The 57,019-nt window shown below is 71.8% G+C and carries 49 protein-coding genes and 1 riboswitch (2 of these 50 only partly in view); of the genes, 14 read left to right on the plus strand and 35 right to left on the minus strand.

Going from position 1 to position 57,019, the window contains the following annotated elements:
- The 11 genes from gatB to ACGFZK_RS10925 all read right to left on the minus strand — a co-directional run.
- Nucleotides 1–712: the 5' portion of an Asp-tRNA(Asn)/Glu-tRNA(Gln) amidotransferase subunit GatB gene (gene gatB / locus ACGFZK_RS10875; protein ID WP_393848550.1), read on the minus strand. The gene continues 800 nt to the left of window position 1, outside the view; 712 of the gene's 1,512 nt are visible here — the first part of the coding sequence; it begins with the start codon at nucleotides 710–712; its stop codon lies beyond the left edge, outside the window.
- A 16-nt stretch (nucleotides 713–728) separates the two neighbouring features.
- Nucleotides 729–974, minus strand: a complete 246-nt coding sequence (locus ACGFZK_RS10880; RefSeq protein ID WP_030769206.1) for a hypothetical protein — start codon at nucleotides 972–974, stop codon at nucleotides 729–731.
- Nucleotides 971–2,464 (minus strand): Asp-tRNA(Asn)/Glu-tRNA(Gln) amidotransferase subunit GatA, encoded by a 1,494-nt coding sequence (gene gatA, locus ACGFZK_RS10885; protein WP_388268343.1) that lies wholly within the window; start codon nucleotides 2,462–2,464, stop codon nucleotides 971–973. Before gatA ends, ACGFZK_RS10880 begins: the two co-directional genes overlap by 4 nt.
- A 5-nt stretch (nucleotides 2,465–2,469) precedes the next feature.
- Entirely contained in the window at nucleotides 2,470–2,766 is a 297-nt protein-coding gene (gene gatC, locus ACGFZK_RS10890; RefSeq protein ID WP_030010586.1) for an Asp-tRNA(Asn)/Glu-tRNA(Gln) amidotransferase subunit GatC, read from the minus strand.
- Between the two features lie 182 nt (nucleotides 2,767–2,948).
- Nucleotides 2,949–5,138 (minus strand): putative bifunctional diguanylate cyclase/phosphodiesterase, encoded by a 2,190-nt coding sequence (locus ACGFZK_RS10895; RefSeq protein ID WP_393848551.1) that lies wholly within the window; start codon nucleotides 5,136–5,138, stop codon nucleotides 2,949–2,951.
- A 387-nt stretch (nucleotides 5,139–5,525) separates the two neighbouring features.
- Nucleotides 5,526–7,727, minus strand: a complete 2,202-nt coding sequence (ligA, locus tag ACGFZK_RS10900; RefSeq protein WP_393848552.1) for an NAD-dependent DNA ligase LigA — start codon at nucleotides 7,725–7,727, stop codon at nucleotides 5,526–5,528.
- Nucleotides 7,728–7,758: 31 nt separating this feature from the next.
- Nucleotides 7,759–8,742 carry a methionine synthase gene (locus tag ACGFZK_RS10905; protein ID WP_393848553.1) on the minus strand — a complete coding sequence of 328 codons (984 nt, stop codon included), beginning with the start codon at nucleotides 8,740–8,742 and terminating at the stop codon, nucleotides 7,759–7,761.
- A complete protein-coding gene (locus ACGFZK_RS10910; RefSeq protein ID WP_393848554.1) occupies nucleotides 8,739–9,428 on the minus strand; it encodes an SDR family oxidoreductase in 690 nt (229 codons plus the stop codon). The genes ACGFZK_RS10905 and ACGFZK_RS10910 overlap by 4 nt, the downstream gene beginning before the upstream one ends.
- Before the next feature lie 21 nt (nucleotides 9,429–9,449).
- Nucleotides 9,450–10,400 carry a hypothetical protein gene (locus tag ACGFZK_RS10915; protein WP_393848555.1) on the minus strand — a complete coding sequence of 317 codons (951 nt, stop codon included), beginning with the start codon at nucleotides 10,398–10,400 and terminating at the stop codon, nucleotides 9,450–9,452.
- Entirely contained in the window at nucleotides 10,397–10,744 is a 348-nt protein-coding gene (locus ACGFZK_RS10920; protein WP_393848556.1) for a DUF1330 domain-containing protein, read from the minus strand. The genes ACGFZK_RS10915 and ACGFZK_RS10920 overlap by 4 nt, the downstream gene beginning before the upstream one ends.
- A gap of 88 nt (nucleotides 10,745–10,832) precedes the next feature.
- Nucleotides 10,833–11,855, minus strand: coding sequence for a GlxA family transcriptional regulator (locus ACGFZK_RS10925; protein ID WP_393848557.1), 1,023 nt, complete (start codon nucleotides 11,853–11,855; stop codon nucleotides 10,833–10,835).
- Nucleotides 11,856–11,981: 126 nt separating this feature from the next.
- On the opposite strand from ACGFZK_RS10925, the gene ACGFZK_RS10930 reads away from it, so the two are divergent.
- Nucleotides 11,982–12,905, plus strand: a complete 924-nt coding sequence (locus ACGFZK_RS10930) for an NADP-dependent oxidoreductase (protein ID WP_393848558.1) — start codon at nucleotides 11,982–11,984, stop codon at nucleotides 12,903–12,905.
- A gap of 59 nt (nucleotides 12,906–12,964) precedes the next feature.
- Here the strand turns inward: ACGFZK_RS10930 and ACGFZK_RS10935 are convergent, their stop codons facing one another.
- Nucleotides 12,965–15,439 carry a helix-turn-helix domain-containing protein gene (locus tag ACGFZK_RS10935; protein WP_393848559.1) on the minus strand — a complete coding sequence of 825 codons (2,475 nt, stop codon included), beginning with the start codon at nucleotides 15,437–15,439 and terminating at the stop codon, nucleotides 12,965–12,967.
- Between the two features lie 199 nt (nucleotides 15,440–15,638).
- Here ACGFZK_RS10935 and ACGFZK_RS10940 point away from each other — a divergent pair, with 199 nt between their 5' ends.
- Nucleotides 15,639–16,412, plus strand: a complete 774-nt coding sequence (locus tag ACGFZK_RS10940) for a PE-PPE domain-containing protein (protein WP_393848560.1) — start codon at nucleotides 15,639–15,641, stop codon at nucleotides 16,410–16,412.
- 68 nt (nucleotides 16,413–16,480) lie between these two features.
- Here the strand turns inward: ACGFZK_RS10940 and mnmA are convergent, their stop codons facing one another.
- Nucleotides 16,481–17,614, minus strand: coding sequence for a tRNA 2-thiouridine(34) synthase MnmA (mnmA, locus tag ACGFZK_RS10945; protein WP_393848561.1), 1,134 nt, complete (start codon nucleotides 17,612–17,614; stop codon nucleotides 16,481–16,483).
- 61 nt (nucleotides 17,615–17,675) lie between these two features.
- Between mnmA and ACGFZK_RS10950 the strand changes: the two genes are divergently transcribed.
- Nucleotides 17,676–18,353, plus strand: a complete 678-nt coding sequence (locus ACGFZK_RS10950) for an N-acetylmuramoyl-L-alanine amidase (RefSeq protein ID WP_393848562.1) — start codon at nucleotides 17,676–17,678, stop codon at nucleotides 18,351–18,353.
- Here the strand turns inward: ACGFZK_RS10950 and ACGFZK_RS10955 are convergent.
- From ACGFZK_RS10955 to ACGFZK_RS11005, 11 genes are all read right to left on the minus strand, one after another.
- On the minus strand, nucleotides 18,346–19,509 hold the full coding sequence (locus ACGFZK_RS10955; RefSeq protein WP_393848563.1) for a cysteine desulfurase family protein: 1,164 nt from the start codon (nucleotides 19,507–19,509) through the stop codon (nucleotides 18,346–18,348). The two genes, ACGFZK_RS10950 and ACGFZK_RS10955, sit on opposite strands and share 8 nt — an antisense overlap.
- Before the next feature lie 101 nt (nucleotides 19,510–19,610).
- Nucleotides 19,611–20,468 (minus strand): thioesterase family protein, encoded by an 858-nt coding sequence (locus ACGFZK_RS10960; RefSeq protein ID WP_150259545.1) that lies wholly within the window; start codon nucleotides 20,466–20,468, stop codon nucleotides 19,611–19,613.
- A gap of 47 nt (nucleotides 20,469–20,515) precedes the next feature.
- Complete coding sequence (locus ACGFZK_RS10965; RefSeq protein ID WP_393848564.1) at nucleotides 20,516–21,172, minus strand: trimeric intracellular cation channel family protein; 657 nt, start codon at nucleotides 21,170–21,172, stop codon at nucleotides 20,516–20,518.
- Between the two features lie 300 nt (nucleotides 21,173–21,472).
- Nucleotides 21,473–22,567: an ABC transporter ATP-binding protein gene (locus ACGFZK_RS10970; RefSeq protein ID WP_393848565.1), complete on the minus strand. Its 1,095-nt coding sequence runs from the start codon at nucleotides 22,565–22,567 to the stop codon at nucleotides 21,473–21,475.
- 14 nt (nucleotides 22,568–22,581) lie between these two features.
- On the minus strand, nucleotides 22,582–23,697 hold the full coding sequence (locus tag ACGFZK_RS10975; protein ID WP_393848566.1) for an ABC transporter ATP-binding protein: 1,116 nt from the start codon (nucleotides 23,695–23,697) through the stop codon (nucleotides 22,582–22,584).
- Nucleotides 23,694–24,701, minus strand: a complete 1,008-nt coding sequence (locus ACGFZK_RS10980; protein WP_393848567.1) for an ABC transporter permease — start codon at nucleotides 24,699–24,701, stop codon at nucleotides 23,694–23,696. The genes ACGFZK_RS10975 and ACGFZK_RS10980 overlap by 4 nt, the downstream gene beginning before the upstream one ends.
- A 149-nt stretch (nucleotides 24,702–24,850) precedes the next feature.
- Complete coding sequence (locus ACGFZK_RS10985) at nucleotides 24,851–26,599, minus strand: ABC transporter substrate-binding protein (protein WP_393848568.1); 1,749 nt, start codon at nucleotides 26,597–26,599, stop codon at nucleotides 24,851–24,853.
- A gap of 77 nt (nucleotides 26,600–26,676) precedes the next feature.
- A complete protein-coding gene (locus ACGFZK_RS10990; protein ID WP_393848569.1) occupies nucleotides 26,677–27,678 on the minus strand; it encodes an ABC transporter permease in 1,002 nt (333 codons plus the stop codon).
- A gap of 495 nt (nucleotides 27,679–28,173) precedes the next feature.
- Nucleotides 28,174–28,914 carry an enhanced serine sensitivity protein SseB C-terminal domain-containing protein gene (locus tag ACGFZK_RS10995; protein WP_393848570.1) on the minus strand — a complete coding sequence of 247 codons (741 nt, stop codon included), beginning with the start codon at nucleotides 28,912–28,914 and terminating at the stop codon, nucleotides 28,174–28,176.
- 93 nt (nucleotides 28,915–29,007) lie between these two features.
- On the minus strand, nucleotides 29,008–29,745 hold the full coding sequence (locus ACGFZK_RS11000) for an enhanced serine sensitivity protein SseB (protein WP_393848571.1): 738 nt from the start codon (nucleotides 29,743–29,745) through the stop codon (nucleotides 29,008–29,010).
- 96 nt (nucleotides 29,746–29,841) lie between these two features.
- Nucleotides 29,842–30,498: an AAA family ATPase gene (locus ACGFZK_RS11005; RefSeq protein ID WP_393848572.1), complete on the minus strand. Its 657-nt coding sequence runs from the start codon at nucleotides 30,496–30,498 to the stop codon at nucleotides 29,842–29,844.
- Nucleotides 30,499–30,704: 206 nt separating this feature from the next.
- Nucleotides 30,705–30,808: riboswitch (glycine riboswitch) on the plus strand.
- 172 nt (nucleotides 30,809–30,980) lie between these two features.
- Between ACGFZK_RS11005 and gcvT the strand changes: the two genes are divergently transcribed.
- From gcvT to ACGFZK_RS11035, 6 genes are all read left to right on the plus strand, one after another.
- On the plus strand, nucleotides 30,981–32,096 hold the full coding sequence (gene gcvT / locus ACGFZK_RS11010) for a glycine cleavage system aminomethyltransferase GcvT (RefSeq protein ID WP_393848573.1): 1,116 nt from the start codon (nucleotides 30,981–30,983) through the stop codon (nucleotides 32,094–32,096).
- Nucleotides 32,097–32,197: 101 nt separating this feature from the next.
- Entirely contained in the window at nucleotides 32,198–32,578 is a 381-nt protein-coding gene (gene gcvH / locus ACGFZK_RS11015) for a glycine cleavage system protein GcvH (protein WP_079406181.1), read from the plus strand.
- Nucleotides 32,579–32,593: 15 nt separating this feature from the next.
- Complete coding sequence (gene glyA, locus ACGFZK_RS11020) at nucleotides 32,594–33,850, plus strand: serine hydroxymethyltransferase (RefSeq protein ID WP_189972981.1); 1,257 nt, start codon at nucleotides 32,594–32,596, stop codon at nucleotides 33,848–33,850.
- Between the two features lie 355 nt (nucleotides 33,851–34,205).
- A complete protein-coding gene (locus ACGFZK_RS11025) occupies nucleotides 34,206–35,588 on the plus strand; it encodes an L-serine ammonia-lyase (RefSeq protein ID WP_393848574.1) in 1,383 nt (460 codons plus the stop codon).
- A 146-nt stretch (nucleotides 35,589–35,734) separates the two neighbouring features.
- Nucleotides 35,735–36,241 carry a hypothetical protein gene (locus ACGFZK_RS11030; RefSeq protein ID WP_393848575.1) on the plus strand — a complete coding sequence of 169 codons (507 nt, stop codon included), beginning with the start codon at nucleotides 35,735–35,737 and terminating at the stop codon, nucleotides 36,239–36,241.
- Between the two features lie 249 nt (nucleotides 36,242–36,490).
- Complete coding sequence (locus ACGFZK_RS11035) at nucleotides 36,491–39,388, plus strand: BTAD domain-containing putative transcriptional regulator (protein ID WP_393848576.1); 2,898 nt, start codon at nucleotides 36,491–36,493, stop codon at nucleotides 39,386–39,388.
- A gap of 205 nt (nucleotides 39,389–39,593) precedes the next feature.
- Here ACGFZK_RS11035 and ACGFZK_RS11040 read toward each other — a convergent pair whose 3' ends face one another.
- Entirely contained in the window at nucleotides 39,594–40,238 is a 645-nt protein-coding gene (locus ACGFZK_RS11040; protein ID WP_393848577.1) for a dihydrofolate reductase family protein, read from the minus strand.
- A 26-nt stretch (nucleotides 40,239–40,264) separates the two neighbouring features.
- Nucleotides 40,265–40,978 (minus strand): flavodoxin family protein, encoded by a 714-nt coding sequence (locus tag ACGFZK_RS11045; RefSeq protein ID WP_393848578.1) that lies wholly within the window; start codon nucleotides 40,976–40,978, stop codon nucleotides 40,265–40,267.
- Between the two features lie 98 nt (nucleotides 40,979–41,076).
- On the opposite strand from ACGFZK_RS11045, the gene ACGFZK_RS11050 reads away from it, so the two are divergent.
- Nucleotides 41,077–41,652, plus strand: coding sequence for a PadR family transcriptional regulator (locus tag ACGFZK_RS11050; RefSeq protein WP_393848579.1), 576 nt, complete (start codon nucleotides 41,077–41,079; stop codon nucleotides 41,650–41,652).
- Between the two features lie 69 nt (nucleotides 41,653–41,721).
- Here ACGFZK_RS11050 and ACGFZK_RS11055 read toward each other — a convergent pair whose 3' ends face one another.
- From ACGFZK_RS11055 to ACGFZK_RS11090, 8 genes are all read right to left on the minus strand, one after another.
- Complete coding sequence (locus ACGFZK_RS11055; protein WP_393848580.1) at nucleotides 41,722–41,934, minus strand: EF-hand domain-containing protein; 213 nt, start codon at nucleotides 41,932–41,934, stop codon at nucleotides 41,722–41,724.
- Nucleotides 41,935–42,056: 122 nt separating this feature from the next.
- Entirely contained in the window at nucleotides 42,057–43,244 is a 1,188-nt protein-coding gene (locus ACGFZK_RS11060) for a YncE family protein (RefSeq protein ID WP_393848581.1), read from the minus strand.
- Nucleotides 43,241–44,041: a polysaccharide deacetylase family protein gene (locus tag ACGFZK_RS11065; RefSeq protein ID WP_393848582.1), complete on the minus strand. Its 801-nt coding sequence runs from the start codon at nucleotides 44,039–44,041 to the stop codon at nucleotides 43,241–43,243. Before ACGFZK_RS11065 ends, ACGFZK_RS11060 begins: the two co-directional genes overlap by 4 nt.
- Nucleotides 44,042–44,404: 363 nt before the next feature.
- Complete coding sequence (locus tag ACGFZK_RS11070) at nucleotides 44,405–44,917, minus strand: ATP-binding protein (protein ID WP_393848583.1); 513 nt, start codon at nucleotides 44,915–44,917, stop codon at nucleotides 44,405–44,407.
- 255 nt (nucleotides 44,918–45,172) lie between these two features.
- Entirely contained in the window at nucleotides 45,173–45,940 is a 768-nt protein-coding gene (locus tag ACGFZK_RS11075) for an enoyl-CoA hydratase/isomerase family protein (protein ID WP_393848584.1), read from the minus strand.
- An 83-nt stretch (nucleotides 45,941–46,023) separates the two neighbouring features.
- The gene (locus ACGFZK_RS11080; RefSeq protein ID WP_393848585.1) at nucleotides 46,024–47,262 is read right to left on the minus strand and encodes an Ig-like domain-containing protein; all 1,239 of its coding nucleotides are present in this window, start codon (nucleotides 47,260–47,262) and stop codon (nucleotides 46,024–46,026) included.
- A gap of 180 nt (nucleotides 47,263–47,442) precedes the next feature.
- Nucleotides 47,443–49,740 carry a choice-of-anchor A family protein gene (locus ACGFZK_RS11085; RefSeq protein WP_393848586.1) on the minus strand — a complete coding sequence of 766 codons (2,298 nt, stop codon included), beginning with the start codon at nucleotides 49,738–49,740 and terminating at the stop codon, nucleotides 47,443–47,445.
- 145 nt (nucleotides 49,741–49,885) lie between these two features.
- The gene (locus ACGFZK_RS11090; RefSeq protein WP_393848928.1) at nucleotides 49,886–51,106 is read right to left on the minus strand and encodes an Ig-like domain-containing protein; all 1,221 of its coding nucleotides are present in this window, start codon (nucleotides 51,104–51,106) and stop codon (nucleotides 49,886–49,888) included.
- Nucleotides 51,107–51,288: 182 nt separating this feature from the next.
- Here ACGFZK_RS11090 and glgX point away from each other — a divergent pair, with 182 nt between their 5' ends.
- Together glgX and ACGFZK_RS11100 are read left to right on the plus strand one after the other, a co-directional pair.
- A complete protein-coding gene (gene glgX / locus ACGFZK_RS11095; protein ID WP_393848587.1) occupies nucleotides 51,289–53,622 on the plus strand; it encodes a glycogen debranching protein GlgX in 2,334 nt (777 codons plus the stop codon).
- 124 nt (nucleotides 53,623–53,746) lie between these two features.
- A complete protein-coding gene (locus ACGFZK_RS11100; protein ID WP_393848588.1) occupies nucleotides 53,747–54,469 on the plus strand; it encodes a CDP-alcohol phosphatidyltransferase family protein in 723 nt (240 codons plus the stop codon).
- Here ACGFZK_RS11100 and ACGFZK_RS11105 read toward each other — a convergent pair.
- The gene (locus ACGFZK_RS11105; protein ID WP_393848589.1) at nucleotides 54,450–54,953 is read right to left on the minus strand and encodes an adenylyltransferase/cytidyltransferase family protein; all 504 of its coding nucleotides are present in this window, start codon (nucleotides 54,951–54,953) and stop codon (nucleotides 54,450–54,452) included. The genes ACGFZK_RS11100 and ACGFZK_RS11105 overlap by 20 nt on opposite strands.
- Nucleotides 54,954–55,103: 150 nt before the next feature.
- Between ACGFZK_RS11105 and ACGFZK_RS11110 the strand changes: the two genes are divergently transcribed.
- Nucleotides 55,104–56,315, plus strand: a complete 1,212-nt coding sequence (locus tag ACGFZK_RS11110; protein ID WP_393848929.1) for a glycosyltransferase — start codon at nucleotides 55,104–55,106, stop codon at nucleotides 56,313–56,315.
- Nucleotides 56,312–57,019: the 5' end (the start) of a lipopolysaccharide biosynthesis protein gene (locus ACGFZK_RS11115; protein ID WP_393848590.1), read on the plus strand. It continues 1,059 nt past the right edge of the window; the window shows 708 of its 1,767 coding nt (coding positions 1–708); its start codon is at nucleotides 56,312–56,314; the stop codon falls past the right edge of the window. Before ACGFZK_RS11110 ends, ACGFZK_RS11115 begins: the two co-directional genes overlap by 4 nt.

A 57,019-nucleotide genomic window follows, 5' to 3' on the forward strand; every position in this document is an offset into this window, starting at 1 on the left:
CCGAGCGGGTGCCGAACGCGGACTCGGGGGTCGGGCGCAGCGACAGGTTCACGTCGCAGCGCATCTGGCCCTTGTCCATGCGGGCCTCGGAGACGCCGAGTGCCTTGATGACCTCGCGCAGCTCGGCGACGTACGCCTTGGCGACCTCGGGGGCCCGCTCGCCCGCGCCCTCGATGGGCTTGGTGACGATCTCGATGAGCGGGATGCCGGCGCGGTTGTAGTCCAGCAGGGAGTGGGACGCGCCGTGGATACGGCCGGTGGCGCCGCCGACGTGCAGCGACTTGCCGGTGTCCTCCTCCATGTGGGCGCGCTCGATCTCCACACGGAAGATCTCGCCGTCCTCCAGCTGGACGTCCAGGAAGCCGTTGAAGGCGATGGGCTCGTCGTACTGGGAGGTCTGGAAGTTCTTCGGCATGTCCGGATAGAAGTAGTTCTTCCGGGCGAAGCGGCACCACTCGGCGATCTCGCAGTTCAGCGCGAGACCGATCTTGATGGCCGACTCGACGCCGATCGCGTTGACGACGGGCAGGGAGCCGGGGAGACCGAGGCAGGTGGGGCAGGTCTGCGAGTTGGGCTCGGCGCCCAGCTCGGTGGAGCAGCCGCAGAACATCTTGGTCTTGGTGCCGAGCTCGACATGGACCTCGAGGCCCATGACGGGGTCGAACGAGGCGAGAGCGTCCTCGTACGACAGCAGTTCGGTGAAGGTGGTCACGGTGAAACTTTCCCTCTCAGCCCAGCAGGACGTCGTCGTCGCCCAGGCGCTTCAGCTCGCGGTACAGGATCGCGAGGCCGGTGACGATGGCGGCGGCGGACACGGCGGCGTCGACCAGCTTCAGCACGTCGTTCTCGCTGCGGGCCTTCTTGACCTGCTTGATCACGCTGATCGCGCCGAAGGCGGTGGTGCCGATCGACAGGTAGGTGCCGGTCTTGGACTTCTTGAAGCCCTTGGCCTTGGACAGTGCACTGGTGCTCACAGGGACGGTGCCTCCTCAAGCAGCGGGTGACCCCAGCGTGCGACGAAGGCCGCCTCGACGGCGGCACCGACCTTGTACAGCCGGTCGTCCTTCATCGCCGGGGCGATGATCTGGAGCCCGACCGGGAGACCGTCCTCCGGTGCCAGGCCGCAGGGGAGCGACATGGCGGAGTTGCCGGCCAGGTTGGTCGGGATGGTGCACAGGTCCGCGAGGTACATGGCGAGGGGGTCGTCGGTGCGCTCGCCGATGGGGAAGGCGGTGGTCGGGGTCGTCGGGGAGACGATGACGTCGACCTGCTCGAAGGACTTCTCGAAGTCCTTGGTGATGAGCGTGCGGACCTTCTGGGCCGAGCCGTAGTACGCGTCGTAGTAGCCGGAGCTGAGCGCGTACGTACCGAGGATGATGCGGCGCTTGACCTCGTCGCCGAAGCCGGCTTCGCGGGTCAGGGCGGTGACGTCCTCGGCGGACTTGGTGCCGTCGTCTCCGACGCGCAGGCCATAGCGCATGGCGTCGAAGCGGGCCAGGTTCGAGGAGCACTCGGACGGCGCGATCAGGTAGTACGCGGCCATCGCGAGGTCGAAGGACGGGCAGTCCAGCTCGACGATCTCGGCGCCGAGCTCCTTGAGGAGCTCCACCGACTCGTTGAAGCGCTGGACGACACCGGCCTGGTAGCCCTCACCGGCGAACTGCTTGACCACACCGACGCGCATGCCCGCGACCGAGCCGTTGCGGGCCGCCTCGACGACCGGCGGGACCGGGGCGTCGATGGAGGTGGAGTCGAGCGGGTCGTGCCCGGCGATCACCTCGTGCAGGAGGGCTGCGTCCAGGACCGTACGGGCGCAGGGTCCGCCCTGGTCGAGGGAGGAGGAGAAGGCGACCATGCCGTAGCGGGAGACACCGCCGTACGTGGGCTTCACGCCGACCGTGCCGGTGACGGCGGCGGGCTGGCGGATGGAGCCGCCGGTGTCCGTGCCGATGGCGAGCGGGGCCTGGAAGGCGGCGAGGGCCGCCGCGGAGCCGCCGCCCGAGCCGCCGGGGATCCGGGTGAGGTCCCAGGGGTTGCCGGTGGGGCCGTAGGCGCTGTTCTCGGTGGAGGACCCCATGGCGAACTCGTCCATGTTGGTCTTGCCGAGGATGACGACGTCGGCTTCCTTCAGCTTGCGCGTCAGGGTGGCGTCGTACGGCGGGATCCAGCCTTCGAGGATCTTCGAACCGACGGTCGTCGGGATCCCGACGGTGGTGAAGATGTCCTTGAGGGCCAGGGGCACGCCGGCCAGCGGGCCGAGCTTCTCGCCGGCCTCGCGCTTGGCGTCGACGGCGCGGGCCTGGGCGAGCGCGCCCTCGCGGTCCACGTGCAGGAAGGCGTTGACCTTCTCGTCGGTGGCGTCGATGCGGGCCAGGTGGGCCTCGGTCACCTCGACGGCCGTGAGCTCGCCGGAGGCGATCTTCTCGGCGGTCTCGGCGGCCGTGAGCTTGATGATGTCGACCATGGTTGTTAGTCCTCCCCCAGGATCTGCGGCACCTTGAAACGCTGCTGCTCCTGGGCGGGAGCACCGGAGAGCGCCTGCTCGGGGGTGAGCGACGGACGGACCTCGTCCGCGCGCATGACGTTCGTCAGCGGCAGCGGGTGGGAGGTCGGCGGGACGTCTTGGTCGGCGACCTCGGAAACGCGGGCGACCGCGCCGATGATGTCGCCGAGCTGTCCGGCGAAGTGATCCAGCTCGTTGCTGGACAGCTCAAGGCGCGCCAGCCGAGCGAGGTGGACGACCTCCTCGCGCGTAATGCCAGGCATGCAGCGATCCTCTGGGGGTGGGTGGATGTTTCGTTTCGGACCCAATCCTATGGGGCGCGGCGCTCGGCCTGCGAAACGGTTTGGCCCGGGCCTCGCGCCGAGCCTCCCGGGCGCCGCCCGGGCCCGCGCCTGAATCGCCGGCGGGGCTGGAATACAGCCGCGCCGGCGTTTGAGGCGCTGGGTCAGACCGCGTCGGCCTCGGCGGCCGCGAGCTCGGCCATGATGTCCGCCGGGCGGCGCCAGCCGCGTTCGCCGCGGGCCAGCAGCCACGCGGTGGCCTCCTGCGGTGGCATGGCGGCCGCGACCAGCCAGCCCTGGACGGCGTCGCAGCCCAGGTCCCGCAGCCGCTCCCACGTCTCGTCGTCCTCCACGCCCTCCGCCACGACCAGCAGGCCCAGCGAGTGCGCCAGGTCCACCGTGCAGCGGACGATCTCCGCGTCCTGCGCGTCGACCGCCAGCCGGCCGACGAACGACCGGTCGATCTTCAGCTCGCTGACCGGCAGGCGGCGCAGGTGGACGAGAGAGGAGTAGCCGGTGCCGAAGTCGTCCAGGGACATCTTCACGCCGTGGCCGGTGAGACCGGCCATGGTGTCCGCCGCCCGCTGGGGGTCCTCCAGCAGGACGTGTTCCGTTATCTCCAGCTGCAGCCCGCTCGCCGGGACCCCGTGGCGGGCCAGCCGCGCGGCGACCGCGCCCGCGAAGCCCGGGGTGTGGACGTCGCGGGGGGAGACGTTGACGGCCACCGGGACCTTGAGGCCCTGGGCCCGCCACCGTGCCACCTGGGCGAGGGCGGTCTCCAGGACGTACTCGGTCAGGTGGGGCATCAGCCCGGAGGTCTCGGCGATCGCGATGAACTCGTCCGGGGACACCCGCCCGCGTTCCGGGTGGACCCAGCGCACCAGCGCTTCGAGCCCGGCCACCTGGCCGTCGAAGCGGACCTTCGGCTGGTAGTGCAGTTCCACTTCGCCGGCGTCCAGGGCCCTGCGGAGGTCGCCGAGGAGACCGAGGCGGTCGGGGGTGTTGCTGTCCCGCTTGGACTCGTACACCTCCACGCCCGTACGGTCGCGCTTCGCCTGGTACATCGCCACGTCCGCGCGCCGCAGCAGTCCCTCGGCGTCGAGCGCGTGGTCGGGGAAGACGGCGAGGCCCGCGCTGGCCTCCAGGACGAGGGTCAGGCCGTCCAGGTCGAGGGGGGAGCTGAGCTCCGCGACCAGGTGGCGGGCGATGCGCTGGGCGCTGGTGGTGGAGTCGGCGAAGGGGAGCAGGACGGCGAACTCGTCGCCGCCGAGCCGGGCCGCCTCGGCGTCCTCGGGCAGGGCCTGGCGCAGCCTTTCGGCGATCTGAAGGAGCAGCCGGTCGCCCGCGAGGTGCCCCAGGGTGTCGTTGACCGCCCGGAAGCGGTCCAGGTCGATCAGCACCAGGGCCGCCCGGGTGCCCGACCGTTCGGCCTCGTCCAGGGCGGACCAGGCCCGCTCCAGCAGCCACTGCCGGTTGGGCAGCCCGGTCAGCGGGTCCCTCAGCTGTTCCTCGGCGCGCGCCCGGGCGATCCACAGGGTGGAGTCCAGCGCGATCAGCGGTACGGCGAACAGCGGCAGCAGGACCGGCTGCGCCACGGCGACGACGCAGATCAGGGGGGCGATGCCGAGCAGCGCCACGGCTACTAATGCCTGCCGGAGCAGGGCGGTCCGGGCGACGGTGGGCAGCCCGCCGCCGCGCGGGGCCAGCGCGATCCAGAGCAGGAAGCGGGTGGCGAGGAGGTAGGCGACGGCGACGAGGACGATCTCGGGAACGGCCTCCAGCCCCCAGAAGGCGGGCAGCCAGGGGGTCTCGACGGAGGGCACCTCGCCGAAGGCGGCGAGGACGAGGGCCCCGGCGCCGATGCCGAGGATGTCCACGGAGCCGTGCAGCAGGCCCTGCCGCCAGCGGTGCCGGCGCGCGGCCCCGACCAGCGAGACCACCGCCAGCGAGACGAGTCCGGCGGGGACCCACCCGTACAGGACGAGCACCCCGAGGGTGAGGGCTGCGCCCGATCCGGTGCCGCCCCACCAGCGGTCGCGGCCGAGGGCGACCAGGTGGCCGACGATGATCCCGGTGAGGAGGGCCAGGGCCCAGCCGACCGGCCCGCCGGGGAACAGCGCATGACGATCGCTCAGCGTGGAGACGATGCCGATGGTGAGCACCGCGACGGCGAGGCCCACCACGAGGAAGGGCAGCGCACCGCGCCGCTCCTGTCCGCCCGCACCGGTGTCGATCGGCCGGGTCTCCGGTGTCCTGGGACCCAGGACACCGAGTCTGCCCGCCCTGCCCGCCCGCATGGACGGGAGTTCCCCGCCGAATTCAGGTGACGGGTCGGCGCTTTCGGTGGGTTTCATGCCCGTACCTCTCACAGCCGGCGATGCCGATGTCACGCGATGGCCCCGATGTCATGCCACCACGGCCGAAATCGCATCCTGCAGCCGTGCACGACAGGCGCACCCCTCAACAGTAGGACGCGCGAGGCTCCCAGGGGCAGCGGTCGGCAGTGGTTGCCCGAATGCGACCCAGCCATCCTCATCAGTACGGTATCCGCCGAACGGGTGAGTTTGGACCAGGACCCCCTTGTCACCCATCCGATGATCCGACAGCTCACCGCCCTGCGACCAGCCTTGTACCGGCCTTTTACCACCGTCCACCGCGCCTGGCGTACGCCCGCCCGTACGGCCGCACGCCACGCTTCCGTTCGCCTTCGCTACTCCCCTTCGGCGATTCCCTCTTCGGTATTACTCCCCTTCGGCTCCGCCGTCCACCGGGAGCGCGGCCTCGCGTGCCGCTTCGGGCCCCTGCTCCAGCAGCACGGCGAATCCGGCGTCGTCGAGGACGGCGAGCTTCAACTGCACGGCCTTGTCGTACTTCGAGCCGGGGTTGTCGCCGACCACGACGAAGGAGGTCTTCTTCGACACGGATCCGGTGACCTTGGCGCCGCGGCTCTGCAGGGCCTCCTTCGCGCCGTCCCGCGTGTGGCTCTGCAAAGTGCCGGTGACGACGACGGTCAGCCCCTCCAGCGGCCGCGGCCCCTCCTCCTCGGCGGAACCTTCCTCCTCCATCCGGACCCCGGCCTCCCGCCACTTGCGCAGGATCTCCTGGTGCCACTCGACGGCGAACCACTCCTTGAGGGAGGCGGCGATGATCGCACCGACCCCCTCGGTGGCGGTCAGCTCCTCCTCGGTGGCCTGCTCGATGCGCTCGATCGAACGGAACTCGCGGGCGAGGGCCTCGGCCGCGACCGGTCCCACATGACGGATCGACAGGCCGTTGATGATGCGGGCGAGCGGACGGTCCTTGGCTGCGGCGATGTGCTCCAGCATGGACAGGGCGTTCTTCTTCGGCTCGCCCTTCTGGTTGGCGAAGACCGTGACGATCTTCTCCTCGCCCGTCTTCGGGTCCCGCTTGGGCAGCCCGCTGTCCGGGTCCAGGACGTACGCCTTGATGGGCAGCAGCTGCTCGATGGTCAGGTCGAAGAGGTCGCCCTCGTCCAGCAGCGGAGGCTCGGCCGGCTCCAGCGGGCCGGTCAGCGCGGCCGCCGCCACCATGCCGAAGTTCTCGATGTCCAGGGACTGCCGGCCGGCCAGGTAGGCGATCCGCTCGCGCAACTGGGCCGGGCAGGTCTGGGCGTTGGGACACCGGACGTCGATGTCCCCCTCCTTCATCGGCCGCAGCTCCGTCCCGCACGCGGGGCAGATCGCCGGCATCACGAACTCCCGCTCGCTGCCGTCGCGCAGGTCCACCACCGGGCCGAGGATCTCGGGAATGACGTCACCCGCCTTGCGCAGGACCACGGTGTCCCCGATGAGGACGCCCTTGGCCTTGACGACCTCCTGGTTGTGCAGGGTCGCGAACTCGACCTCGGAGCCCGCCACCTTCACCGGTTCCACCTGCGCGTACGGCGTCACGCGTCCGGTGCGGCCGACGCCGACCTTGATGTCGATCAGCTTGGTGTTGACCTCTTCGGGCGCGTACTTCCAGGCGATCGCCCAGCGCGGGGCGCGCGCCGTGGAGCCCAGCCGGCCCTGGAGGGCGATCTCGTCGAGCTTGACGACCACGCCGTCGATCTCGTGCTCCACCGAGTGCCGGTTCACGCCGAAGTCCGCGATGAAGTCCCGGACCTCGGCGAGCGTGGCGACCACCTTGTTGTGCTGCGCGGTCGGCAGACCCCACTCGTGCAGCAGCTCGTACGCCTGCGACTGGCGCTCGATCTCGAAGCCCTCGCGGGCGCCGATGCCGTGCACGACCATGTGCAGCGGGCGGCTGGCGGTGACCTTGGGGTCCTTCTGCCGCAGCGAACCGGCCGCCGCGTTGCGCGGGTTGGCGAAGGGCTTGCCCTCCGCCTCGACCAGGCGCGCGTTGAGCTCCTGGAACTTCTCCATCGGGAAGTAGACCTCACCGCGGATCTCGACCAGGGCCGGGATCCGGTCGCCCTTCAGCCGGTCCGGGATCTCGGTGATGGTGCGGACGTTGGGCGTGATGTCCTCACCGGCGCGGCCGTCGCCGCGGGTGGCCGCCCGGGTGAGACGGCCGTTCTCGTAGGTGAGGTTGACGGCGAGGCCGTCCACCTTGAGCTCGCACAGGTAGTGGTAGTCCGAGGTGTTCACGTCCCGGGCCACCCGCTCGGCCCAGGCCGCCAGTTCCTCGTCGTCGAAGGCGTTGTCGAGGGAGAGCATCCGCTCCCGGTGCACGACGGAGGCGAAGTCCGTCTCGTACGCCCCGGCCACCTTCTGGGTGGGCGAGTCGGGCGTGCGCAGCTCCGGGTACTGCTCCTCCAGTGCCTCCAGCGAGCGCAGCAGCTGGTCGAACTCGGCGTCGCTGACGACCGGCTGGTCGTTCACGTAGTACCGGAAGCGGTGCTCCTCGACCTGCTCGGCCAGCAGCGCGTGCTGCTCACGCACCGCCGCCGGTACTGCCGTGTCCTGCTGTTCGGCTGCCATGCCGTGTCCTCCCGTGGCCCGTCTTCGACCGTCACTCAGGGTTGTCGGCGAGCGACCTCGCCGCCCTGACGCAATGCGCCTGCACCGCGCGGGCGTATGCGGGTGAAGCGCCCGCGAGACCGCACGACGGGGTGACCACGACGGACTCCGCCAGAGTCCCCGGGGCCAGCCCCAGCCTGCGCCAAAGCTTCCTGACACCCATGACGCTACCGCCCGGGTCCGACAACGGGGCGTCCGTGCCGGGCACCACTCCGGCGAAGAGTTTCGTGCCGCCCTCGACCGCTTCTCCGATGGTGTCGTCCTCGCGCTCGGTGAGCAGCGAGAAATCGAACGAGACCCCCGTGGCACCGGCCCTGCGGAGCAGGGCGAAGGGCACCTCGGGCGCGCAGGAGTGCACGACGACGTCCCCGTCGTGGACGGCGAACACCTCGCGCAGCGTGCCCTCGACCACCTGCCGGTCGACGGCGCGGTAGGTGCGGTAGCCGCTCGCCGAGCGGACCCGGCCGAGCAGCACGGCCGTCAGGGACGGCTCGTCGAGCTGGAGCACGACGTCGGCGCCGGGGATCCGCTTGCGTACATCGGCCAGGTGCTCGCGCAGGCCCTCGGCCAGCGATCCGGCCAGGTCCCGGCAGGCTCCGGCGTCCTTGAGCACGGCCTCGCCGCCGTGCAGCTCCAGGGCGGCGGCCAGCGTCCACGGACCGACGGCCTGGACCTTGAGCTTGCCCGTGTACCCCTGGGTGAACTCCTCCAGCGCGTCGAGGTCCTCGCCGAGCCAGGACCGAGCCCGCTTCGAGTCCCGTCCCGGGCGGTCGCTGATCCGCCAGCCGCTGGGCTCGACGTGGGCGTACATGTCGACGAGCAGTCCGAGGGAACGGCCGATCATGTCCGCGCCGGGCCCCCGGGCGGGCAGCTCGGCGAGGTAGGGGAACTCCTCGAAGGACCCGGTGACGGTCTTCGCGGCCTCGCGGGCGTCGCCGCCGGGCAGCGACCCGACGCCGGTGGCGCCCGCGCTCATCGGCCCGGCCGGACGCTGAGGTCGTTGACCTCGGCGTCGCGGGGCAGGTCGACGGCCATGACGATCGTGGTCGCGACGGACTCGGGGTCGATCCAGGCGGCCGGGTCGTACTCCTTGCCCTCCTGGGAGTGCACCTTGGCCTGCATGGGGCTGGCGGTGCGGCCCGGATAGACGGAGGTGACGCGGATGCCGTGGGGCTTCTCCTCGGCGCGCAGCGAGTCGGCGAGGGCCTTGAGCCCGTGCTTGGAGGCGGCGTACGCGCTCCAGTCGGCGTGGGCGGACAGGCCGGCGCCGGAGTTCACGAAGACGACGGTGGCCTTGGAGGCGCGCAGGGTGGGCAGGAGCAGCCGGGTGACCTCGGCGGGCGCGATCAGGTTGACGTTGAGCTGCTGGTGCCAGGTCTTGGGCCGGAGCTCACCCACCGGTCCGAGGTCCACGATCCCGGCGATGTGCAGCAGGGAGTCGATGCGCTCGGGCATGGCCTGCTTGGAGAACGCCCACGAGAGCCGGTCGGGATCGGCGAGGTCGCCGACGAGGGACGTGGCGCCCGGGTAGCGGTCGACGAGCTGGCGGGCGCGGCCGGCGTCCCGGGCGAGGAGGACGAGGTCGTCGCCGCGGGCGTGCAGCCGGGCCGCGACGGCGGCGCCGATGCCGGATCCGGCACCGGTGATCAAGTGAGTAGCCATACCGCCCATGCTCGCACCCCGTCAGGCTCCGGCGGTCCCGCGGTACGCATCCTGGATCGCGGCCCTGGCGGCTGCGGCCTGCCGGGTGGTGAGGCCCCGCAGGCCGAGGCCCACCAGGCACAGGAGCCCCGCGTGCTCGTGGCCCGGGATCACCGACCAGTGCTCCAGCGCCGCGTCCCGTACGGCGGTCAGGGCGGCGGTGTCGTCCGGTTCGGTGGGATCGAAGCGGCCGCCCGAGGCCGCGCGGTGCTCGGCCCAGCGGTCCTCCCAGAACTCCACGGTCCAGCCCGGCCAGCGGGCGGCCACGGTGTCGGGGTGGATCTGGTAACCGGTGTGCCACCAGCCGACCCGGCGCCGCACCTGGTCGATGTGGAGGCCGGACTCGGCGAGCTCGTGGTGGGCGCCGTGGTCGGTGACTGCCTCCAGCCGGTCGAGGAGGGCGGGGCCCTGCATCACCGGGTGTTCCAGGCCGAAGCCCATCAGGTGGCAGCGGTCCGGGCCGTCCACGGTGACGACGGTGACGTCCGGGTCCGGGTGTGCCAGGGCCGGAGCACTCGCCTCGAACACGTCATCGGGCCACACCGGCCTGTCGCGGCCGGCGTCGTCCGCCGGGTCGAGGCCGACGTGGGCCCGCAGGCCGGTCTGGCCCCCGTAGGACCAGCGCACCTCCCAGCCGGGCCAGGCGGCCCGCAGGAGGGCGAACACCGCCCGGCGGGTGCGCATCGCGACGGACGGCCCCTCCAGCAGGAACAGCAGCAGGACCTTGGCGTCCGGGTCCACCAGGACGCCCGCCTGGACGTCCTCGTCCGCGAACCAGGAAGGGGGCCGCCCGTCCGCACAGGTGCGGCGCATCAGCATCAGCACGACGTCCGGGCCGGCCAGCAGGTCGAGGTCCAGGCCGATGGCCCCCCAGTCGTCCTCGATGCCGCCGTACCCGTCCGGTCCGCCGAGGACGTAGACGGCGGGGTTCATCGGAGCCCCGCGGCTTCGCGCAGGCGGGCGGCGGTCTTCGAGGCGTCGTAGTCGGCCGGGACACCCTCGACCAGGACCGCCTCGCCCGCGATGTGGCCGGTGCGCAGCGGCAGGATGGCCTGGTAGGCGTCGGAGGCGTACCAGGCGCGGGCGTTCTCGATGTCCGGGAAGCCGATCACGACGACGGTGCCGGGGAAGGGGCCCTCCAGGACCTCGACCTCCTTGCCGTGGACGAGGAAGCGGCCTCCGAAGGGGTCCATGGTCGACTGGATCCGCTCGATGTAATCGAGGACGTCCTCGTTCATGGTCTCGGGGCGGAGGTGGGCGATGGCGTACGCGGTCATGGTCTGCTCCCCTGTGGATCGGCCCGTCGGTCCGGGCCGGTGATCCGATCCTGTCAGCGCGCGGCCGCGGCGGCGATTACCCCACAGGTCATGCGGATGCGGGCTGGAAGGTCCGCCGGTAGGCGATCGGTGAGACGCCGAGCGCGGAACGCATGTGCTGACGCAGGGAGTTGGCCGAACCGAAGCCGGAGCGGTGGGCGACCAGGTCGACCGGCAGGTCGCTGGACTCCAGCAGGTGGCGGGCCAGTTCGAGCCGCTGGGCGGTGAGCCACTGCACCGGCGTCATGCCGACCTCGTCGCGGAACCGCCGGGTGAAGGTGCGCAGGCTCATCCGGGCGTGCGCGGCCAGTTCGGCGAGGGCGACCGGCTCGGCGAGGCGCTCCAGGGCCCAGGCGCGGGTGGCGGTGGTGGTGGCGACGGTCGGCTCGGGGACGGGCCGGTCGATGTACTGGGCCTGCCCGCCGTCGCGCCAGGGCGGAACGACACACATCCGGGCGGCCCGGTTGGTGACGGCCGCGCCGTGATCGCGGCGGATGAGGTGCAGGCACAGGTCGACGCCGGCGGCGACCCCGGCGGAGGTCAGGACGTCGCCGTCGTCGACGAACAGGACGTCCTCGTCGACGAGGACGCGGGGGTAGGCCCTGCGGAACTCGGGGGCCAGGTTCCAGTGCGTGGTCGCGGGGCGGCCGTCGAGCAGCCCGGCGGCGGCGAGCACGTAGGAGCCGGTGCAGATCGAGACCAGGCGGGCGCCGGGGCGGATGCCGGCGATGGCCGCGGCAACCTCGGGCGGCAGCGGGCCACCGCGGGCCAGCTCGGGCATGGCGTGCGTGGGCGGGAGGATGACGGTGTCGGCGGCGGCGAGCGCTTCGGGCCCGGCGGCGGGCTGGATGGTGAACCCGGCGTCGCTGAGCACGGGGCGGCCGTCGGCCGTGCAGACGACGACCTCGTACAGGGCCTCGCCGGCCTCGTCCACGGCGCTGCCGAAGACCCGCGAGGGGATCCCCAGCTCGAAGGGCGGAACCCCGGGCAGGGCGAGCACCGCGATCCGGTGCAACCTGCCGCCTTGCCGGGTGCCCTCTCCGTCCGCCGGCCTCTTCCTTGCGCTGTCCATGGCCAGATTCTGTCACATAGTGGCCATTCGGCCAACACCGCGAGTCCCGACGATGCCCGAATGTGGGACGTGTCGCCGGGGAGAACCCGGTATCGGACGTAATCGAACGAAATGAGGCGGACAGGCATGCGCGCGATGATCGTGAACGGATGGGGCGGCCCCGAGACCCTGGTCGAGCGCGAGGTGGACCGGGTGGAGCCGGGCCTGGGCGAGATCCTCGTCCGGGTCCACGCGGCCGGGGTGAACCCCGTCGACTGGAAGACACGGGCCAGCGGCGCCCTCATCGCCTGGGGCGAGTTCCCGATCGTCGGCTGGGACGTCTCCGGAACCGTCGAGGCGGTCGGGCCCGGCGTGACCCTGTACCGCGCGGGCGACGAGGTGTACGGGATGCCCCGCTTCCCGCAGCAGGCCGGCGCCTACGCCGAGTACGTGACCGCCCCCGCCCGGCACTTCGCCCCCAAGCCGGCCGCGCTGGACCACGTACAGGCGGCGGCTCTGCCGCTGGCCGCGCTGACCGCCTGGCAGGCCCTGGTGGACACGGCCGGGGTGGGCGCCGGGCAGCGGGTGCTGGTGCACGCGGCGGCCGGCGGGGTGGGCCACCTGGCGGTGCAGATCGCCAAGGCCCGCGGCGCGTACGTGATCGGCACCGCGAGCGCGGGCAAGCACGCGCTGCTGCGCGAGCTCGGGGCCGACGAGGTGATCGACTACCGCACCACGGACTTCGAGGACGCCGTCAGCGACGTGGACGTCGTGATCGACGCCATCGGCGGGGAGTACACGCAGCGCTCGCTGAAGGTCCTCAAGGCCGGCGGCCACCTGGTGACCCTGCCCGGCCCCGACTCCCTCCCGGCCGACCCGCAGGGCGTGCACGCCTCCTGGGTCCTGGTGGAGCCGGACCTGGGCGGCCTGCGGGAGATCGCGGCTCTCGTCGAGCAGGGCCTGCTGAAGCCGCTGGTCGACACCGTACTGCCGCTGCAGGAGGCGGCGAAGGCCCACGAGATCGGCGAGCAGGGCCGCACCACCGGCAAGATCGTCCTGACCGTCGCCTGACCGGCAGGACACGCCCTCGGGGGTGTCCTGCCCGTCGGCCCGGATCGACGGCCCACCCCCTAGCGGGTGGGCCGTCCGCGCAGCAGGTGGCGCTGGAGGCGGGCGTGGCGGAACTGGTAGACGGCGCCGACCTGACGCAGGACGCCGCGCCGGTAGGCGTCCTCCAGGAAGGCGACCGTCGCCCAGGGCAGGCGGCCGGTCAGCGGCAGCCAGACCCGGGTCAGGAGCGCCCATTGGCCCCAGGCGGTGAACGCCAGGGCGTAGGAGAGCGCGCCGGCCACCCCGCCCACGGCGCCGAGCGCGAGCCCGTCGGCCATCGGCCAGGTCAGGGGGCCGACGACGCCCTGGAGCAGCTCGGTCATGAGCCGGCCGCCGAAGGCGATCACCAGGGTGAGCATCGGCGCGAGGAAGAGGGCCTGGCGCACCACGATGCTGCGGTTGATGGCCAGCAGGTCGGTCGGGGTGGCGGCGGAACCGAGGTCGATGGGGGTCTCCAGGGTCGCCACGAGCCCGAGTACGAGCCCTCCCGCCAGGGCGAACGTGAGTCCGTACATCAGGCAGTTGACGGCCGTCGCCTCGATCACCGCCGCGTTGACCAGCACCCCTCCGTACGTCAACTGCGCACCGATGGTGAAGGCGAGCCCGCACCCGAGGCCCATCACGAAACCGCCCAGCAGGCCGGCCGGTACCAGGGTGGCGACCCGGCGGGCTGACGGTCCGGCGGACCGCCGGTGGCGGCCCGGCAGCCGCATTCGCACGCGGGACGGCTCGAACGCCCGGATCCCGAGCACGGCCATCAGTCCGTAGACCAGCCCGAAGGCGAGGCCGACCGCGGGGCCGAACAGCAGCGCGTCCAGCAGGCCGGTGCCGAGCGCGAAGGCGGCGCCGCGGCCCGCGGCCATGTTCTTGGCGGGGAAGACCAGCCAGTCGGCCAGCGCGGTGACCAGGGAGCAGGCGAGGACGACGGCCACGATGCGCGAGGACAGCGGCAGGGAGTCGCGCAGCTGCCACCACGCCAGGTCCTGGCCCTCGTGCCGCTGGGGCCGGTCCAGGTGTTCGGCGAGGTGGCGCAGGTAGCGCCGGGCGCTCTGCGGGTCCCAGCTACGGGGCCTGCGGGCACCCGGGACGGCCGGGGGGAGGGGCTGGTAGACGCTCGGCACGAAACCGGCCAGCAGGTGCTCCTCGATGGCCTCCGGGGTCGGGAAGCGGGCGGGGTCCAGCAGCACGGCCGGGTCCTGGGCGGGGGTGTCGCTGTAGGCGGTCCGGGCGAGCAGGACCATCAGCGGGGTGCTCAGTACGGTCGCCAGGTGGGCGCCCGGCCCGCCGTCCGGGTCCGTGCGCAGCCGCTCGAGGACGGGGTCCCAGCCGGTGGCGGCCCGGCCGTCCGGATCGGCCGGTGCGGTGGGGCGCGCGGTGCGGGGCAGGTAGTGGACCAGGTCGTCGGCGTCCAGGTCCAGCAGCTCGATGCCCGCGGTCCTGCGCAGCACCTCGACCCGGACGGCCTCGGCGAACTGCTCGGTGCGGCTGGTCAGGAAGAGCGGCAGCGCGCTCGCGTTGAGTTCGCGCAGGGCGACGCCGAGCAGGCCGGTGGCCATCTCGTCGAACCCGTCCAGCACCGGCAGGATCCATCCGGCGTCCACCAGGGCGGCCGCGAGGGTCGAGCCACCGGGGGCGCGTGCGTCGAGGTTCGGGTGGTCGCGCAGCAGGCGGGCGATCAGCCAGTCGCGCAGGGTGGTTCCGGTCGGGTCCCACGATCCCATGCTGAAGACCACGGGCACCGGCTCGCCGTCGGAGCGCGTGCCCAGGTGGTCGAGGACGAAGCGCAGGACGAGGACGGTCTTGCCGGAGCCGGCCCGGCCGAGGACCACCAGCCGCCCGGAACGGACCCGCCGGTAGACGTCGGCGATGTCGGCGAGGCCGCCGTCCAGGGACAGGGGGCCGCGGGCGGCTCCGGGCGCGGCGGCGCTGATGTTGTCCGCATGGTCCAGCAGGTCCGCGGGCACCGACCGCCACCGGACGGGCAGCGGGAAGGGGTCGTGGATGCGGCGCTGCTCCTCCTCGCGGATGCATCGGCCGTGGACGTCGTGGGCGAGTGAGGCGGCGACCTCGGCCAGGACGCTCCGGGAGGACGGCAACCTGCCGGGCCGCACCGGCCGTTCGGGCACGGACACGGGACCGGAGTCGGGCTCGGGCTCGGGCACAACAGCCACGGGCTCGGGCTCGGGGACGGGAACGGGAACGGCCACGGCCGCAGGCGTGGCGCGTACGTCCTCCTGGGAGGCCCCGGCGGCGGATCCGTGGCCTCGGTGGGCGGCCAGCAGGTCCGTCCACAGCTCGTCGCGGTCGCGCCGCAGCGCGTCGGCCAGCGCGTGCGCGACCTGCTTCACCGTTCCCATCCGGGCATCGGTGGGTTTTCCGGTCTCCAGCCGGTGGATGGTGCGGACCCCGAGCCGGGAGCGCTCGGCCAGCTGCTCCTGCGTCATCCCCGCCTCGTGCCGCAAACCGCGGAGCAATGCGCCGAACTGGCTGGTCACGTGAAAGCCCTTCTCCCCGGCAACGGTCCTGCCACGTGTGTCCGATGTCCTCTCGGATCCCGGTCAAACCACGGGGCATGGTCGACCGGCCACATATGGCCGGTTGCGGGCATGGTCCGCCGACCAGCGCAAACACCACGATGGGTCCCGGTCGCCGCAGCCGACGCGGCGCCGCCTTGACCCAAGGGAGTTGACCCGTATGTCCACCACGAAGCCGAACAGGCTCGCCCGGCGTCTCAAGTCCGTCGTCGCGTCGACGGTCTTACTGCTCGCCGGCGCCGTGGCCGCGCCGACCACCGCGCAGGCCGCCCCGGCGAACCACTACTACATCGAGATCGGCGGCACCGGCGCGGCCGCGGACGCGCCCGGATGCACCACGAGCTTCGACGCCGCGAACAAGCATCTGAACGGGGGCATCGCGATTCCGGTCTGCTACGTGGCCAGCGGCGGCCCCTTCGTCGGGAGCCACAACGAGCAGCCGGCCCCCTTCGCGCCCAGCTTCGGCGACAGCGTGAACCAGGGCTACTGGAACGCCAAGGCCGCCCTGGAGAACGCGTACCGCGCCGACCCGACGGCGCGCTTCACGATCGCCGGCTACTCCCAGGGCGCCTGGGTAGGCGACCTGCTGCTCCAGACGATCGCCAACAACGGCACCGAGGTGCCCCGCGACCGGGTCGACGGCATGCTCTACTCCGACCCGATGCAGCCCGGAACCGGCTTCTGGCGCCTGGTCCCCCAGGGAGTCCTGATCCCGTTCGTGGCGTACTCCCCCGGCACCGGGCCGCAGGACTTCCCGGGCGTCCCGGTCCAGCGCCACTGCATCAAGACCGACGGGGTCTGTGACGCGACGTCGCTGGACTCCTTCCCCGGCTTCCTGCAGCAGCACCCGCGCTACTTCCGGGACGGCGAGATCATCGCGACCACCCTCGCCCAGCACGGCGGCAGCGGCACCGTCTGGTACCCGGCGGCCTGATCCGCGCAGCGCGACGCCGCGGCCCGCCCGGGGGACGGGCCGCGGCGTCCTGCCGTGGAGGGCGCCGTTCAGACGGCGGCGGCGGCCCGCGTCGTGGTCGCGATGGTGGCCGAGCCGACCACGCGGGTGCCGTCGTAGAGCACGATCGCCTGGCCGGGGGCCACGCCCCGGACCGGCTCGGTGAAGGAGACGCGCAGTTCGCCGTCCACGACCTCGGCGAAGACCTCGGTCTCGCCGCCGTGGGCGCGCAGCTGGGCGGTGTAGCTGCCGGGAGCGGCGGCCACCGCTCCGCACCAGCGGGGGCGGATCGCGGTGAGGGCGGTGACGTCGAGGGCCTCGACGGGGCCGACGGTGACGGTGTTGTTCACCGGGGAGATGTCGAGGACGTAGCGCGGCTTGCCGTCGGGGGCGGGGTGGCCGATCCGCAGGCCCTTGCGCTGGCCGATGGTGAAGCCGAAGGCGCCGTCGTGGGTGCCGACCTTCTCGCCGGTCGCCTCGTCGACGATGTCGCCCTCGGCCCTGCCGAGGCGGTTCGCGAGGAAGCCCTGGGTGTCGCCGTCGGCGATGAAGCAGATGTCGTGGCTGTCGGGCTTCTTCGCGACGGCCAGCCCCCGCTCCTCGGCCTCGGCCCGGATCTCCTCCTTGGTGGTGAGGGTGTCACCGAGCGGGAAGAGGGCGTGGGCGAGCTGCTTCTCGTCGAGGACGCCGAGGACGTACGACTGGTCCTTGGCCATGTCGCAGGCGCGGTGCAGCTCGCGGGAGCCGTCCTCGTTCAGCACGACGGTCGCGTAGTGGCCGGTGCAGACGGCGTCGAAGCCGAGCGCGAGGGCCTTGTCGAGCAGCGCCGCGAACTTGATCTTCTCGTTGCAGCGCAGGCAGGGGTTCGGGGTGCGCCCGGCCTCGTACTCGGAGACGAAGTCCTCGACCACGTCCTTGCGGAAGCGCTCGGCCAGGTCCCAGACGTAGAACGGGATGCCGATGACGTCGGCGGCACGGCGGGCGTCGCGGGAGTCCTCGATCGTGCAGCAGCCGCGGGCGCCGGTCCGGAAGGACTGCGGGTTCGCGGAGAGCGCGAGGTGGACGCCGGTCACGTCGTGCCCGGCTTCGACCGCGCGGGCGGCGGCGACGGCGGAGTCCACACCCCCGGACATGGCGGCCAGGACGCGGAGGGGACGGGCGGTGCGCGGCAGGTTCTCAGTCATAGCACCGTCCAGAGTACGGGGGAACCGAGCGGGGTCACAGCGCGTTATCGGGGTACGGGGGGTGGATCACATCGTCGAGCAGGGGAACAAAGGGAAGAAGTCGCCGGGGCGGACCCGCAGGGCCGTGCTGTTCGGCGGGCTCGGGGTCTTCGCGGTGGCGGCGGTGGCCGGCCGGGACGAGATCAGCCGCGCCTGGTGGCTGATACCGGGGGTGGCCAAGCCGCGCAAGGAGGGTGAGCTCGACCACGTGGGCGCGAGCTGGACGGCGGCCTCGCCGGCGAACTGGCGCAAGGCGGACCGGCCGGACGACTACCGGGTGGACCGGATCGTCGTCCATGTCACCCAGGGTGGCTTCGAGTCCTCGGTGGACGCCTTCAGGAATCCGTGGCACAAGGCGTCGGCGCACTACATCGTGCGCGGGGACGGGCATGTGGAGCAGATGGTGCGCGAGCTGGACGTGGCCTTCCACGCGGGGAACCGCTCGATGAACGAGCGCAGTGTCGGCATAGAGCACGTGGGCTTCGTGGACCGCCCGCAGGACTTCACGGACGCCATGTACGCGGCCTCGGCCCGGCTGGCCGCCGACATCTGCCACCGGTACGACATACCGGTGGACCGCACCCACATAGTCGGCCACTCCGAGGTCCCGGGCGCCGACCACACGGACCCGGGCCGCCACTGGGACTGGAACCGTTACCTCGGCCTGGTCCGCGAGGTCCTGGAGCAGCGGCCTAGCTGAGGCCCGCCGTGCGGGCGCGTTCCACGGCCGGGCCGATGGCCGCGGCCAGGGCCTGGACGTCCTCCTTGGTGGAGGTGTGGCCGAGGGAGAAGCGCAGGGTGCCGCGGGCCAGCTGCGGGTCGGTGCCGGTGGCCAGCAGGACGTGGCTGGGCTGGGCCACGCCCGCGGTGCAGGCGGAGCCGGTGGAGCACTCGATGCCCTGGGCGTCGAGCAGGAGCAGCAGCGAGTCGCCCTCGCAGCCGGGGAAGCTGAAGTGGGCATTGGCCGGAAGTCGCTCGTCGGGGTCTCCCCCGAGGACGGCGTCGGGCACGGCCGCGCGGACCGCGGCGACCAGTTCGTCGCGCAGGGCGCCGATCTCGGTCGCGAACTGCTCGCGCCGTTCGGCGGCGAGGACGGCGGCCACGGCGAAGGCGGCGACGGCCGGTACGTCGAGGGTTCCGGAGCGGACGTGCCGCTCCTGGCCTCCGCCGTGCAGGACCGGTACGGGGCTCTGGTCGCGGCCGAGCAGCAGCGCTCCGATGCCGTAGGGGCCGCCGATCTTGTGGCCGCTGACGGTCATGGCGGCGAGGCCGCTGTCGCCGAAGTGGACGTCGAGCTGCCCGAAGGCCTGGACGGCGTCGGAATGCAGCGGGATCCCGGACTCGCGGGCGATGGCGGCCAGTTCGCGGACCGGCATGACCGTCCCGATCTCGTTGTTGGCCCACATCACGGTGGCCAGGGCCACGTCGTCGGGGTTGCGCTCGACGGCTTCGCGGAAGGCCTCCGCGTGCACCCGCCCGTAGCGGTCCACGGGCAGGTACTCGACCTGCGCGCCCTCGTGCTCGGCGAGCCAGTGGACGGCGTCGAGCACCGCGTGGTGCTCGACGGGGCTGGCGAGGACCCGGGTCCGGGCGGGGTCGGCGTCGCGCCGGGCCCAGTAGAGGCCCTTGACGGCGAGGTTGTCGGCCTCCGTGCCGCCGGCGGTGAAGACCACCTCGCTGGGGCGGGCGCCGACCGCCTCGGCGAAGGCCTCGCGGGCCTCCTCCACGGTACGGCGGGCCCTGCGGCCGGCGGCGTGCAGGGAGGAGGCGTTCCCCGTGGCGGCGAACTGCGCGGTCATCGCCGCAGCGGCCTCCGGCAGCATCGGGGTGGTGGCGGCGTGGTCGAGGTAGGCCATGATCCCCCGATTCTACGAGTCCACCGGTGGCCCCTTGCGCCGCGGGACCCCGCGATGGCCGGTTGGCCCTGTCGTCGCAGGCGGGGGCGCCGTCGGATCCGTCAGGCCGGACGCAGCGCGCGGGCGAGTTGGCGGGACTGGGCGACCAGGTGGTCCGAGGAGTCCCAGACCTCGGCGTCCTCCTCCAGGAATCCACCGGCCAGGTTGCGGGTGGTGATGGAGACGCGGAGCGGTCCGGGGGCCGGGCGGCGGCGGACGTGCGTGGTGAGTTCCACCGTCGGCGTCCAGGCCACGAGGCCGAGGTCGAAGGCGGTGGGCGGCAGCGCGTCGACGGCCAGGAGCATGGAGAGCGGGTCGGCGTCGCGGCCGTCCGCCAGCTCGAACCAGGCCCGCATCTCGCCCTTGCCGGAGGGCGCGCCGACGGCCCAGCCGGCGGTCGCCGGGTCCAGCCGGAGGCGGAGCCGGTCCACGATGGCGGAGCTGCCGGGGATCGGGGCCGGGCCGGCCTCCGGGCCGATGCAGTCCTCGTAGGCGGGAATGGCCGGGGGCACCGCGACCGTCCGTACGTCGTCCGGCAGGGCGGCGAGGTCGCCGTAGGAGGCGAGGACGCGGATGCGCTCGATCTCGGCGCCGCTCTCGTCGTACTGGAACAGCGAGGCCTGGCCCGTGGAGAGGGTGCGGCCGACGCGGACGACCTGGGTGCGGATCACGGCGGGGCCGGGCACCGAGGAGGTCAGGTAGTGCGCGGAGACGGTGAACGGGTCCGGGTGCGGGAGGGCCGCCGAGAGGGCCCGGCCGACCAGGGCGAGCAGGTAACCGCCGTTCACGGCGGCGATGATCGTCCAGCCGGCGGAGAGTTCCGCGTCGTACACCCCGGGCTCGCCCGCGCGTGCGGTGATGGCGGTGTCGCGGTCGAACTCACTGTCCCCGATGGACGCCTTGGCAGCTGCGTGTGACATGTAAACGACGGTACACCGGCTTACTACTAAGCGGTAGCTTTCTTTTGTTACGGCTCTTCGGCCACCGACGACCGGCGGTTCCAGGCCAGCGGCGCCCGCCAGTGGTAGCGCATGGCGAGGAGGCGCAGAACGAAGGTGGTGACGATCGCGAGGCCCGTGGTGATGGCGTTGAGGGCGTGGAGGCTGATGAAGACGGCCACCATCGAGGCGCCGACCAGGGCGGGTACGGCGTACATCTCGCGGTCGCGCAGCAGCGAGGGCACCTCGTTCACGAGCACGTCGCGCAGGACGCCGCCGCCGACGGCCGTCGCGACGCCCAGCGCCGCGGAGGCGGTGAGGCCGAGGCCGAACTCGTAGGCCTTGGTCGTGCCCGTCACGCAGAACAGCCCGAGGCCGGCCGCGTCGAAGACGTTGATGGCACGGTTGATCCGCTGGACCTCGGGGTGCAGGAAGTAGACGATCGCGGCGGCCACGAGCGGGGTGACGAAGAAGCTGAGCTCGCCGAAGGCGGAGGGCGGCACCGCGCCGATGACGAGGTCGCGGAAGAGACCCCCGCCCAGGGCCGTGACCAGGGCGAGGACGACGATGCCGAAGACGTCGAAGTTCTTGCGGACGGCGAGCAGGGCGCCTGCGGTGGCGAAGACGAAGATGCCGGCGAGGTCCAGGGCATGCTGGATCCCGGGCGGGAAGAGATCGTGGAGCACCGGCCCATTGTCGCCCCTCGGCTCCCGCCGGGGTGACGCTGCGGCGCCGCTGCCGGCAGGCACCGCCCCCGGACCCCGCGCCTCGAACGCCGGTGGGGGGGGGGGGGGGGGGGGGGGGGGGGGGCGCCGCCCCCCCCCCCCGGGGGGGGGGGCCCCCCCGGCCCCGGGGGGGGGGGGGGGGGGGGGGCGGGGGGGGGGCGGGCGGCGGGCCGCCCCCCCCCCCCCCCCGCGGCCGGGGGCGGGGGGGGGGGGCGCCGGGCCGGCCGCGCCCCCCCCCCCCCCCCCCCCCGGCGACGGGGTCTACTCCGTGACCTTCGCCACCGCGTCCGCCGCGCCCGGCAGGGGCTGGTCGCCCGGCGCCTGGTCGGGGGCGTTCTCCGGGTGGTGGCAGGCCACCTGGTGGCCCGGCTTCAGTGCCAGCAGCGGCGGTTCCTGCGTCGCACAGATCTGCGTGGCCTTCCAGCACCGGGTGTGGAAGCGGCAGCCGCTCGGCGGTGAGATCGGCGACGGCACGTCGCCCTTGAGCAGGATGCGGCCGCTCTTGGCACCGCGCCGCCTCGGGTCGGGCACCGGCACGGCCGACATCAGGGCCGTCGTGTACGGGTGCATGGGCGCCCCGTACAGCCCCTTGTTGTCGGCCAGCTCGACGATCTTGCCGAGGTACATCACCGCGATGCGGTCCGAGACGTGCCGGATGACCGACAGGTCGTGCGCGATGATCACGTAGGTGAGGCCGAGCTCCTCCTGGAGGTCGTCCAGCAGATTCACCACCTGGGCCTGGATCGACACGTCCAGCGCCGAGACCGGCTCGTCCGCGACCACCAGCTTCGGCTTCAGCGCCAGGGCCCGCGCGATGCCGATGCGCTGGCGCTGGCCGCCGGAGAACTCGTGCGGGTAGCGGTTGTAGTGCTCGGGGTTGAGGCCCACGAGCGACAGCATCCGCTGGACCTCCGCCTTGAGCCCGCCCTCCGGGGTGACCTTCTGGAGCCTGAACGGCGCGCTGACGATGGTGCCCACGGTGTGGCGGGGGTTCAGCGAGCCGTACGGGTCCTGGAAGATCATCTGCACATCGCGGCGCAGCGGGCGCATGCCCGACACCCCCAGGTGCGTGATGTCCTGGCCCTCGAACTCGACGGTGCCGCCGGTCGGCTCCAGCAGCCGCGTGATCAGCCGGCCCATGGTCGACTTCCCGCAGCCGGACTCGCCGACGATGCCGAGGGTCTCGCCGCGCCGGACGTCGAAGTCGATGCCGTCGACGGCCTTGACCGCCCCCACCTGGCGCCGTATCAGCCCCTTGGTGATCGGGAAGTGCTTGGTGAGGCCGGTGACCTTGAGCAGGACGTCGGGAGACTCCTTGGCCTGCGCGGGAATGACCGCCGTTTCCGTCTTCTTCATGTCAGGCGTCTCGGTCACAGCTTCGGCGCAATCTCTTCGGTCCAGATCCGGGTCCGCTCTTCCTGCGACATGTGGCAGGCGGACCAGTGGCGGCTGTCGTCCTGCGTGAGCTCGGGCCGGACCGTACGCGTCACGTTGCCCTTGGGCACGTCGGCGTACGGGCAGCGCGGGTTGAAGGCGCAGCCGTCGGGGATGTTGATGAGGCTGGGCGGGGAGCCCTTGACCGGGATGAGGCGCTCGCTCTGTTCGCGGTCGATGCGGGGCATCGAGCCCAGCAGGCCCCAGGTGTAGGGGTGGCGGGGCTCGTAGAAGACCTTCTCGGCGGTGCCCCGCTCGACGCACCGGCCGCCGTACATCACGAGGATCTGGTCGGCCATCTCCGCGACGACGCCGAGGTCGTGCGTGATCATGATGACGGCGGAGCCGAACTCCTTCTGCAGATCGCGGATCAGGTCCAGGATCTGCGCCTGCACGGTGACGTCCAGGGCGGTGGTCGGCTCGTCCGCGATCAGCAGGTCGGGGTTGTTGACCAGCGACATCGCGATCATGGCGCGCTGGCGCATGCCGCCGGAGAACTGGTGCGGGTAGTCGTCGACGCGCTTGCCCGGCTCGGGGATGCCGACCCGGTCGAGCATCTCGACGGCCCGCCTGCGCGCCGTCTTCTTGTCCACGTCGTGGTGGACCCGGTAGGCCTCCACGATCTGGGAGCCGATCGTGTAGTACGGGTGCAGCGCGCTCAGCGGATCCTGGAAGATCATCGCCATGTCCCGGCCCCGCAGCCGGCGCACCTCCTCGGGATCGGCGGACAGCAGTTCCCGGCCGCCGAGCCAGATCTCGCCCGACATCTCGACGTTGGAGCGGCTTCCGCTGCTCACCCGGTGCAGGCCCATGACGGCCAGCGAGGTGACCGACTTGCCGGAGCCGGATTCACCCACGATGCCGAGGGTCTGGCCCTTCTCCAGCTGGAAGGAGAGCCCGTCCACCGACTTGACGACGCCGTCGTCGGTGGGGAAGTGGACCTTGAGGTCGCGTACGTCGAGGAAGGCGTCGGAGGGACGGCCGTCGCCCGGTCCCGCCGCGAGGGCGGTGCCGGTGGCAGCCTCGTTCCCCTTCGGAGTCGGATCGGTCACGACAGCCTCACCCTCGGGTCGATGATGGCGTACACGAGGTCGACCACCAGGTTGCACAGCACGATGAAGAATCCGGCGAAGAGGGTCACCCCGAGGATCTTCGGCAGGTCGTTCACCGCGATGGCGTGGTACGCGTACTCACCGATGCCGTGGTACGAGAAGACCGTCTCGGTGACGATGGCGCCGCCGAGGAGCAGCCCGAAGTCCATGCCGAAGATGGTCACGATCGGGGTCAGCGCGGAGCGCAGTCCGTGGCGGGTGACGACCACCCGTTCGCGCAGGCCCTTGGCACGCGCGGTGCGGATGTAGTCCTCGCTCATGGTCTCCAGCATTCCGGCCCGGGTGAGCCGGGCGTAGAGCGCGGAGTAGAGGAAGGCGAGCGTGCACCAGGGCAGGACCAGTCCCTGGAACCAGGCGGCCGGATCCTCGGAGAAGTCCACGTACACGTTGGTGAACACGGGCCAGTTGAAGACGAAGACGGCCAGCGAGAGCGTGCCGGTGAAGAACATCGGCAGCGAGACGCCGGCGAGGGCCACGCCCATCGCGAGCCGGTCGAAGAGCGAGCCCGGGCGCAGGGCCGAGACCACGCCCGTGGTGACACCGGTGATCAGCCAGATGAAGGCCGCTCCCAGGGTGAGGGAGGCGGTGATGGGCAGCCGGGCGACGATGTCGGGCCAGACCTCGACGTGGTCCTTGAAGGAGTAGCCGAGGCAGGGGGCGTTGCACTGCGAGGGGGTGGGGCCGTAGTTGAACTCGCGGCCCGCGAATATGCCCCTCAGGAAGTCCCAGTACTGCGCGTACAGGGGCTGGTCGAAGCCGAGGTTCTTCTTGACCGCGGCGATGGACTCGGGCGAGGGGTTCTTGCCCACGTACTGGGTGGCCAGCGAGTCGGCCGTGCCGCCGGCCAGCCGGGGCAGCAGGAAGAAGATCGCGAAGGTGATCGCGCTGACAACGAGCAGCAGGAACACCGCGGCGAACAGCCGCCGGACGATGTACACAAACACGGGGGTCGGCTTCGGCGTCCGCCGGTCCGTCCCGCTCCCCGGTCGGGGGCGCGGGACGGACCGGCGCGCACTGCTGCCTTCACCTGCCTTCCACGGTTCTGGCAGATCTGGCTGAGAGGGTCAAACTGCCTTCGGACGTACGGCCCGGGTTACTTGAGGCCGATGTTGAGGTAGTCGTACTGACCGCTCCACGCCGGGTTGGAGACCACGTTGGTGAGCTTGGGCGAGCGGTAGTGCAGGACCTTGAAGTAGGTCAGGGGCACGATGACGGCCTGGTCCATGACCTTCTTGTCGATCTCGCCGTAGACCTTCTCGCGGGCGGCGGAGTCGGTGTTGGCGATGTTGTCGTTCAGCATCTTGTTGATCTCGGGGTCGTTCAGCTGCGACAGGTTGGTGTTGCCCGTCTTGCTGATCGCGTCACCGTGGACGACCTGCTGGAGGAAGCCGAAGCCGCTCGGCCAGTCGGCGCCCCACTGCATCATCATGAGGCCGATCTTGTTGTCCTCGGTGAACTTCGGGACGCCCGCGTAGTCGCTGAAGTACTTGCCGGCCGGGAACTGCTGGATCTTGACCGTGATCCCGACCTTCTTGAGGGACGCCTGGATCGCCGTGGCCATGTCGACCTCGCCGGCGCGGTCGTTGCGCGCGGTGATGGTGGTCTCGAAGCCGTTCGGCTGGCCGCAGGCGGTCAGCGCGGCCTTGGACTTGGCCTCGTCGCCCTTGTCATCGGGGGTCTTGTAGGTGTTGAAGTCCACGTGACCGGGGATGTCGGTCGGCAGGACGGTGCTGGCGATGGCGCCGCGGATCGGGCCGCCGAAGGCGGTCTGCACCGACACCTTGTCGACCGCGTACTGGACCGCCTTGCGGCACTCCGGGTTGTCGAAGGGCGCCACCTTGGTGTTCATCGCCATGTAGACCAGGCGACCACCCTCGGCGTTGTCGGTGTTGGGGTCCTTCGAGGTCAGCAGCTCGGTCTGGGTCTGCTGGGCCACGCCGTTGCCCACGATGTCGATGTGGGTGTTGCCGGCCTTCAGGTTGGAGTCGATCGTCTCCTGGTTGACCTTCAGCTTGACGACGATCTTTTCCGGGAGCTGCTTGCGCAGCGGGTCCGTGGAGGCGTCCCAGTTCGGGTTGCGGACCAGGACGGCCTGCTTGTCGTGCTCGTAGCTCTCGAACATGTACGAGCCCGAGGAGACGATGTTCTTCACATAGTCCGCACCGTTGTCCTTGGCCTTCGGCACGGGGGCCGACTGCGGGTTGGCCAGCAGGTAGTCGAACTCGGCGAAGGGCTGCTTCAGCTTGAAGACGATCGTCTGGTCGTCGGGGGTCTCGATGGACTGCAGTCCCGCCTCGGACTTGTCCTTGTACGGGCCCTCGTACGGGGTCTCGTTGTTCTTGAGGTACTGCGCGAGGTAGTTCGGGCCGTTGGAGTGCACGTCCCGGGCGAAGTTGCTGCGCTCGACCGCGTACTTGACGTCCTTGGAGGTGACGGCCGAGCCGTCGCTGTACTTCACGCCCTTGCGGAGCTTGTACGTCCAGGTGGCGCCGCCGTCGCTCGGCGTGCCGAGGCCCTCGGCGAGGTCCGGGACGACCTTGTTGCCCTCGGCGCCCGGGGCGGGCGCGAAGGTGGTCAGCGGACGGGCGTACAGGCGGCTGAAGTTGAAGACGAAGCCGTAGTACGTGTTGCCGGGGTCGAAGGAGTCGGGGGTGTCGGACGCCTCGTAGACGACCGTCCCGCCCTTCTTGTCCGAGGCGTTGACCACGCCCTTGACGGCGGCGTTGGCGCCGGCCGCCTTGTCGTCGCCGCCGGTCTTGTCACCACCATTGCAGGCGGAGGCGGTGAGGACGACGGTGATGGCGGCGGCAAGCACCGCGGCTGTTCTCGACCTGCTTCTCATGGCGGAGTGATGCCCCCTGATTCGGAGTGGTGGTGGGTACTGGCGGAGCCTCGGCCGGGTGCCCGAGGACGGGAGGGTCAGCGCGAGCTCTTGGGGTCCAGGGCGTCGCGCAGACCGTCGCCGAGGAGGTTGAAGGCGAGCACGGTGACGAAGATCGCCATGCCCGGGACGACCATGAACATCGGGTCGACCTTGTAGTAGGCCACGGCGGAGCTGAGCATTCCGCCCCATGAGGCCTGCGGCGGCTGGATACCCACGCCGAGGAAGCTCAGGGAGGCCTCGAAGAGGATGTTGGTCGGGATGAGCAGCGTGGAGTAGACGAGGATCGGCGCCATCAGGTTCGGCAGCAGCTCGCGGAAGACGATGAAGGGGCCGCGGGCTCCGAGGCTGCGGGCCGCGTCGACGAACTCCCGCTCGCGCAGCGAGAGGGTCTGGCCGCGCACGATGCGTCCGATGTACGGCCAGCTGAAGAAGCCGATCACGAAGATCAGCACGCTGATGTGCAGCGGCAGCCCCTCGAGGCCGAAGGCCCCGCCCTGGAGGGCGGCCGAGATGGAGATCGCGAAGAGCAGCAGCGGGAAGGCGAGGAAGGTGTCCATCATGCGGCTGATCACCGTGTCGGCCCAGCCTCCGTAGTACCCGGCGATGACGCCCAGCACGGAGCCGATGAACACCGAGACCACGGTCGATCCGAAGGCGACCAGCAGGGAGACCCAGGAGCCTTCCAGGATGCGGGTGGCGATGTCGCGGCCGAACTTCGGCTCCACGCCGAGGGGGTGCGACCAGCTGATGCCGCCGAAGGGACCGACGGGGGTCGCCAGCGACGGGTCGATCAGGTCCTGGTGCAGGGCGTCGGGGTCCAGCCCGAACATCCACTGGATCGGCTGCGAGAGCATGGCCAGCACCACCAGCAGCACGACGACCGTGCCGCCGGCCATCGCCACCTTGTCCCGCTTGAGTCTGGTCCACGCGATGCGGCCGAGCGAACGTCCCTCGATCCGCTTCTGCGTCGCCCCGCCGGATGTCCCGTCGGGCTGCGTGAGCACCGGCTCACTGGGCGCTGTGGGTGAAGCCGTCATCGTGGTGGGGACCCCTCTCGGCCGACGGTCGCCGGCCCTGGCCGCCGCCGTAGCGGCTTGGTTCACATCGGTGGCACTGTCGGTGCGGTGCCGGCGGCTGCGTCGGCTTGGGTGGTGCGGGCGAGCCCGAAGTCAGCCTGAAGAGCTGTTCCTTATGGCGGGCCCGGTTGGCCCGGCCTTCGGTGGGGTGGAGTCTTCAACGCCCTCTCGAGCGCCCGCCAGACCTGCCGGGGATGTGATGCGCAACCGTGATCTACGCCTACACCTTCCGTTATCCGAACCCCGGGATCTGTTGAGCGGTGAAACACCGCCCGTTCGGCACGGAACGGACATCCGGCCCAACTGCCCTTTCAGTCATGGATCTTGGGCGGTTTCACCGGATATGCCGAAGGCCGCACCGATGGGGCCGGTGCGGCCTTCGAGATGGATGTCTCGATATGCGAATATCGCGGAACGCGGGCGGCACTCGCCGGTGGGCGAGGGGGCCGCGCCGGGTCAGTACGTCGGCGCCTGGCCCTCGCGGTCGTAGAAGGGACGGGTCTGGGCGCGCAGCCACATGGCCACGGGGTCGTGCTCGTCCGCGAGCGCGACCGTGCACACCGGCACCCCGTCGGGGACCACGCCGACCGACTGGCGCATCATCTCCCGTACGGATTCCAGCGCGGGCGCGGAGGCGTCGTACAGGTCGAGCCCGACCGCGAGGTACGGGGAGCCGAGCGCGGGCTGCACCCAGGCCCGGCGCAGCGACCGGACGGCCGGCGTGCGGTGCGCGTGCTGGGTCAGCAGCCCGTAGAACTGCGGGAGCTCGATGGCGGGCTCGGAGAGGCGCAGCGGCCCGGCCGGCATCCGGTCCAGGCCGGTGGCGATCCGGCGCAGGTCGGCCCAGGGCACGCCGAGGCCACCGCCCTGCGCGTGCGGGTTGAGCCACAGGCCCCAGCGGTCCGGGTACAGCGCGCGGGCGATGTCCCGCCCGGTGACCACCTCGTAGCCCCGGTTCCAGCCACTGGCGGCCAGCTCCTGGGGGGAGGTGACGCAGGGCGCGTAGCCGAGGCTCTCCACCTCCATGCCGCCGTACTGGGCGTCCGGGGAGCCCGGCTGCCCCTGCCAGAGCAGCATCCACAGCCGGCCCTCGGAGAGGGCGTGCAGGAGTGACTCGTAACTCTCGTAGCGCCCGGGAGTCACCTGGCGCATCATGTGCTCGACCTGCCCGGCCGCGGCCGTGCCTGACGCACTCACCCGGTACCCCTCTTCGTCCGCCCGTCGCTCCACGCGTGCCCTCCGAACCGGCATCACGCGTGCGGCCAGGAGATGTAACCAGCTTAAGCGGCCCTACGGCAGGTAGAAGGGGCGTACGCGCTCACGAATCCAGTCCGTGACCGGGTCCTGGACGGCATCCAGCAGGATCAACTGCACGGGCCACGGCGGCGGAACGCGCGTCACGGCCCGTCCGAGGGCCTCCATCGGCGCGCCCTGCATCTCGGGTTCCCATCCCACCAGGCGGACACCGATGAACAGCTGGGGCGCCCCGCCCTCGACGCTGGCGAGGCAGCGGTGCGCTGCGGTGACCACCCCGGTGGCGCGGAACTCCTCGGTGGCGGCGGCCAGGAAATCCACCGGGTCGTCCTGCCAGTCGGGCTCGTAGAGCCGGACGCGGCCGCCGGTGGCCGGGCCGTCGAGCGGGGTCCGGCCGGTGCGGCAGAGCTCCGCGACGGCGGGCGGCGGGAGCGGTACGCCGACGGCGCCCTCGGGGTTCAGGGCGATGCCGAGCTGTGGGGGCAGGCCGCGGGCGAACTCGACGGCGGGAGCCACCGCGAAGTCCATGCCGGGGCCGACGCAGGCGAGGAACTGGGCCTCGGAGCTGTAGACGGGGACGTACGCCGCCCCGCCGATGTCCATGGTGGGCAGGTCGAGGCCGCCGCCCGCCGTCGGGCCGGCCCCGCCCGGCAGCGGTACCCACACCTGGCTGCGCCCGAGGACCTCCAGGATCCGCCCCCCGGCGTCCGGCTGCCCGAGCGCCGCCCCGAGCACCTGCTCCAGCTCATTCCCCGGCCAGCCGCTGCCCTGCATGTGCCCCTGCCCCTGCCTCTGTCCGGTCCCGTGTCCGCGATCCCGCGCGTGTCGTGCCGAGGCTATCGGGCCCGGGCGCGCGCCGTCCGCCGGGGCTCAGCCGTGGAAGTGGATCCCGGTGACGCCGGCGGCCGAGCCGCGGTCCAGCAGGGTCGCCGAGGCACAGCCCGCGGGCGGCCGGCCCGCTTCGGCCTCCCGGAGCAGGCGGGTCACCGCGCCGCGGTGGCGGGCGAAGGCGTACGCGGAGACCCGGCGGCCGCGCGCGGCCTGGCCGGAGAGGGCCTCCTCGGGGCTGCTGTCGAGCAGGAGCAGGTGCAGCGCCCGGCCCCGGCGGCGTGCGGCGGCCGCGAGCAGGCCACGTACCCAGCTCTGGGTGCCGCAGTCGTGGACGACGACGGAGACCCCGGAGCGCAGGATCCGCCACAGCCCCCAGTAGTGCGCGGCGCGCACCAGCGGCCGGTACACCGCGTACGGCAGCGCCGCGGGCATGCGCTGCTCCCAGCGCTCACGGGTGTCCTGGGAGTCGACGGCCCCGCCCTCGGCGGCGACCCGCTTGATCAGCGTGCTCTTGCCGCCGCCGGGCAGGCCGGACACCACGACGATGTCCCCGCGTGCGAAGCCGAGCCGCTGCGGGGTGCGTACGGCAGGTCCGCGCAGGTCACGGACGAGACCGAGCCCGGTGTCGGCCGCCCTCTCGCGCTCGCGCGCGCCGCGCTGCGCCGGCACCGCGTCCACGGTTCCCGTCGTCGTCACCACTCCGAATCTCCGCACAGTGTTCGCCTCCCCCGAATCGGGTCACCAGGACCCTTGCCCACTGAGTGTAAAGAGACGGTAATCCGGCGGCCCCGGTTCCGTTCGCCCTCTTCGGAGGGCCGTACGAACTTTCGGCCCCTGCCGCCCGATCCCGGACAGGGCGTGCAATGATGTGCGCCATCTGGACCAACTGCATACCGGCCGCTTGAATCCGCGCGGGAGAGTCCCGGCACGCCGCAAGGCCGTGCGCGGGCGCCGAAGGAGCAAGAACCTCCCTTGAATCTCTCAGGCCCCGTACCGCGTGGATGAGGCAGATCTGAAAAGCGAGCTGCTGCGCAGCTCCACCCAAGGTGCAAGTCGATGAGACCCGGCGATCTGCTGATCGGCGGAACTCTCGGCGAACCTCTCAGGTTCCGATGACAGATGGGGAGGAACGTCCTCGTCATGTCATGTCGATGCCCTGGGACCCGGGAGCCACACCCATGAGCACTGCCCCCCGCCTGACCGCCCTCGATGCGCTGCACCGTTCGCTCGGTGCGACCATGACCGATTTCGCGGGCTGGGACATGCCGCTGCGGTACGCCAGCGAGCGCGACGAGCACAACGCCGTACGCACCAGGGCCGGTCTCTTCGACCTGTCCCACATGGGCGAGATCACGCTGACCGGCCCGGAGGCCGTCAAGGCCCTCGACCACGCGCTGGTCGGCAACATCTCCACCGTCGGCGTCGGCCGCGCCCGCTACACGCACATCTGTCAGGAGGACGGCGGGATCGTCGACGACCTGATCGTCTACCGCCTCGGCGAGACCGAGTACATGGTCGTCGCCAACGCCTCCAACGCCCAGGTCGTCCTGGACGCCCTGACCGAGCGCGCCTCCGGCTTCGACACCGAGGTCCGCGACGACCGCGACGCGTACGCGCTGCTCGCGGTGCAGGGCCCGGAGTCCCCCGGCATCCTGGCGTCCCTGACCGACGCCGACCTGGACGGCCTCAAGTACTACGCCGGCCTGCCGGGCACCGTCGCGGGCGTGCCCGCGCTGATCGCGCGTACGGGCTACACCGGCGAGGACGGCTTCGAGCTGTTCGTCGCCCCCGAGCACGCCGTGGAGCTGTGGCAGGCGCTGACCAAGGCGGGCGAGGGCGTCGGCCTGGTCCCCGCGGGTCTGTCCTGCCGCGACACCCTGCGCCTGGAAGCGGGCATGCCGCTGTACGGGCACGAGCTGACCACCTCCCTCACCCCGTTCGACGCGGGCCTGGGCCGGGTCGTGAAGTTCGAGAAGGAGGGCGACTTCGTCGGCCGCGCCGCCCTGGAGGCCGCCGCCGAGCGCGCCGCCACCAACCCGCCGCGCAAGCTGGTCGGCCTGATCGCCGAGGGCCGCCGCGTTCCGCGCGCCGGGTTCCCGGTCGTCGCCGACGGTCAGGTCATCGGCGAGGTCACCTCCGGCGCCCCGTCCCCGACGCTGGGCAAGCCGATCGCGATGGCGTACGTGGACGCGGCGCACGCCGCGCCCGGCACGTCCGGCGTCGGCGTCGACATTCGCGGTACGCATGAGCCGTACGAGGTCGTGGCGCTGCCGTTCTACAAGCGGCAGAAGTAGCTCCACGCACCACGTCCGCCGTACGGGAACCCGTACGGCGCCGTCTCAGTACCCAAGACCACAGTTCGTATCCACTCCCCCGCATCCAGGAGAATCAGGTCATGAGCAACCCCGAGAAGCTGCGTTACACCAAGGAGCACGAGTGGCTGTCGGACGCCGTGGACGGCGTCGCGACGGTCGGCATCACGGAGTTCGCGGCCAACGCGCTCGGTGACGTCGTCTACGCCCAGCTCCCCGAGGTCGGCGACACCGTGACCGAGGGCGAGACCTGTGGCGAGCTGGAGTCGACCAAGTCGGTCAGCGACCTGTACTCCCCCGTCACCGGTGAGATCGTCGAGGCCAACCAGGACGTCGTGGACGACCCGGCGCTCGTGAACACCGCCCCCTTCGAGGGTGGCTGGCTCTTCAAGGTCCGCCTCTCGGAGGAGCCGAAGGACACGCTGTCCTTCGAGGAGTACACCAAGCTCACCGCCGGTAACTGACCCCAGGGGACCCTGATGTCTGTACTGAACACCCCTCTCCACGAGCTCGACCCGGACGTCGCCGCCGCTGTCGACGCCGAGCTCGTACGCCAGCAGTCCACCCTGGAAATGATCGCGTCGGAGAACTTCGCTCCGGTCGCCGTCATGGAGGCCCAGGGCTCGGTCCTGACCAACAAGTACGCCGAGGGCTACCCGGGCCGCCGTTACTACGGTGGCTGCGAGCACGTCGACGTCGTCGAGCAGATCGCGATCGACCGGATCAAGGCGCTGTTCGGCGCCGAGGCCGCGAACGTCCAGCCGCACTCCGGTGCGCAGGCCAACGCCGCCGCGATGTTCGCACTGCTCAAGCCGGGCGACACGATCATGGGCCTCAACCTGGCCCACGGCGGTCACCTGACCCACGGCATGAAGATCAACTTCTCCGGCAAGCTCTACAACGTGGTCCCGTACCACGTCGACGAGACCGGCGAGGTGGACATGGCCGAGGTCGAGCGCCTCGCCAAGGAGTCCAAGCCGCAGCTGATCGTCGCCGGCTGGTCCGCCTACCCGCGCCAGCTCGACTTCGCCGCCTTCCGCCGCATCGCGGACGAGGTCGGCGCGTACCTGATGGTCGACATGGCGCACTTCGCCGGCCTGGTCGCCGCGGGTCTGCACCCGAACCCGGTGCCGCACGCCCACGTCGTGACCACCACCACGCACAAGACCCTCGGCGGTCCGCGCGGCGGTGTCATCCTGTCGACGCAGGAGCTGGCCAAGAAGATCAACTCCGCGGTCTTCCCGGGTCAGCAGGGCGGCCCGCTGGAGCACGTGATCGCGGCCAAGGCCGTCTCCTTCCTGGTCGCGGCCTCGCCCGAGTTCAAGGAGCGCCAGGAGCGCACCCTGGAGGGCGCGAAGATCCTCGCCGCCCGCCTGGTCCAGGACGACGTCAAGGCCGTGGGCGTGGACGTCCTCACCGGTGGCACCGACGTGCACCTGGTCCTGGTCGACCTGCGCAACTCCGAGCTGGACGGTCAGCAGGCCGAGGACCGCCTCCACGAGGTCGGCATCACGGTCAACCGCAACGCCATCCCGAACGACCCGCGGCCGCCCATGGTCACCTCGGGTCTGCGGATCGGTACGCCGGCCCTCGCCACCCGCGGTTTCGACGCCGAGGCCTTCACCGAGGTCGCCGAGATCATCGCGCAGGCGCTGAAGCCCGCGTACGACAGCGAGGCCCTGAAGGCGCGCGTCTCCGCGCTCGCCGCGAAGTTCCCGCTGTACCCGTCGCTCTAGCCGGCGGCCCGCCCACGGCAGCGGAAGGGGGCCCGGCCATGTCCTCGTACAGGCCGGGCCCCCTTCCGTCTTCGCCGTCCGGAGCGTGACCTCCCCCACCACTTCCGCCACTGCTTCCCCCACCGCTCCCCCCGCCCCTTCCCCGCCCGGCGGCCGCGGCGCCGTCCCTGCCGGGACGCACGGACCCCGGAGCCCAGACCGGCACCCGCCCGACCGGTCCGCGTCATCCTTCCCACCTCGTCCGGCAGGCGAGACGTTCACCTCCCCGCGTTAAGCTCGTGTGCCGGACAAAATCCGAACAATCCACCTCTCCTGCCCCCTCCCACCCCACGAGCAGACAAGGGAGTCCGCCACCGTGGCCATCTCCGTCTTCGATCTCTTCTCCATCGGTATCGGTCCCTCCTCCTCCCACACGGTCGGTCCGATGCGGGCCGCGCGCATGTTCGTGACGCGGCTGAAGAAGGACGGCGTGCTGGCCCAGACCACCTCCGTCCGCGCCGAGCTCTTCGGATCCCTCGGCGCGACCGGCCACGGCCACGGCACCCCCAAGGCGGTGCTGCTCGGCCTGGAGGGCCACTCCCCCCGCACGGTGAACGTCGAGACCGCCGACGACGAGGTCGAGCGCATCCGCAAGGGCGGCCGGCTGCGGCTGCTGGGCGCGGAGATAGGTGACGTTCACGAGATCGACTTCGACGAGCCGAACCAGCTGATCCTGCACCGCCGTCGCTCCCTGCCCTACCACGCGAACGGCATGACGCTCTTCGCGTACGACAGCGCCGGCAACCCGCTGCTGGAGAAGACCTACTACTCGGTCGGCGGCGGCTTCGTCGTGGACGAGGACGCGGTCGGCGAGGACCGGATCAAGCTCGACGACACGGTGCTGAAGTACCCCTTCCGCTCGGGCGACGAGATGCTGCGCCTGGCGAACGAGACCGGCCTGTCGATCTCCTCGCTGATGCTGGAGAACGAGAAGGCCTGGCGCACGGAGGAGGAGATCCGCGAGGGCCTCCTGGAGATCTGGCGCGTCATGCAGTCCTGCGTCTCGCGCGGCATGTCCCGCGAGGGCATCCTCCCCGGCGGCCTGCGGGTCAAGCGCCGGGCCGCCGCCACGGCGCGCCAGCTGCGCACCGAGGGCGACCCGATGCTGCACCGCAGCGAGTGGGCGACGATCTACGCGATGGCGGTCAACGAGGAGAACGCGGCGGGCGGCCGGGTCGTGACCGCGCCGACCAACGGCGCCGCGGGCGTCCTGCCGGCCGTGCTCCACTACTACATGAACTTCGTGCCCGGCGCGGACGAGGACGGCGTGGTCCGCTTCCTGCTCGCCGCGGGCGCGATCGGCATGCTCTTCAAGGAGAACGCCTCGATCTCCGGCGCCGAGGTCGGCTGCCAGGGCGAGGTGGGCTCCGCCTGCTCGATGGCGGCCGGCGCCCTCGCCGAGGTCCTGGGCGGCACCCCGGAGCAGGTCGAGAACGCGGCCGAGATCGGCATGGAGCACAACCTGGGCCTGACCTGCGACCCGGTCGGCGGCCTGGTGCAGATCCCGTGCATCGAGCGCAACGGCATGGCGGCGGTCAAGGCCGTCACCGCGGCCCGGATGGCGATGCGCGGCGACGGCAGCCACAAGGTGTCCCTCGACAAGGTCATCAAGACCATGAAGGAGACCGGCGCCGACATGAAGGTGAAGTACAAGGAGACCGCCCGCGGCGGCCTCGCGGTCAACGTCATCGAGTGCTGACCGGCACCATGTGACACGGGAGGGGCCCGGCGCGCGTGCGCCCGGCCCCTCCTCCGTTTCCCCCCGGGAAAGCGGAACCGCGGTATCGGCGGGGGCGTCCTAGGCTGTGCCACCAGTCCCCGTCTCTCGAGAATCGAGGGGACGTCATGATCCACGTCCGTCTCCGGCAGTTCGTGGCCCTGGCAACCGGCGCGCTGCTCGCCGCCTGCCTCTCCTTCGCCGCGCCTGCCTCGGCCTCCTCCCTCACCGCCGCCAAGACCCAGACCCAGACTCCGCTCGTCGTCAACGCCCGCTGGGCCGGGCATCCCTCGTTCGACCGGATCGTCATCGACCTGCAGGGATACGTCCCCACGGCGACCGTCACCCCCGTCTCGCAGTTGATCTACGACGGGTCCGGGAAGCCCGTGCCGCTGGCCGGGAAGTACTTCCTGGAGATCCGCCTCAACCCGGCCGCCGCGCACAACGACGCGGGCGGGAACGTCTACCAGGGGCCCAAGCTGCAGAAGATCAACCTGAGCAAGCTCAAGGGCATCGCCCTGACCGGCGACTACGAGGGGTACGTCACCTTCGGCGCCGCCTTCGACACCCTGCCGTACTACCGCGCGTACACCCTGCACGCGCCCGAGCGGTTCGTCGTGGACATCGCCCACTGAACCGGCGCCGGCCGGCGGAGCCCGGGGCCCACGCGCCCCGGGCTCCGTCGGCCTTTTCGTCGGAGCGCCGGGGCGGTGCGTCCCCGGATACGCCGAGCGGGCCGTCCTCTCCGAGGGTGCGGCCGAAACGGAGGGGAATCCACCGGGATCCACCCCTGCTCCGGCGAGGCGGCCAGAGGTTACGATCGGCGCCCACCGGCAGCCGATCCCTCGGCCACCCGTCCGCCACGACGTGCCGCGGAGTCCACCATGACCTTGCTCGTCTCCCTGCTGGGTCCCGTACAAGTCACCTTCGGAGGCCGTGAGTTGGACCTCGGCGGGCCGTGCGGCAGGAGGCTGCTGACGGCGCTCGCCCTGGAGGCCGGGCGGGCGGTGCCGGTCGCGGGACTCGCTCAGGCGGTGTGGGACGACCCGCCGGCCACGGCGCGGGAGCAGCTGCAGAACGCCGCGGGGGCGCTGCGGCGACGCTTCGCGGAGGCCGGGGCCCCGGCGGACCCGGTGGTCCGCACCGAGGCCGGGTTCCTGCTCGATCCGGGCCACGCGGTCGTGGACGTACGGGAGTTCGCGCGGCTGCGGAGCGCCGCCAAGGCCGCCGCGGCCGCGGACGACCCGGCCGGATCCCGGGAGTTACTGGGCCGGGCCCTGGAATTGTGGCGGGCTCCGGCGGCCTTGGGCGGACTGCACGGACGGATCTTCGAAGCGGCCGCGGCCCGGCTGGGCCAGGAACGTCTGGACTGCGTCGAGGCGGCGCTGGCGGCGGACCTCGATCTAGGCCGGCACGCGGAGCTCTGCGCGGAGCTGGCCGCCCTCACCGCCGAGCACCCCCTGCGGGAGGGGCTGGTGGAGCTGCACGTGCTGGCCCTGTACCGCTCGGGCCGCCGCGCCGAGGCCCTGGCCGCGTACGCCTCGGCCCGGCGCCGGCTGGCGGAGTCGGCCGGCCTGGACCCGCGTCCCGAACTGCGCGCCCTGCACGCCGCGGTCCTCGCCGACGCGGTGCCGCCGCACCGGCCGGAGCCGGGGCCCGGAGCACCACCTCCCCTCGGAGCCCGGCTGCCCGCCGCCCCGGAGGTGTTCGCCGGGCGTCGGGACGAGGCGGAACGCCTGCGGCGGGGACTGCGGGGCGGCGGGGGCGCGGCCTTCCTGGTCACCGGGGCGGCCGGCATCGGCAAGACCGCACTCGCCCTGCAGGTCGCGCACGGCCTGCGCCGGGAGTTCCCCGACGGGCAGCTCTACGCCGACCTGCGCGGCGCCGACCGGAACGCCGCGGCGGACCCGGCCGAGGTCCTGGCCGCCTTCCTGCGGGGCCTCGGCGTGGTCGGCCCGGCGGTGCCCGCCGGCGCCGGGGAGCGGGCGGCCCTGTACCGGAGCCTGCTGGCCGGGCGGCGGGTGCTGGTGCTGCTGGACGACGCGGCCGACGCGGCCCAGGTCCGGGCGCTGCTGCCCGGGGCCGCGCCCGGCTGCGCCGTACTGGTCACCGCCCGGCACCGGCCGGCCGGCCCGGACCGCCCGGACCGGCGGGCCGTCGTCGAACTGCCCCTGCTGGACGCACCCGACGCGCTCGGGCTGCTCGGGCGGATCGCCGGGACCGGGCGGCCGGCCGCCGAGCCGCAGGCCGCGCGAGAGCTCGTGCGGCTGTGCGGCGGGCAGCCGCTCGCGCTGCGGCTCGTCGGCGCCGAACTGGCCGCGCTCCCCCACCGGGACCTGGCCCGGCTGGCCACCCGGCTGGGCGACGAACGGTCCCGGCTGGACGTGCCGGACGGGGTGCGGGCGGGGCTGCGGATCGGCTACCGGGCCCTGCCGGCCCCGGCCCGGACCCTGCTGCGCGGCCTGGCCTCGCTGGAGGGCCCGGACTTCGCCGCGTGGACGGCCGCGGCCGTGCTGGAGCGCCCCGTGCGGGACGCGCAGGACGCGCTGGACGCCCTGGCGGCGGCGCACCTGCTGGAGGCGGCCGGCCGCGACGAGGCGGGGCAGCTGCGGTACCGCATGCACGATCTGGTCCGGGCCTTCGGGCGGGAGCTCGCCGGTCCGGAAGCGGGAGCCCCGGTGGCGCGCCGCGTCCTGTCCTGCTGGGTGACGCTGGTCCGCGAGGGGCGGCGGGCCCACCAGGGGGTGGACTATCCGGGGCTGGCGCACCGCACGGCCGCCTGGGTGCCGGATCCGGCCGTGCTCGCCGGGCCGCGGGCCGAACCGGTGCGCTGGCTGGGGGCCGAGCGCGAAGCCCTGGCCGCGGCGGTGCGCCAGGCCGCGCGGGTGGACCCGTACGCCTGCTGGGAACTCGCGGCGGCCGCGGAGTACCTCTTCGACCTGCGCGGTGACCTGGCCGGCTGGCAGGCGGTCCAGGAGCAGGGGCTGGCCGCCGCCCGGGCCGTCGGGGACGTGACCGGTGAGGCGGTGATGCTGGTGGGCCTGGCCCGGCAGCGGGTCCGCCGCGAGGAGTGGGAACCGGCCCGGGCCGTACTCACCACCGGGCAGGCGTTGTTCGAGGAGGTCGGGGACGCGCACGGGGCGGCGTACGCGGGCCGGCCGCTGTCCTGTCTCGACCGGATCCAGGGCCGGCTCGACGAGGCGGTGCGGCGCTGCCGGAGCGGCGCCGCGGTCTTCGAGGCGGCCGGTGACCGGTACGGCCGGGCCCATTCCCTGCGCGGCATCGGCCAGGTGCTGCTCGCCCGCGGCGAGCCGCAGGAGGCACTGCAGGTGCTGCGCGAGGCCCTTGCGGTGGCGGAGGCGAACGGCGCCGCCTGGCCCCGGATGTGCATGCTCCGCTGGGTGGCCGAGGCGCTGCGGATGCTCGGCCGGCCGGCCGAGGCGGCGGCGGGTTTCCGGGAGGTCCTGGCCCATGCCCGCGGCTCGGGCGATCTCGCGGCGGAGAGCGCGGCCCGCATCGGGCTGGGCCGGATCGCCCTGGACGGCGGGGAGGTGGCCGAGGCGGTGCGGCAGTTGCGGGCGGCGGACGAGCTGGGCCGCCGTTCGGGCCGGAGCCTGGTACGGGCCCTGGCGGTGGAGCCCCTGGCCCGCGCCCTGCTGGCTTCGGGGGACGCGGCGGGGGCCCGGGCGGTACTGGAGGAGACGCTCGCCAGCTGCCGCCGGATGAACGCGCGTCCCCTGCTGGCACGGCTGGAATCGGCGCTGGCTCAGGTGCCGGCCTAAGGGCTGTCCCGTAATCCCAGGCGGGCGCGCGACGCCAGCTACGGCACCTCGCCGCGTTGTCGGCAACGTCCAGATACGCCCAGTATGAGGACGTGCCTCCGCCTTGCGATGCACCGCATCTGACGCCGCACGCTGATCCACCCGGGATGACGGGACAGCCCTTAGAGGGTGTCTTCCCGGTCCTGCCGATCGGGCCGGGCTCGCGTCACCTGTGCCAGAACAGGTGGTGCGTCACGCCGCTGGGGCTGGGAACGACGTCGAGGTGGAATCGGTCGAGCAGCTCGTCGGGGGACTCCCAGAGCCTCGCCCCGGATCCGATCTCCAGCGGCGAGACGGCCACGTGCAGGGTGTCGACGAGATCGGCGTCGAGGAACGCACGGATGGTGGTGGCCCCGCCGCCGAGGCGGACGTCCTTGCCCCGTGCCGCCTCCCGGGCCGCGGCGAGGACCGTGGCCGGGTCGTCGTCGACGAAGTGGAACGTGGTGTCGGAGAGCGTGAACGACGGACGCGTGTGGTGGGTCATGACGAACACGGGGGTGTGGAAGGGAGGCTCCTCACCCCACCAGCCGCGCCAGTCGTGGTCGGTCCAGGGCCCGCGCTGGGGCCCGAACTTGTTGCGGCCCATGATCTCGGCGCCGATGTTGCGTGCGTAGTCCCGCGTGAAGTAGTCGTCGAGGCCCCGGCTCCCGCCGGGGGCGGTCCGCATGGGCCAGCTCGCCGTGGCTCCGGCCCAGGCGAACATCTCCCCGGGATCCGCGTCTCCGAACGGCCGCTCGAGGCTCTGGTGCTCGCCGGCGCCGAATCCGTCGCGCGAGACGTTGAAGTTCTGGACTCTCAGCAGTTGCTCCACGGTGGCGGACCTCTCCGGGCGCGGGCTCAGCGGTGCTCGGGGTTGGGGAAGTCGAAGCGGCAGCCCGCGTCCCACAGGGAGCGCTGGTTGCCGTGCGCCGGAATGCCGCCCGAGCGCTTGAGGAGGGCGGCCAGGTGCATGAGGTTCCAGGACATGAAGGCGGTGTTGCGGTTGGTGAAGTCGTTCTCCGGGCCGCCCGAGCCGGGATCCAGGTAGGAGGGGCCGGGTCCGGCCTCGCCGATCCAGCCCGCGTCGGCCTGCGGCGGGATCACGTAGCCGAGGTGCTGGAGGCTGTAGAGGATGTTCATGGCGCAGTGCTTGACGCCGTCCTCGTTGCCGGTGATCAGCGCGCCGCCCACCCGCCCGTAGTAGGCGTACTGGCCCTGCTCGTTCAGCAGGGAGGAGCAGGCGTAGAGCCGCTCGATGACCTGCTTCATCACGGAGCTGTTGTCGCCGAGCCAGATGGGGCCGCACAGCACGAGGATGTCGGCGTCCATGACCTGGCTGTAGAGGACCGGCCACTGGTCGCTCTCCCAGCCGTGCTCGGTCATGTCGGGCCAGACCCCGGTCGCGATGTCGTGGTCGACGGCGCGGACGAGCGAGGTCCGGGCGCCGGCCGCTTCCATGACGGCGCGGCTCTTGTCGATCAGGCCCTCGGTGTTGCTGGCCTCGGGCGAACGTTTGAGGGTGCAGTTCACGTAGAGGGCGGTCAGGTCCGAGTAGTCGTATGCGGCAGCCACTCCCCCAGCGTGGGCAGGGCTGCCCGGTGCCGCCACCGGGGGACGGCCGTACGGAGGCGGCCTCGGGGCCCGCGCCGCCGCGAACCTAGGATGACCGCATGTCGCTCCCGCACGCCATCCTCACCGCCCTGCTCGAGAAGCCCTCGTCCGGGCTGGAGCTGACCCGGCGGTTCGACAAGTCGATCGGATACTTCTGGTCGGCGACGCACCAGCAGATCTACCGCGAGCTGGGTCGGCTGGAGGAGTCCGGGCTGATCCGGGAACTGCCCAGCGAGGTGCCCGTGCGCGGGCAGAAGAAGGAGTACGAGGTGCTGCCGGCCGGCGGCGCGGAGCTGGCGCGGTGGGTCGGCGAGAGCCAGGACCCCAAGCCGATGCGTGACCCCCTGCTGCTGCGGATCCGCGCGGCGGGTGTCGTGGGGCCCCAGGGGCTCGGTCCCGAGCTGCGGCGCCACCTGGAGCTGCACCGCGATCAGCTCGCGCAGTACGAGGCCATCGAGGAGAAGGACTTCCCGCCGGGGCGGGACGCCGTGGAGGACCGGCTGCGGCGGCTCGTGCTGCACGGCGGGATCGCGCTGGAGTCGTTCTGGCTGCACTGGCTGGAGGAGGCCCTCGCCGAGGTCGAGGACATGTCCGGCGGGCCGGCCACAGACCCGAAGCACGGCGCTGAGGCCTGAGGGCCTGAGGGCCTGAGCACGCTGCCGCCCCCGCTCCGGCGGACCGGGGCGGGGGCGGCAGCGGAGGGACTACTTGTTCAGGGAGGCCCAGAACTCGTCGAAGCTCAGCAGGCCGTCACCGTTCGCGTCCTTGGCGGCGATCACGGCGTCCGCGACGGGGCCGGTGACGTACGGGTCGCCCATGGCCGCCATGGCCGCCTTGAACTCGTCGGCCGTGACGAAGCCGTCACCGTTCGCGTCGAACTTGCCGAACGTCGTCCGCGCGTTCTCGATGTCCGCCACTGGGTCCACTCCTTCATGATGCCTTGTTGACCGGCTCAGGGTAGCGGCCTCCCCGATCGGCCCCCGCCTCGGGTCCCGCACCGGCTCCGGCCCGGCTCCCTCGCGGTTCCGTCCCGGTTGCGTCAGCGGAAGATGCCGGTGTGGCCGAGCGAGTAGCGGCCGGGCTGCGGGTACACGGCGAGGCCGTGCGGTCCGCCGCCCACCGGGATCCGGGCGAGCTGCTTGCCGGTCCGGGTGTCGATCGCGTAGACCTCGGAGTTGTACCGGCCCGACAGCCACAGCACCTTGCCGTCGGCGGAGACCCCGCCCATGTCGGGGCTGCCGCCGTCCGGCAGCGTCCACTTCTTGGTGAGCTTGTTCTCCGGGAAGTTGAAGACCGAGATCGTGCCTTCGCCCCGGTTGGAGACGTACATCTCCTTGGAGTCGCGGCTCACGTAGAGGCCGTGGCAGCCCTTCCCCGTGGGCAGCAGCTTGGGGGTCTCGAACGCGTCCCCGCCGAGCACCCACATGCCGTGCGCCATCATGTCCGCGACGTAGAAGGTCTTCCCGTCCGGGGAGACCTTGACGTCCTGCGGCATCGCGCCCTCGAACGGCAGCTTCTGCTGACCGACGACCTCCATCCGCTCGGTGTCGACCTTGAGGAGCTCACCGGAGAACTCGCAGCTCACGATGAAGTAGCGCCCGTCGGCGGAGAAGTCCGCGTGGTTGACGCCGTAGCAGGTCACGGGGACCGTCTTCACCCGGTCCATCGTGTGCGGGTCGCGGAAGACCAGCTCCTTGTCCATCGAGGCCATGACGATCGCGTACTTGCCGTTCGGCGTGAAGTACAGGTTGTACGGGTCGTGCACCTCGACGGGCTTTCCCGCCTCGCCGGTGGCCGGGTTGATCGGGGTGAGGGTGTGCCCGCGGTTGTTGTTCACCCACAGGGTCTTCAGGTCCCAGGAGGGGACCACGTGCTGGGGCTGGACCCCGACCGGGATGGTGTCGATGACCTGGTAGGTCGCCGGGTCGATGACGGACACCGTGTTGGAGTTGGTGTTCGGTACGTAGACCCGTGACGGGAAGTCCTTGACCACGGGGGAGAGCTTGTTCGGCCGGTCCGCCGCGTAGACGTCGTTCGGATCGAGGACCGGCGGCATGCCGGGCAGACCGGGCGGGGCGGCCGGCGCGGCCTTGACGGGCTTGGCCGGGCCCTTGGTGCCGAGCGCCTCGGCGGGTCCCTTGTCGGCTGATCCGCAGCCGGCCAGGGCTGCGAGGACCAGCCCTGCCAGCAGCACGCCGGCAGTCCGGGGAAGGCGGGTGGTCGTCATGGGGTCAGCAGCTCCGTGGTGGTCACCGCGCGCAGTTTGCGGCGCGCGAGTTCTTCGAGGAGGGGAGGCATCGCGTCGACCGTGTCCGCGTAGCCGAAGTGCAGGCTCACCACCGATCCGGGCCGGATCGTCCCGGTGACGGTGCGGATGACGGCCGCGGCGCCGGGCGAGGTGAAGTCGAGGGAGTCCACGTCGTACGAGAGGACGTGCGGGTAGCCCGCCCGCTGGGCCAGTTTCTGGACGAGCGGGGTCGCGTACTGGGTCTGGGAGGGCCGGAACCAGGTGCCGATGGAGCCGGTGAGCCGCTTGAGCCGCTGGGCGCAGCCGGTGATCTCGGCATAGGCCTCCGCCTCGGGCATGTCGTTGATCGCGAGGTGGTGCTGGGTGTGGTTGCCGAGCTCGTGACCCCCGTCGAGGACGCGGCGGGCCAGCTCCGGGTGGGCGTCGAGCCAGGATCCGATCGCCAGTACGGTCACCCGCGCACCGCCCTTCTCGGCCGCGGCCAGCACGGCCCGGGCGATGGCGGGGTCCCCGTTGCCGTGGAAGGTGAGGGCGACCCGGGGGCGCTCGCGCGGACCGTGGCCGATTTCGACGGGCTGCCCTGCGAACCGGCGCGGGGCGGCGGCCGGAGCCGCCTGTGCCGGGCGGGCCGGGTGAGCCGGAGCCGGCGGCGAGCCGGAGGACGCGGTGGCGGGCCGGCCCGGGCCGCAGGCGGTGGTGAGACCGGCCGCGGCGGCGCCGGCCGTCCCGAGAGCGGCCGCGCGCAGGGCTGCGCGGCGGCCTGGTTGTGAGAGCACCTGCCCATTTAAGGGGTGGATGACCCGGAAGGTAATGATTGACCCAATTCAAGACGGTCGCCAAAAAGGGCCGATCAGGTGATCGGGTCGCTAAGTGATCAACGATTCACACAGAGCAGCCGATACTTATTCATAGATTACGAGGTGAGTGGCCCATCTCACCTAGGATTTAGCTAGAAAGTCTTATGATTTGCCCACTTATGTCCAACTAGGGACTTTTGGCGTTTGGGGCCTCGTCTGCCATAGTCGGAACCACGGCTTCCCATTGACCCGAGCGAAGTCACCACGCCGAGGATCACACCCCCTTCGATCCTCGGCGCACCCATGAAGCCCCCCGATCGCCCCATACGGCGCGCGGGGGCTTCAGGCGTTCTGGCGGTCGGCGACCCGCATCTCGAACCAGGTGATCTTTCCGCGCGGCAGCAGGTCCGCGCCCCAGCGGTCGGACAGCTTGTCGACGAGGAAGAGCCCCCGGCCGGTGGTGTCCATCTCGTGGACCGGCATCAGGCAGGGCAGTCCGCGCGACGGGTCGCGCACCTCCACCCGGAGCCAGCCGCGCCGGCGCAGCATGCGTAAGCCGAAGGAGCGGGCCCCGGTGTGCCGGACCGCGTTGCCGACGAGCTCGGAGACCAGCAGGACGGCGTGCTCGGCGATCTGCGGCGAGAGGCCCCAGAGACGGATCACCACGCACTGGGTGAGCCGCCGCGCGGTGCTCGCCGACTCCGGCATGGACGGCAACGTCACTTCGGCCTCGGCCGGATTTCCGTACAATTCCAGCGCCTTGAGGCCCTGTTCGTCCTCCAGTGCCGCCGTGAGCCGTACCGCCGAAGCGCTGCCGCGCTGCCGCGGCTGTTCCACACCCTCCAGGCCCGCCATGCACCCATCATGGACGGCCGAGCCACCGCGCCGGGCCGTTCCACAGGAAAACACCCCCCGGATTCAACGAATCCAAGGGGGTGTTCTGTCATATGCGGGAGGCAACAAGGAGGCCTCTTCATCCACGTTGACCTGCGGTGACGCACCGCACGGGAGTGATCACAGCAAGTGGATCACCGTTTCTCCTTAAGGCTGCCTTAAGGCCTGGCTAATCCACCCCCACGGAGGACCACAGCACCGCCCGGGGGGCTCGGCTCAGACGAACTTCGCCTTGCCCGGGCCCTCTTCGACGAAACTGCGCATACCGCGCTCGCGGTCCTCGGTGGCGAACAGGCCCGCGAACCAGTTGCGTTCGATGGTGAGCCCGGTGTCGATGTCGGCCTCCAGACCCGCGTCCACGCACTCCTTGGCGGCGCGCAGCGCGATCGCCGGACCCTGCGCCAGCTTGGCGGCCCAGGCGTGCGCCTGCTCGTACACCTCGGCGGCGGGCACCACGCGGTCGACCAGGCCCAGGGCCAGCGCCTCGTCGGCCTTGACCATGCGCCCGGTGAAGATCAGGTCCTTGGCCTTGGACGGCCCGACCAGACGCGAGAGCCGCTGAGTGCCGCCCGCGCCCGGGATCAGGCCGAGCAGGATCTCGGGCTGGCCGAGCTTCGCGTTGTCGGCGGCGATCCGGTAGTCGGCGCACAGCGCGAGTTCGCAACCGCCGCCCAGCGCGTAGCCGGTGATGGCCGCGACGACGGGCTTGGGGATCCGGGCGACGGCGGTGAAGGCGTCCTGGAGCGCGCGGGACCGGGCGACCATCGCCGCGTGGTCCATCGTCTGCATCTCCTTGATGTCCGCGCCCGCCGCGAACACCTTCTCGCCGCCGTAGATGATGACCGCGCGGACGTCGGCCCGGTCGGTCGCCTCCACCGCGAGCTCGCGCAGCCGGTCCTGGGTGGCGATGTCCAGGGCGTTCATGGGCGGCCGGTCCAGGCGGATGGTGCCGACGCCTTCGGAGACTTCGAGAGAGAGGGTCATACGGGTCAGGTTAGCGTCGGTTAACGTGAAGTGGCCCGGTGCTGTGGGTCACAGCACCGGGCCACTTCACGTACGCGCCGTGGTTACTTGGTCCACTCCGCCCACGGCATGTTCCAGCCGTTGAGGCCGTTGTCCGGGGCGATCTGCTTGTCCTTCGAGTTCTTCACGATGACCACGTCGCCGATCAGCGACTCGTTGAAGAACCAGGCCGCCGGGGCGTCGGGGTCGCCGCCGCCGCGCTGGTCGCGCAGGCCCACGCAGCCGTGGCTGACGTTCGCCGAGCCGAAGGTGCCGGAGGAGGCCCAGTAGTTGCCGTGGACGAAGGTGCCGGAGTTCGACAGGCGCATGGCGTGCGGGACGTCGGCGATGTCGTACTCGCCGCCGAAGCCGACGGTCGCGCCGTTCATCCGGGTCACCTTGTACTTCTCGCTGATGACCATCTGCCCGTTGTAGGTGGTCGTCGACGGGGCGCCCGCGGTGATCGGGACGGTCTTGAGGACCTGGCCGTCACGGACGACCTGCATCTCCTTCTCGCTCGCGTCCACGGTCGAGACCTGGGAGCGGCCGATGGTGAAGGTGACCGTACGGGTCTGCTTGCCGTAGACGCCCGGGCGCCCTTCGACTCCGTCCAGGGCGAGCTTCACGGTGACCTTGGTGCCCGCGGCCCAGTAGTTCTCGGGGCGGAAGTCGATGCGGTCGTTGCCGAACCAGTGGCCCTCGACCGGGACGGCCGGCTCGGCCGTCACCGTGATGGCCTTCTCGACGGCCTCGGGGTTGGTGATCCCGCGGGTGAAGTTGATCGAGACCGGCATGCCCACGCCGACGGTCGCGCCGTCCTCGGGCGTGTAGTGGCCCACGAAGGTGTTCGTCGGAGTCAGGGTGGTGAAGGTGGTGTCCTTGGCGGACTCCCGGCCTGCCTCGTCCTTGGCGACCGCGTGCACCTTGTACTCGGTGGCGGAGGCCAGGTGGCGGGCCGGCTCCCAGCTCGCGCCGTCGTCGGCGAGCTTGCCGTCGACCGCGTTGCCCTTGGTGTCGGCGACCGTCACCGTGGTGAGCTTGCCGCCCGTGCTCGTTATCTTCAGGACGCCGCTCGTGGCGACCTCCTTGGACCCGTCGTCGGGCTTGACGCTGACGACCGCCTTGGAGGCCTCGGTACCGGTCTTGCCGCCACCCCCGCCGTTGTCGCCGCCGCTGCCGCTGCTGTTGCCACCGCCACCACTGCAGGCGGTGGTGAACAGCAGGGCCGCCCCCAGCAGAAGGGCCGGCAGGCCGGTGCGGGCGCGGCCGCGTATCGGCTGCAGGTTCACTCGTGTTCTCCCCATGTCCCCCGCGCACGGACAGTCGCGCGCTTGTCGACAGGTAATCACAGGGAGGGATCACGATGAGCCACGGTCTTGTCACCGTTCCGTCCCAACTGAGGGGAGGGGCGGTGCGGCGGCTGCCCCCGGGGCCGGGGCGGGATGGTGATCAGGCCAAACCCGCGGGGGCGGCCGCCGAGGGGTTCAGGCCCGGGGGCCCTTCCGGTGCTTGGAGTGCTTCGGGTGCTTGGGGTGCTTGCCCTTGCCCTGGTCGCCCTTGGGGTGCTTGCCCTTGCCGTGGTCGCCCTTGGGGTGCTTGCCCTTGCCCTGGTCGCCCTTCGGGTGCTTGCCCTTGGGGTGCTTGGGGTGCTTGTCCTTCCCGTGGTCACCCTTCCCGTGGCCGTCCTTGCCGTGGTCGACGGGCTTGTTCCGCACCATGACCTCGATGCGCCGGTCCGGGGTGCCGATGTCCAGCCGCAGCGGTCCGGTGACCCGGTCGGCGGGCAGGACGTAGCCCGCGGGGACCGCCGTTTCGACCAGGTAGTACCAGCCCTCGCGGAGCGGGCCGAAGGTGCACACGCCGGTCCGGTCGGTGGTGCAGCCGGGAGCGGCCCGGCGGTCGGCGTTGATGCCGCGCGTCTGGAGGCCCGGGGTGTTGTTGGTCTCCTGCCACACCTCGAAGACCGCGCCGCGCAGCGGCTGCCTGGTCCTGGCGTCCTGCTTCACGACCCGGATCGAGCCCTCGTACTCCTCGCTCACCTGGGTGTTCGCGACGGTGACGACGACGCCGTCGGCCACGTCGCCCTGGTCCAGGTCGAACCGGGTGACCGGGTCGGCCGGGGTCTCGTACCCGGCCGGGGTGCCGGTCTCGCGCCAGTAGTACGTCTGCCCGATCGGCAGCTCCACCGTGCAGGTGCCCCGGGTGTCCGTCACGCAGACCCCGTCGAGGCGGGTGTCGGCGGGTGCCTCCGTCTGGAGCGCGGTGCGGCCGTTGCTCTCCCGCCAGAGTTCGAACTGCGCGCCGGCCAGCGGGAGGCCGGTGGCCCCGTCGGTCTTGCGCAGCACCACCCGTGCGGCCTCCGGCGGCGCGGGGGTGCGCTGGTTGTCCGCCACGTACCGGACCCCGGCCGAGGCGTTCCCGGCCGTGAGGTCCACCCGGTGGACCCGGTCGGCCGGCAGGTCGTAGCCGAGCGGCGCCCGCGTCTCGCGCCAGTAGTACGTACCGGGCCCGGTGGTCTGCTCGCAGACGCCGGTCGCCGGGGTGGTGCACTCGGCGACCAGGGTGTCGGCCCCCGGAGCGGTGTCCTGGAGGCCCTCCGTCCCGTTCGTCTCACGCCACAGTTCGAACTGCGCGCCCTGGAGCGCCGCGCCCGTCCCCGCATCCCGCTTGAGCACCGAGACCGTGCCGGTCACCGGGGCCGGGCCGCCGCACTCGGGCAGGTCGCCGTTGAAGGGGTAGGCGTGGAACTCCTGCCCGCCGCCCCCGGTCGTGCCGCTGCCGTGGGTGACGGAGCCGGTGGTGAAGAAGCGTCCGTTGATGCCGGGCAGGGTGACGGTGGTCTCCGAGGACCGCTGCCCCATCAGGAAGCTGCCCTGGAACTGGCCGCCGCCGGTCAGGTTCACGGTGGTGGCGTCCGGGAAGTTCCACAGCAGCCGGTCGCGGTAGCGGTTGAGGGGGTCGGTGTCCGCGAGGCCGCCGCTGTAGGTGCTGATCGTGCGGGTGGTGCCGAGGACGTTCACCAGGACGGTGGCCGTGGCCGGGATGCGGGTGAACCGGATGCCCTGCTGGCCGCCCCCGTTGCCGACCAGGTTCGCGTCGACGTTGAAGACCTGGAGCGCGGAGGAGTTGTCGCCGGTGAAGACGGTCTCGAAGCCGTTGTTCACGGTCGTGCCGGTGGCCGGGCGGAGCCGCCCGTCGACGCGGGCGTAGCACTGGCTGGCGGCGCTGAGCCGGTCGCGCAGTCCCGCGTACGGGGTGCCGGCGGCCGGGTCCGGGACCAGGCGGCCCGTCACCACGCCGGTGACGGGGCCCGCGTGCCGGACCACGCCGCCGTCGGCGAGCAGGCGTTCGCCGTCCGCGACGGTGATCGAGCCGCCGGTGGTGAGGAAGTCGGCGCCGCCGGGCGGGGGCACCCTCGATCCGGCGCCGACGATGCCGACGTTGTACCGGCTGTCCCCGTCCGCCTGCTTGTCCTGGTCGAAGTCGCCGAGGACGACGAGCCGGCCCTCGGCCTCGGAGGCCCGCCCGCGGACCCGGAAGTCGCCGCCCGCGAAGATGTTGATGCCGTTGTCGCGGCCCTGCGGGATGCCGTCGGTGCCGATGGGCGGGTAGCGGTCGGGGCAGTCGCCCGGGACGCAGGGCCCCAGCCCCCCGGGAAGCGGCGCTCTGGCGGCCACCGCCGGCCGGCCGCCACCGGGACCCTCCGCGAAGGCCGCGGGCGCGGGCGCGGAGGCCAGTACGGCTCCGATCGCGAGCCCGAGGGTCCAGTTCCTAGCTGACATGACGCTCCGTCCGTTGCCTGCTGGCCTGATGTGCCCTGACAGGCTGGGGGCAGGCTTCGGCGGGGCGCGGTGGGGACACTCTCGGCTACGGCATTTCGATCACACCGGTCACTCTCCCGGGCGTGGCCGGGAGAGTGACCGGTGCTCAGGCGATGGCGGAGCCGGCGACCCAGTCCGCCCAGGACATGTTCCAGCCGCCCAGCCCGTTGTCGGGGGCGACCGTCTTGTCCTGCGAGTTCACGACCTCCACCACGTCCCCGACCAGGGTCCGGTCGAAGAACCAGCCGGCCGGGGTGTCGGAGCCGCCTCCCTTGTCGTCGCGCAGGCCCACGCAGCCGTGGCTCAGGTTGGTGGTGCCGAAGGCGTCGGGGCTGGACCAGTAGTTCCCGTGCAGGAAGGTCCCGGAGTTGGTGAGCCGCATGGCGTGCGGGACGTCGGGGATGTCGTACTCGCCGCCGAAGCCGACGGTCTGGCCGTTCATGCGGGTGACGTCGAACATCTCCATCACCACCATCTTTCCGTTGTACGTGGTGGTCTTGGGCGCCCCGGCGCTGATGGGGACGGTCGACACCAGCTGCCCGTCCCGGCGGACCTCCATGGTGTGCGCGGCCGCGTCCACGGTGGAGACCTGGGAGCGGCCCACGGTGAAGGTGACGGTCTTGTCCTGGATGCCGTACGAGCCGGGCGCGCCCTCGATGTCGCGCAGGTCCATCTTCACGGTGACCCGGGTGCCGGCCTTCCAGTACTCCTTGGGCCGGAAGTCGAGCCGTTCCCGGCCGAACCAGTGGCCGACGACCTGCACGCCCGGGTCGGAGGTGACCGAAATGGCCCGCTCCACTTCGGCGCGGCGTTCGATGGCGCGGCTGAACCTGAAGGAGACGATCATGCCGGTGCCGACGGTCGAGCGGTTCTCGGGCTTGAAGTAGCCGATGAACCGCTCCTCGGGAACGTAGGTGGTGAAGGTGGTGTGGCGGGCCTGGCGGCGGTCGTGCCCGTCGAGGGCGACGGCGTCCACGGTGTACTTGGCCGCGAGCGCGAGCCGGCCGGACGCCGGGTCGGGGCTCCAGCTGAGCCCGTCGTCGGCGATGGCGCCGGGGACCTGTTCCTGCTGCGCGTCCTCCACCTTGGTCACCACCACCCGTTCGAGGCGGCCCTCGGGCACGGTGACCGACAGTCGTCCGTCCGCGGGGACCCCCTTCGCGTTGTCGTCGGGGGTGATGCGGATGGCCTCGTCCGGCGAGCGGGGTTTGCCGGGCAGCTGGATCTCGACCGGGGCCTTGCCGTCCTGGGTGCATCCGGCCAGCCCGCCCAGCAGGCCCGCCCATGCCGCCACGGCGGCCAAGCCCGCCCCTGCCCGCCTCGTCAGAAGTGTCACGATCCCTCCAACGACCGGGCCCTCCCGGGGAAACGTGAGCGCGGTCGACGTTCCGGGCAGAACTGTCCGGGCAGAACAGTGGGAAGGACCAGACGGGGGCGGGCCCAGGCCGGGACGCCGGGGCCGCACTCTCCCCTACCCCCGCCGGTACCCAGGAGCCGTGGAGGCGGGCAGTGTCGAGCGCAGCCGAGCAGGAGGCGGTGGAAGCCGTCAGCAATGCCGTCGAAGCGGTGCGGAGCGGCCATCCGCCGCTCGTACCGCAGATCGACGGCCGACCGCAGGAGCGGCCGAAGGAGCGGCCCAAGGAGCGATCGAACGGCCAGGTCAGGGGCCAGGTGGCACGGGTGCACGCGCGCCCGGGGGCACCGGTGTGGCCGGGGTCCTCGCATCCGCTGGGGGCCCGGTTCCATCACGGTCCGGACGGGACCGCGGGCACCAATTTCGCGCTGTGGGCGCAGGGCGCGGAGGCGGTGGAGGTCTGTCTCTTCGACGAGGCCGGCGCCGAGACCCGCTGCGCCCTGACGGAGCACACCCACGAGATCTGGCACGGGTTCGTGCCGGGCGTACGCCCCGGACAGCGGTACGGATTCCGGGTGCACGGCCGCTGGGATCCCTGGACGGGCGCCCGGTACAACCCGGCGAAGCTGCTCCTGGATCCGTACGCGCGGGCCGTGGACGGGGACTTCACGCTGCCCCCGGAGGTGTACGCGCACGTCCGGGACTGGCCGCAGCAGTACATCGCGGACACCGTGCGCGACGACCGGGACTCCGCGCCGTTCGTCCCGAAGGGCGTGGTCGTCCACGATGACGACGACTGGGCGGACGACGTCCGGCCGAAGACCCCGTGGGCCGATTCGGTGATCTACGAGCTGCACGTGCGCGGCTTCACGATGCGCCATCCGGGCATTCCCGAGGAACTGCGCGGCACCTACGCGGGCCTGGCCCACCCGGCGGCGATCGAGCACCTGACGAACCTGGGCGTGACGGCGGTCGAGCTGCTGCCGGTGCACCAGTTCGCGCACGAGGACCACCTGCTGCGCCGGGGGCTGCGCAACTACTGGGGCTACAACTCGATCGGCTACTTCGCCCCGCACGCGGGGTACTCGTCGAGCGGTACGGCCGGCCAGCAGGTCGGGGAGTTCAAGCGGATGGTCCGGGCCCTGCACGCCGCCGGGATCGAGGTCATCCTCGACGTGGTCTACAACCACACGGCGGAGGCGGGCGAGCTGGGTCCCACGCTGTCGCTGCGCGGGATCGACAACCGGGGCTACTACCGGCTCCAGTCCGACCAGCGGCGGTACTCCGACTACACGGGCTGCGGGAACACCCTGCACGCGGGGCGCCCGCACGTGCTGCGGCTGATCACGGACTCGCTGCGCTACTGGGTCACCGAGATGGGAGTGGACGGTTTCCGCTTCGACCTGGCGGCGGCACTGGCCCGCTCGATGCACGACGTGGACATGCTGTCGCCGTTCCTCGCGGTGATCGCCCAGGACCCGGTGCTGCGGCGGGTCAAACTCATCGCCGAGCCGTGGGACGTGGGCTCGGGCGGCTACCAGGTGGGGGCGTTCCCCCCGCTGTGGACGGAGTGGAACGACCGCTACCGCGATGCCGTACGGGACTTCTGGCGGGGCGCGCTGCCGGACGTACGGGACCTCGGGTACCGGCTGTCGGGATCGAGCGACCTGTACGCGTGGGGCGGACGGCGGCCGTACGCCTCGGTGAACTTCGTGACCGCGCACGACGGTTTCACCCTGCGCGACCTGGTCTCCTACGAGCGCAAGCACAACGAGGCGAACGGGGAGGCGAACCGGGACGGGACCCATGACAACCGGTCGTGGAACTGCGGGGCGGAGGGCGAGAGCGACGATCCCCGGATCGGCGTGCTGCGCCGGCGCCAGCTGCGCAACCTGCTCACCACGCTGCTGCTGTCGACGGGCGTGCCGATGCTGGTGGCCGGGGACGAGTTCGGGCGGACGCAGGACGGCAACAACAACGCGTACTGCCAGGACAACGAGACGGGGTGGGTGGACTGGTCGCTGCTGGAGGATCCGGCCTGGCAGTCGCTCTTCGCCCTGGCCTCGCGGCTGATCGCGCTGCGCCACGCCCATCCGGTGCTGCGGCGGCGGGCGTTCTTCTCCGGGCGCTCGCAGGGCGCGGACGGGCTGCGGGACCTGGCCTGGTTCACCCCGGCCGGTGCGGAGATGACGGAGCGGGACTGGTACGCGCCGGCCGCCGCGCTGGGGATGTACCTGTCGGGGCAGGACATCCCGGGCCGTGACGAGCGGGGCCGGCAGGTGACGGACGACAGCTTCCTCGCGCTGCTGCACACCGGGGACCGGCCGGTGGAGTGGGTCCTGCCGGGGGCGCCGTGGGCGGAGGTGTACGAGGTGGTCCTGGACACCTCCCTGGAGGCCCAGTCCGCCCCTCCCCGTACCCGGCACCGCGGCGGGCGGAGCATGACGGTCCCGGCGCGGTCGGTGCTGCTGCTGAAGGTGGTGAGCTGAGCCCGGCCGGCCCGAGGTGAACACGCCCGTCCCGCTGGTTCCGGACGTACCCGCAGATCCGGAACCAGTGCCCTCGTTCGTACTGCGATGATGTGTTCGACATCGTCTCGGAGGGGGTCCCTGCATGGGCAGAGTCACGACCGCGCTGCAGGAACTGCGCGGGGCGCAGAAGTCGGCGAAGGGGGTGTCGCTCTACTCCCGGTTCGTCAACCGGCCCGTCGGACGGTACCTGGCCGCCGGTTCGTACGCGCTGGGGCTCACGCCGAACCAGGTGACGCTGATCAGTGCGGCCTTCAGTTTCGCCGCCGTGGCCGCGGTCGCGTTCGCCGCGCCCTCGTGGGGGCTGGGGATCGCGGTGTGGGCCGCCCTCGCCGTCGGCTTCGCCTTCGACTCCGCGGACGGGCAGCTGGCCCGGCTGCGCGGGGGCGGCAGCGCGGCCGGCGAGTGGCTCGACCACGTCGTGGACGCCGCCAAGCTCACCGCCCTGCACTCGTGCGTGCTGATCGCCTTCTACCGCTTCCCCGGGGCGTACGGGACGGGTGGGGACGGCTGGCTGCTGGTGCCGCTGGGCTTCCAGTTCGCCGCGGTGGTGACCTTCTTCGGCGGGCTGCTGACCGAGAAGCTCAAACCGAAGCCGGCCCCCGGCAGCCCCGCCGCAGCGCCGTCGACCCTGCGCGCGGTGGCCCTGCTGCCGGTGGACTACGGGGTGTTCTGCCTGGTGTTCCTGCTGCTGGGCGGCGGGAAGCTGTTCACCTGGGCGTACGCGGGGCTGGGCGTGGTCGCCGTGCTGTTCCTGCTGGCGTTCCTCGCGAAGTGGTTCCGGGAGCTCAGCGCCGTTCGCCGGTGACCTGGCCCGGAGGCGTGGCGGGTTCCGCGAGCGCGTCCAGTGCCCGGCGCAGCTGGGTGCTGGAGGTGTGCACGGTGTAGGGGAAGTAGACGACGTCGACGCCGTGGGCGGCGAAGTCCTTCTCCAGCCGGTCGCCCTTGGGCGTGCCGCGCCAGTCGTCGCCCTTGAAGATGACGTCGAAGCGGACCTGCTTCCAGGTCTCCACCTTGTCGGGGACCGTCTCGACGAAGGCGGCGTCCACGTACTTGACGCTGCGGACGATCTCCAGCCGCTCGACCAGCGGGATCATCGGGCGGCGCCCCTTGGCGAGCTCGGCCATCTCGTCGGAGACCACTCCGGCGACGAGGTAGTCGCACTGGCTCCGGGCGTGCCGAAGGATGTTGAGGTGCCCTATGTGGAACAGATCGTAGGCGCCGGGCGCGTAGCCGACTCGATACGGCCTGCGCGAAGGCGCAGCAAGGTCGGACATGTCGTGCTCCGTCATCATTTACCCCCAGCAGCCACACCCCCCGGTGTAGCGGATTAGCAGACAATAGCGTGCACGTTCCGCACCACGTGGGTGAACGAATAGGGTGACGTGCGCATCATCCAGGGGAGAAGGGGACGCTCAGTGTCCAGATCCGGTCACCGGCGCATGCTGCTGGTTTCCACCAATTACGCTCCGGAGCACGCGGGGATCGGCCCGTACGCCACCCAGATCGCGGAGCACTGGGCGGATCTCGGTCACGAGACCCACGTGCTGGCGGGCATGCCGCACTACCCGGCGTGGTCGCTCGAACCGGAGTACAAGGGCGCGTTCCGGCGCACGGAACAGCGCGCGGGGGTCACCGTGCACCGGCGTGCGCACACCGTGCCGCCGCGCCAGACCGCCGTGAAGCGCGCCCTTTTCGAAGGATCGATTCTCCTGCACGGCGCCGTGGCCCCGCCCCGGATGCCCAGACCGGACGCGGTCCTCGCCCAGATGCCCAGCCTGGCCGGCGGGGTGCTCGCCGCCCGGCTCGCGGCGCGGTGGAAGGTCCCGTACGTCCCGGTCGTCCAGGACCTGATGGGCGCCGCCGCCGCGCAGAGCGGGATCAGCGGCGGCGACAAGGCCGCCGCGATCGCCGGCCGCGCCGAGGCGTACGCCCTCAAGCGCGCCACCCTCGTCGGCGTCATCCACGAAACCTTCGTGGACCGGGTCGTCGGCATGGGCGTGGACCCGGACAGGATCCGTCTCGTCCCCAACTGGTCCCACGTCTCGGTACCCACCAAGCCGCGCGGCGAGACCCGCCACCACCTCGGCTGGGCGCCCGGCGAGACCGTCGTCCTGCACTCCGGGAACATGGGCCTCAAGCAGGGCCTCGAAGTCCTCGTGGGCGCCGCCCGGCTGGATCCGAGCGTCCGTTTCGTCCTGATGGGCGACGGCAGTCAGCGGTCGGCTTTGGCCGACCTCGCGGCGGATGTGCCGAATCTGGACATCATCCCCCCTGCCGCTGACGGCGAGTTCCCGGATATCCTCGCGGCGGCGGACGTTCTCGCGGTCACGCAGCACGCCGCCGTGCTGGACATGAGCGTCCCGTCGAAGCTCACCTCCTACTTCCAGACCGGCCGTCCCGTCGTCGCCTCCGTGGCGGCGCAGGGTGGTACCGCCCAGGAAGTGGAACGCTCGGGCGCGGGGGTACTCGTACCGCCGGAGGACCCGGAGGCCCTGCTGAAGGCCGTACGGGCCCTGGCCGAGGACCCCGAAGGCGCGGACGCACTGGGAGCGGCCGGACCCCGCCACGTGGCGGCCCATCTGAGCCGCGAAGCGGGCCTGGCCCGCATCGACGCACTGATAGACGAAGCACTTGGGGGACCCCGGCCGTGATCGAGACGAACCGCCCTGCAGCGGCACCGGCCGACGACGAACCGGATCTCCTCAGAGACCAGTTCCGGCAGCTCCTGCGCTACCGCAGGCTCATCGGCGCGGGCATCGGGATCGGTCTGCTGGGCGGCGTCTACCTCGGTATCTCCACCGCCGACACCTATGTCGCGACCGCCGACGTCGTCCTGCGCGCGCCCACCGACGACCCGTTCAACCCCAGCCTCGCGCCGGACAAGGCGATCAACATCGGCTCGGAGCGCCAGGTCGCGCTCAGCTCCTCCATAGCCAACGAGGCGGCGAAGAAGCTCGGCGTGACCGCCTCCGGCTTCGCCGCCCTGCGCAGCGGCCTTCAGGTGACCAACCCGCCGCAGACCATGGTGCTGCGCTTCACGTACACGGCGGACTCCCCCAAGGAGGCCGCCAAGCGCGCCAACGCGATGACCGAGGCGTACCTGCTCAAGCGGCAGGAGTCCCTCGACGCCACCCGCGACAAGATGGTCAAGGGGTACAAGGAGCAGCGCGATCCGATCTCCAAGCAGCTCGACGAGCTGTCGAAGGAGATCGCCCGGATGCCGGCCGGCGCCGGACGCGACGCCGCCAGCTCCTCCAAGACCGACCTGCAGAGCGAGGTCGGCGGCTACAACACCAAGATCACCAAGCTTGAAGCCCTGGACATGACCCCGGGCCGCGTCACCAGCGCCGCGACC

Origin of the sequence: Streptomyces sp. NPDC048257 (assembly GCF_043201855.1) — a bacterium.
Lineage (GTDB): Bacteria > Actinomycetota > Actinomycetes > Streptomycetales > Streptomycetaceae > Streptomyces.

Bases quoted from the DNA above. Each gene is read 5' to 3' on its own strand.
- gcvT (WP_393848573.1), top strand. From the start codon at position 30,981: ATGAGCACTGCCCCCCGCCTGACCGCCCTCGATGCGCTGCACCGTTCG.
- ACGFZK_RS11075 (WP_393848584.1), bottom strand. From the start codon at position 45,940: ATGACCCTCTCTCTCGAAGTCTCCGAAGGCGTCGGCACCATCCGCCTG.
- ACGFZK_RS11035 (WP_393848576.1), top strand. From the start codon at position 36,491: ATGACCTTGCTCGTCTCCCTGCTGGGTCCCGTACAAGTCACCTTCGGA.
- ACGFZK_RS10990 (WP_393848569.1), bottom strand. From the start codon at position 27,678: ATGACGGCTTCACCCACAGCGCCCAGTGAGCCGGTGCTCACGCAGCCC.
- ACGFZK_RS11085 (WP_393848586.1), bottom strand. From the start codon at position 49,740: ATGTCAGCTAGGAACTGGACCCTCGGGCTCGCGATCGGAGCCGTACTG.
- ACGFZK_RS10985 (WP_393848568.1), bottom strand. From the start codon at position 26,599: ATGAGAAGCAGGTCGAGAACAGCCGCGGTGCTTGCCGCCGCCATCACC.
- ACGFZK_RS11080 (WP_393848585.1), bottom strand. From the start codon at position 47,262: ATGGGGAGAACACGAGTGAACCTGCAGCCGATACGCGGCCGCGCCCGC.
- ligA (WP_393848552.1), bottom strand. From the start codon at position 7,727: ATGGCAGCCGAACAGCAGGACACGGCAGTACCGGCGGCGGTGCGTGAG.
- ACGFZK_RS10905 (WP_393848553.1), bottom strand. From the start codon at position 8,742: ATGAGCGCGGGCGCCACCGGCGTCGGGTCGCTGCCCGGCGGCGACGCC.
- ACGFZK_RS11110 (WP_393848929.1), top strand. From the start codon at position 55,104: ATGCTGCTGGTTTCCACCAATTACGCTCCGGAGCACGCGGGGATCGGC.
- ACGFZK_RS10910 (WP_393848554.1), bottom strand. From the start codon at position 9,428: ATGGCTACTCACTTGATCACCGGTGCCGGATCCGGCATCGGCGCCGCC.
- gatC (WP_030010586.1), bottom strand. From the start codon at position 2,766: ATGCCTGGCATTACGCGCGAGGAGGTCGTCCACCTCGCTCGGCTGGCG.
- gatA (WP_388268343.1), bottom strand. From the start codon at position 2,464: ATGGTCGACATCATCAAGCTCACGGCCGCCGAGACCGCCGAGAAGATC.
- ACGFZK_RS10955 (WP_393848563.1), bottom strand. From the start codon at position 19,509: ATGGCCTACCTCGACCACGCCGCCACCACCCCGATGCTGCCGGAGGCC.
- ACGFZK_RS10895 (WP_393848551.1), bottom strand. From the start codon at position 5,138: ATGAAACCCACCGAAAGCGCCGACCCGTCACCTGAATTCGGCGGGGAA.
- ACGFZK_RS11105 (WP_393848589.1), bottom strand. From the start codon at position 54,953: ATGACGGAGCACGACATGTCCGACCTTGCTGCGCCTTCGCGCAGGCCG.
- ACGFZK_RS10970 (WP_393848565.1), bottom strand. From the start codon at position 22,567: ATGAAGAAGACGGAAACGGCGGTCATTCCCGCGCAGGCCAAGGAGTCT.
- ACGFZK_RS10915 (WP_393848555.1), bottom strand. From the start codon at position 10,400: ATGAACCCCGCCGTCTACGTCCTCGGCGGACCGGACGGGTACGGCGGC.
- gcvH (WP_079406181.1), top strand. From the start codon at position 32,198: ATGAGCAACCCCGAGAAGCTGCGTTACACCAAGGAGCACGAGTGGCTG.
- glyA (WP_189972981.1), top strand. From the start codon at position 32,594: ATGTCTGTACTGAACACCCCTCTCCACGAGCTCGACCCGGACGTCGCC.
- ACGFZK_RS10960 (WP_150259545.1), bottom strand. From the start codon at position 20,468: ATGTCACACGCAGCTGCCAAGGCGTCCATCGGGGACAGTGAGTTCGAC.
- ACGFZK_RS11000 (WP_393848571.1), bottom strand. From the start codon at position 29,745: ATGCAGGGCAGCGGCTGGCCGGGGAATGAGCTGGAGCAGGTGCTCGGG.
- ACGFZK_RS11070 (WP_393848583.1), bottom strand. From the start codon at position 44,917: ATGGCGGGCCTGGAGGGTGTGGAACAGCCGCGGCAGCGCGGCAGCGCT.
- ACGFZK_RS11060 (WP_393848581.1), bottom strand. From the start codon at position 43,244: ATGACGACCACCCGCCTTCCCCGGACTGCCGGCGTGCTGCTGGCAGGG.
- ACGFZK_RS10920 (WP_393848556.1), bottom strand. From the start codon at position 10,744: ATGACCGCGTACGCCATCGCCCACCTCCGCCCCGAGACCATGAACGAG.
- ACGFZK_RS11030 (WP_393848575.1), top strand. From the start codon at position 35,735: ATGATCCACGTCCGTCTCCGGCAGTTCGTGGCCCTGGCAACCGGCGCG.
- ACGFZK_RS11100 (WP_393848588.1), top strand. From the start codon at position 53,747: ATGGGCAGAGTCACGACCGCGCTGCAGGAACTGCGCGGGGCGCAGAAG.
- ACGFZK_RS10930 (WP_393848558.1), top strand. From the start codon at position 11,982: ATGCGCGCGATGATCGTGAACGGATGGGGCGGCCCCGAGACCCTGGTC.
- ACGFZK_RS10940 (WP_393848560.1), top strand. From the start codon at position 15,639: ATGTCCACCACGAAGCCGAACAGGCTCGCCCGGCGTCTCAAGTCCGTC.
- ACGFZK_RS10925 (WP_393848557.1), bottom strand. From the start codon at position 11,855: ATGGACAGCGCAAGGAAGAGGCCGGCGGACGGAGAGGGCACCCGGCAA.
- ACGFZK_RS11050 (WP_393848579.1), top strand. From the start codon at position 41,077: ATGTCGCTCCCGCACGCCATCCTCACCGCCCTGCTCGAGAAGCCCTCG.
- mnmA (WP_393848561.1), bottom strand. From the start codon at position 17,614: ATGACTGAGAACCTGCCGCGCACCGCCCGTCCCCTCCGCGTCCTGGCC.